Origin of the sequence: Micromonospora sp. NPDC000316, assembly GCF_042898885.1 — a bacterium.
Classification (GTDB): Bacteria; Actinomycetota; Actinomycetes; order Mycobacteriales; family Micromonosporaceae; genus Micromonospora.
The window spans coordinates 56,966-103,280 of the sequence record NZ_JBIAZG010000018.1 but is presented as its reverse complement, the minus strand read 5'-3'; the positions used below and the strand labels follow the sequence as shown (position 1 = coordinate 103,280).

Sequence of the window (46,315 nt, the reverse complement as noted above, 5' to 3'; positions counted from 1 at the left end):
TACTCCACCACCGCGTTCCTCAAGGGCCTGAAGCAGGTTGACGGTTGGCAGGACATGCCGCTGACCGACGCCGCGCAGACCGTGCAGGTCTCGGCCTACCCGGACGCGTACGCCCAGTGGGAGCAGCAGGCCGCCGACCTGGTCGGCCAGTACTGGAACAGCTGACCCACCGCACCACACCGACCGCTGGCCGGCACCCCGCATACGGGGTGCCGGCCAGCGGCATGTTCGGACCCGGAGGTCAGGGGCGCGTCAGACGCGGAAGCCGGCAGCGCGGGCGGCCTCTCGTTCTCGCCGGCGAACCGAGCGCCGGCGCAGGAACCAGTAGGTGAAGGCCAACAGGCCGACCAGGAAGGCGAGCACAAGCACCGGCAGGATGATCGCGATCAGGGAGACGACGACGCTTGTGGCGTCCTCGGCGGTGCTGGCGACCGGCGCGCCGAAACCGGCGGTGGTCGCGTTGACGACCGGCCGCGCCGCGGACTTGAGCAGGTGTACGCCGAAGGCGAGCACCACGCCCACGGCCACCGGCACCCATTGGTGCGACGAGAAGAAGCTTCCCGGGTCGCTGACGGTCACCGTCTCCGATGACGAACCGGCGCCGAAGGCGAGCCCGCCGGCTGTCGGTCGGACCACGGTCTGCACCACGTCGTTGATGTGGTCGACCACCGGCACCTTGTCGGCCACCATCTCGACGGCGAGCAGTACGGCAAGGATGACGATTACCCATCCGTTGCCGAGCCACGTCCAGCCGCTGGGCAGGTCGATCAGGTTGCTGTAGCGAGAGAGTAGGCCGAGGGCGAGCAGGGGGATGTAGGCGTTCAGCCCCGCCGAGGCGGCGAGGCCGGTGCCGGTGAGGACTTCGAACACGATCTCAGCATCGCATCGACGCGCCAGTGCCGCTCGGTGGCGGACGCCGGGTACTCGGCTACCCTCGTCGGGTGCGGTTGGTCATTGCGAAGTGCTCGGTGGATTACGTCGGACGGCTGTCGGCTCACCTGCCGTTGGCGACCCGGTTGCTGATGGTGAAGGCGGACGGGTCGGTGTCCATCCACGCCGACGACCGGGCGTACAAGCCGTTGAACTGGATGAGCCCTCCGTGTCGGCTGGAAGAGGCTCCCGGCGTATGGCGGGTGGTCAACAAGGCTGGTGAGGAGCTGCGGATCACCCTGGAGGAGGTCTTCCAGGACACCTCGTACGAGTTGGGTGTCGATCCTGGCCTGCGCAAGGACGGGGTGGAGGCGCACCTGCAGGAGTTGCTGGCGGCGAACCCGAGCGTGCTGGGCGAGGGATACACGCTTGTGCGCCGCGAGTACATGACGGCGATCGGGCCGGTCGACCTGCTGTGCCGGGACGCCAACTCCGGCGCGGTCGCCGTCGAGATCAAGCGTCGCGGTGAGATCGACGGGGTGGAGCAGCTCACCCGCTACCTCGAACTGATGAACCGCGATCCGCTGCTCAGCCCGGTGGTCGGGGTCTTCGCCGCGCAGGAGATCAAGCCGCAGGCCCGGGTGCTCGCCACCGATCGAGGCATCCGCTGCGTGGTCGTTGATTACAACAAACTGCGCGGCATCGAGAAGGACGAGCTGACCCTCTTCTGAGGGCTCCGCCGCGCACGGCGATCAGCGACTTCGGCAGCCCGGCTATCTGCCGTACAACACCTTGATTGCCTTGACGAGACGGGCCACGTCGGCAGGGGTCCGTTCGAAGGTCATCGACGGCAGCAGCGATCGGGCCCGGCGGCGGGTGGTGGCCTTGGTGCGGCCGAATTCGCGCAACCCGTCCTCGCCGTGGATCCGCCCGAAGCCGGAATCGCCGGTCCCGCCGAACGGCAGGGTGGACATCCCGGCGAAGGTAAGCGTGGAGTTGACCGAGGCCATCCCCGAGCGCAACCGCCCTGCGATGCTCACCGCGCGCCGCCTGCCGAAAACCGAACCGCCCAGGCCGTACGACAAGGCGTTGGCTCGGGCGACGGCCTCGTCGGCGTCGCGGACCCGGTTGATCGTCAGCGTCGGCCCGAAGGTCTCCTCGCGGATGGCAGCCGAGTCTTCGGGGACGTCCACAAGCACTGTCGGATGCACGTACGGGGGTTGCACGGCGCTCGGGCCGCCGAGTACGGCACGTCCGCCGGAGCTGACCGCCGCCTCGATGTGTCGGCGGATCACGTCGACCTGGCTGGGCATGGTGATCGGGCCGATGTCGGTGCCCTCCGGGCCGACGGTCAGCCGGCTGGCCTTGGCGACCACCTTGTCGACGAAGGCGTCGAAGATCGGGTCGACGGCGTAGACCCGCTCGATGCCGATGCAGGTCTGACCGGCGTTTGTCATGCCGCCCCAGACGCATGCCTCGGCGGCGGCGTCCAGGTTGGCGTCGCTGTCGACGATCATGGCGTCCTTGCCGCCGCCCTCGATCAGCACCGGGGTCAGGGACTCGGCGCAGGCGGCCATCACCTTCCGGGCGGTCGCGGTGGAGCCGGTGAAGGCGATCTTGTCGACCCCGGAACGGCACAGCGCCGCGCCCACGTCGCCCAGGCCGTGCACAGCGGTGAAGACCGGCTGCTCGCCGACGACCTCGGCGAAGCTGTCCACAAGCCACTGACCGGTGGCGGGCGTGTACTCGCTCGGCTTGAGCACCACCGTGTTGCCGGCGGCAAGGGCGTACGCGGCGGAGCCGACGGGGGTGAAGACCGGATAGTTCCACGGCCCGATGACGCCGACCACGCCGTGCGGCTGGTATTCGAGGTGACCGGAGAACTCGGCGAGGATGAGCCGCGACCGTACGCGGCGCGGGCCGAGCACCCGGCGGGCGTTGCGAGCGGCCCAGTCGATGTGCTCGATGGCGGTGACGATCTCGACGATGGCATCGGCGACCGGCTTGCCGCCCTCGACGTGCACCAGCTCGGCGAGTTGCTCGATCCGCTGCGCGAGCAGTGCGCGCCAGCGCAGCAGCCGCTGGCGGCGGCCGGTGAAGCCCAGGCCGACCCACCACTCGCTGGCGGCGCGAGCCCTGTCGACGGCCTGTTGGACGTCGGCGGCTGTGGCAATCGGGAGGCGGCCGGCCTCGGCGCCGGTGGCCGGGCTGGTGGAGACCAACTGGCCCGCTTCGATGATCGGGAGGCCCGGGACACGCACAGCCGTCATGGCCGAAGTCTAGACCCGAAAATTACTCGCTGGTAGGTCGTGATCAGGGCTGCGTGGGTGGGAGTCGCGCCGACCCGCCCGTTCGTTGATCAGGGCAGGTCAGGCGGCGTACGTCGTGTCCGCCCGCCCGAACCGTCTAACAGCACATGGCCGGGAGGTGACGAGGAGCTGACCGGCCGGTCGGTATTGACGATTACTGTCTGATGGCAGGCTGACGCGCGGAGTGACGACGCGGGGGAGGACTGGCTGTCCATGGACGATCATCCAGAACTGATGCCGTTATTGACTGTCGCGGCTGGGCCGATGCGCGGAGCGAGTTTCCGGTTGCGGGCCGAGCCGCTGGTGATCGGTCGGGCCCCGACCGGCCATCTGGTCATCAACGACCCGCACCTGAGTCGCTGCCACGCGGAGGTGTGGCTGGCCCCGGCGGGTGCCTCGCTGCGGGATCTGGGCTCGACCAACGGCACCTGGCTCAACGACCGCCGGATCACCGACGTGGAACTCCTCTCTGACGGCGACGTGATCCGACTCGGGCGCACCGAGTTGCGCCTGTTCGACCCGGGCGTGGCCCACACGGACCCGGTCGGGCTCAGCTTCGGCCCGCCCCGGCGGGACGTCCGGCCGACACTGCCGTTGCCGCTGGCCGCACCGCCCACCACGCGCCGCTGAGGGGGTTGGTCGACCCACACCCGCGACGCGCTCCGAATGGCTGCCGCGCACCTGGACCGGCCCGTACCGCCGTGGCAGCATGCCGCGGATGGAGAGCGAGCAGCGGACCATCACGGCGAACGGCATCACCCAGGCGGTACGCGTGGCAGGCCCGCCGGACGGCATCCCGGTGCTGCTGATCCACGGCAACTGCTCGTCCTCGCTGTTCTGGGAGCCGCTGGTCCGGCGGCTGCCGCCGACGCTGCGGGTGGTCGCTCCGGACCTGCGCGGGTACGGCGACTCCGAGACCGCCCCGGTGAACGCCACAAGGGGTCTGCGGGACTTCGCCGACGACGTGGCAGCCCTGCTGGATGACCCGACGCTCTTCGGCGCGCGCCGCCCGGTGGTGGTCGTCGGCCACTCCCTCGGCGGGGGAGTGGCGATGCGCCTGCTCGTCGACAACGCGCACCGGATGAGCGCGCTGCTGCTGGCCGCACCGGTCTCCCCGTACGGCTTCGGTGGCACCCGCGACCTGGTCGGCACGCCGACCACACCCGACTTCGCCGGGACCGGCGCCGGCACGGCCAACCACGACTTCGTCACCCGCCTCGCGGCCGGTGACCGCAGCGCCGACACGCCGGCGAGCCCGCGCGCCGTGCTGCGAGCCACCTACGTGGCCGACCCGGCCTCGCTCGACGCGGACGAGGAGTTGCTGCTGGACAGCGTGCTCTCCACGGCGACCGGCGACGACAACTACCCCGGAACGGCGGTGCCGTCGGAGAACTGGCCGGGCACCGCGCCGGGGGAGCGTGGGGTGCTCAACGCGCTCGCGCCGACCTGGTTCCGGCTCGCCGACGAGCTGGTGGCCGTCGCCGAGAAACCTCCGGTCACCTGGGTGCGCGGCGACGCCGACGTGATCGTCTCGGACACCTCGCTGTTCGACCTGGCATACCTGGGCTCGCTGGGTGTCGTACCCGGTTGGCCGGGCGAGGAGGCCTGCCCGCCGCAGCCGATGGTCGGCCAGACCCGGGCGGTGCTGGAGCGGTACGCGGCGGCCGGCGGCGCGTACCACGAGGTGGTGTTGCCCGACTGCGGGCACAGCCCGCACCTGGAGCGGCCGGCGGAGTTCGTCGCGGAGCTGCTGGCCCTGACCGTGCCGGCCTCCTGAAAGGCGGTCCCGGCACGCGGCGCGATGGGTGAAATATCCCACGGCGTCTCGACAACCGAGCGTCACGTGGCAGACTCGCGCGCATAACTTAGCGACCGTTCAGCGGTCGTGCGGAGTGTCTGGGGAGGCCGGTCGTGGCACGCGAGTTCACCACAGTGGGTGTGGTCGGGCTGGGCACCATGGGTGCCGGCATCGTCGAGGTTTTCGCCCGCAACGGCATCGACGTGGTGGCCGTCGAGATCTCCGCGCCCGCGTTGGAGCGTGGCCGCGCCACCCTCGCCGGCTCCACCGATCGTGCGGTGGCCAAGGGCAAGCTCGCCGAGGCGGACCGGGACGCGCTGCACGACCGTGTGCACTTCGCGGTCGGCCTGGATGCGCTGCACTCCGTCGACCTGGTCATCGAGGCTGTGCCCGAACACCTGGACCTCAAGCAGCGGATCTTCGCGGAACTGGACCGGGTCTGCCGGCCGGACGCCATCCTCGCCACCAACACCTCATCGCTGAGCGTCACCGAGATCTCGGTCGCCACCACCCGGCCCAACCAGGTGATCGGCATCCACTTCTTCAACCCGGCGCCGGTGATGAAGCTGGTCGAGGTGGTCCGCACGGTCGTCACCGCGCCCGAGGTGGTCGCCGACGTGGAGGCGCTCTGCGCCCGGCTCGGCAAGGTCGACGTGACGATCAACGACCGGGCCGGCTTCATCGCCAACGCGCTGCTGTTCGGCTACCTCAACCACGCGGTAGGCATGTTCGAGTCGCACTACGCGACCCGGGAGGACATCGACGCCGCCATGAAGCTCGGCTGTGGCCTGCCGATGGGCCCGCTGGCGCTGATGGACCTGATCGGTCTGGACACCGCGTACGAGATCCTGGACACCATGTACCGGCGCGGCGGGCGGGACCGCCGGCACGCCCCGGTGCCGCTGCTCAAGCAGATGGTGACCGCAGGGCTGCTCGGCCGGAAGTCCGGCAGGGGTTTCTACACCTACGAGCGGCCGGGTTCGCCGAAGGTCGTACCCGATGAGGCGACGCCCGTGGCCACGGAGGCCGCGCTCGCCGACGGGGCTCGCGCCATCGCGAAGGTCGGCGTCGTGGGTTCCGGAACGATGGCCACCGGGATCATCGAGGTCTTCGCGAAGGCCGGCTACGAGGTCATCTCGGTGACCCGTGGCGCGGAGAAGTCCGCGAAGGTCTGCGAGTCGCTGAAGACGTCGCTGAACAAGGGAGTGGTGCGCGGCAAGCTCTCCGAGGCCGACCGGGACGCCGCGCTCGGCCGGATCAGCTGGTCGGCCACGCTCGAGCACCTCGCCGACGTCGACCTGGTGGTCGAGGCGGTCATCGAGGAGCTGAGCGTCAAGAAGGCGCTCTTCGCGAGCCTCGACGAGATCTGCAAGCCGGGCGTCGTGCTGGCCACCACCACCTCGTCGCTGCCGGTGATCGACGTGGCGATGGCCACCCAGAGGCCGGCCGACGTGGTGGGGCTGCACTTCTTCAACCCGGCGCCGGTCATGCCGCTGGTCGAGGTCATCCGCACGATCCGCACCTCGCCGGAGGCCACCGCGACGGCCCGCGCGGTCTGCGCAGCGCTCGGCAAGACCGGCGTGGTCTGCGGCGACCGGTCCGGGTTCATCGTCAACGCCCTGCTCTTCCCGTACCTGAACGACGCGGTGAAGATGCTTGAGGCCAGCTACTCCACGGCCGACGACATCGACCACGCCATGAAGCTGGGCTGCGGCTACCCGATGGGTCCGTTCGAGTTGCTCGACGTGGTGGGGCTGGACGTCTCGCTTGCCATCCAGCGGGAGTTGTACCTGGAACTGCGCGAGCCGGGCTTCGCGCCCGCGCCGCTGCTCGAGCACCTGGTCACCGCCGGCTACCTGGGCCGCAAGACCCGCCGCGGCTTCCGCGACCACTCGCACCGCTGACCGCGCCGACGGCGTCTGTCCCTGCGCTTCCCGCGGGGTGTGGAACATGGCGGGGTCGGCGGCTACCCCTACGACGGCTCGGTGGTGCGCCCGTCGGGCCGTCCCGCTAGGCGGAACGTACGCTTGGTGACTGTGAGCCCCCGTCGCAACCGCCCCCGCCGGGACGAGAACGCCAACCTGGACGCCGACCGCGTCCGGCAGGGCGTCGCCTCGGTGCAGCAGTGGACCGACGGCGCCTGGCAGGTCCGTGGCATCGGCGCGGGCGCGTCGGTCAAGACGTACCGCTGCCCGGGTTGTAACCAGGAGATCCCGCCCGGGGTGGCGCACCTGGTGGCCTGGCCGGCGGACGGCCTGGGTGACCTGACCGACCGGCGGCACTGGCACAGCGGCTGCTGGCGGGCCCGGGAGCGACGCGGCCCGGCGGTGCAGCGCGGCCGGAGCTCCCCGCGCTACTGAAGGCTGCGGCTGAGCGATCTGGATCACGCTGTTCGTGTCTGGGCGGGCGGTGGCGGCGACTTCGCGACACACTTGGGCGGTGAGCACACCGATCCGCGCGTCGTCGATCCTGCCCGGCCGCCGGGAGGACATCGAGCTGCACACCGCCGATGGTCTGCGGCTGGTCGGTGAGCTGGCTCTGCCGGCCGACCGGCCGCCGGTGGCCACCCTTGTCTGCCTGCACCCGCTGCCCACCCACGGCGGGATGATGGACAGCCACGTGTTCCGCAAGGCGGCCTGGCGGTTGCCCGCACTGGCAGACGTGGCCGTGCTCCGCTTCAACACCCGGGGCACCAGCAGCGTGCGCGGCACCAGCGAGGGGACGTTCGACGGTGCGGTCGGCGAGCGTTTCGACGTGGCCGCCGCCATCGAGTACGCGGAGTTCGCCGAACTGCCGAACATCTGGCTGGTCGGGTGGTCGTTCGGCACCGACCTGGCGCTCAAGTACGGCTGCGACCCGGCGATCACGGGCGCGATCCTGCTCTCCCCACCGCTGCGCTTCTCGGCCCCCGAGGACCTGGGCACCTGGGCCGGCTCCGGTCGGCCGCTCGTGGCGCTGGTGCCCGAGTTCGACGACTACCTGCGCCCGGCCGAGGCCCGGGAGCGGTTCGCGGCGGTGCCGCAGGCCGAGGTGATCGGGGTGCCCGGCGCGAAGCACCTCTGGGTGGGCGACGCCGAGACGGTGCTCGACGAGATCGTCCGCCGGGTCAACCCCGCCGTCGAGGTGCCGTTGCCGACGACCTGGGACGGCCCGATGGAGGTCGGTGACGCCAGCGCGTACGCCGACCGGACGGTGGCGTCGTTCGCCGACACGCCCGTCCCCGGCCCGGCTGCCGGCTGACCTCACGCCGGGGCGACCTGCCCGGCTCGGTCAGCGGGTCTCCTGGCGGGGGAGCACCACCTCGCGCAGGATCAGTTGCAGCGCGGCCACGGTGGGGATGGCGATGAGTGCGCCCACCACGCCCAGCAGCGCCACCCCGAGCAGCGCGGCCAGCAGGGCGGCCACCTCGTTGACCTCGACCGAGCGCCGCATCACCTTCGGGTAGACCAGGTAGTTCTCCACCTGCTGGTAGATGAGGAAGAAGACCGCGCAGGCGATGCCCACCGGCAGGCTCGTGGCGAAACCGACGAGGCTCACGATCACCGCGCCCAGGGTGGCGCCGATCTGTGGGATCAGGTCGGTCACCGCGACCACCACGGCCAGCGCGAACGGGTACGGCAACCCGACGATCAAGGCGAAGACGAAGGTGGTCGTGCCGGCCAGCACCGCGATGCTCAGCGCGCCGACCATGTAGGCGCCCACCTTGGCCAGGATCTCGTCGCCGATCAGCTGCACCCGCTCCCGCCGCGACCGGGGCACCAGCGAGTAGCCCAGCGAGCGCAGCCGGTTGAAGTACGCCAGGAAGTAGATGGTCAGCACCAGCACGGTAAGCGTCCGGAACACGGTGCCGAAGATCAACTGTGCGCCGCCGAGAACCCCGCCGAGCGCCCGGCCGATCGTGTCCGCGTTGGCCGCGCTCTGCACCCGCTCCATCACGTCGTACCGCACCACCAGGTCGTTGACCGTCGGGTTGCGGCGCAGATCCTCGACGTAGCTGGGCAACTGTTCGATGAACTGCCCCGACTGCGTCACGACCGGCGGGACGAGCGCCACCACCCCGCCGCAGAGCAGCAGCACCACGGTCAGCGCCACGACCGCGACCGCGAGGCCGTTCGGCACACCCCAGCGACGCAGCCGCACCACCGCCGGGTTGAGGCCGACCGCGAGGAACAGCGCGATCACCACCAGCACCAGAATGCCGCCGGCATTGCGAATCCCCAGATAAAGGGTGTACGCCAGCAGCACGCCAAGCGCGCCGGTGAACCCGATCAGGAAGCTGCTGCGCCGCAGCGGACGACCCGGCGTGCCGAACTTCCCCGACGGGACCGCCGGCAGATCCTCCGGGTCAAGGTCGGTAACCGGAACCGGACGGGGTTCCTCAGTGCGCGGCGTCTGGTCGCGTGGCGCACCTGTGGTGGAGGCCCGGGCGTGGCGTCCGGGTCGTCGGCGGGCTGGCCGTGCTGTGGCACCAGGGACCTCCGGGTCAGGCGGTGGGGGACGACGGGTGATGGTCGCCTGCCGGTGGGACGGTGCGGCAGGGGACTGGACACTTCATGGTCGCTACCGACCAGGAGACCGTCAATCCGGTGCCATCCGGAACTTGATCCACTCGACATCGCCGATATGGGGGTGTCGGGGCAGCGGGACAGCCCCACATCGGCGATGTTGTGTCGATCATGCGGGGCGGCCCTCCCCAGAGTAGCCGCGTGAGCGTTACGGGGTCACCCGGGCGCTGTGCGGGCCGTGGGCTGTGGGCCGCGCTGAGGCGGTAAGCGGTCAGTCCTTTTCGATCTTGACCTTGCTCGGCTTGGCGCTGCGCTCGTCGGTTGTCGGCTTGCTGGGCCGCTTGCCGTTCTCACCGGTGCTGGTGATCTTGGTGGGCTTGGCGCTCCGGCCGCCCTCGCCCGGCACGGCCGCCACCGTCGGCTCGCCGTCCACGCCCGCGCTGGCCGCGCTGCCGTCGACCGTGGTCACCGGCTCGGCAACCGGTCGGGTCGTCGACTGCCCGGCCTCGTTCGTAGTGGTGGCCACGGGCTGCGTGGCGTCGGCGGGCTCGGCCTTGAGGCCGGTGGCCGCACCGTTAGCCGACCCGGCGTCGGCGGTCACCAACACGCCGTCATCGGCAGCCGGCGCGGTCGGCCCGTCGACATTTGTCGGCGCGGTCGCACCGGCGGTGGTCGGCGCGGTCGGGCCGTCGATCGGGCCGGTGGTGCTCTGCAAACGCAGCTCGGCCATCTGGCGTTCGAGTTCGTCGGACTCCTGACGAGCCTTCCACGTCTCCTGCCGCAGGTCGGCGAGCTGCTGCTGGGCCTGCGCGATCTCCAACATGACCTGGGCGAGCTGCTGCCGACCGGCCGCCGCCTCCTGCTGCGTCGCCGCCAGGTGCTGCTGCGTGGTGGCCAGGTGCTGCTGGGTGGTGGCCGCGTACTCCTCGAACTGCCGGCGGGAAGCCGCGACATGCTCGTCGGCCTTGCGGCGCTTGTCGCCCGCCTCGGTTTCGGCGCGGCTCAGCAGCTCGGCGGCCTCCGACTCGGCCCGCTCGCGCATCGCCGAGGCATCCTGCTCGGCCGCCAGACGGATCGCGGCAGCGCCCTGCTCGATCTCGCTCTTGCGGCTGGCGTACTCGGTCTCCAGTTCGTTCTTGCGGGCCGAATATTCGGTCTCCAACTCGTCGCTGCGAGCGGCCCAGGTCGCCTCCAGCTCCTGCTGACGACTGGCGAACCCGGTCTCCAACTCCTGCTGGCGTGCCGCGTGCTGCTTGTCCAACTCGTCGCGGCGCTTGGCGAACTCCTGCTCGGCCGTGGACCGTCGCTGGGCCAGCTCGCGGTCGGCCGCCTCCCGCCGGGAGTTGACCTCCTGCTCCACGCCGGCCCGCCACGCGCCCAGCTCCTGCTGGGTCTGCGCACGCGACTGCTGCACGTACGCCTCGGTCTCGCTGCGCATCCGCTGGACGTACGCCTCAGTCTCGGCGCGGCTGCGCTTGGCCGACTCGGACGCCTGCGTGGTCAGGCGCTCCGCCTCCTGCTGTGCCTTGGCCCGCGCGGCCCGGCCCGCCATCGACGCGTCGTCGATGATCTGCTTGGCCTCCTGCTGTGCCTTGGCGTGGGTTGCCCGGCCGGCCGCGGTCGCGTTGTCGGTGAGCCGCTTGGCCTCCTGCTGGGCCTTGGCGTGCACCTCTTTGGCCGCCTCACGCAGGTCACCGGCCTCCTGCTGGGCGGTGGCCAACGCCTCGCGGGCCGCCTCGCGCAGCTTGGTGGCCTCCTGCTGGGCGCGAGTGTGGATCTCCTTGGCGGTGTCCCGGAGTTGGGTGGCCTCCTGTTGGGCCTTGGTGAGCGCGTCCTGCGCCGCCTTGCGCAGCTTCGCCGACTCGTCCTTCGCGGACCGCACGGTCGCTTCCGCCTCGGCGCGTCGAGCGGCGCTGTGCCGCTCCTCCTCCTGGCGGCGGGAGGCGAGCGCGATCTCGAAGTCCTTCAACGCCCGCGCGGCCTGCTCGCGGGCCTCCTCGATGATGTGCTCGGCGGCGGCGCGACGGGCCTCGATCTCCTCGTTAGCCGCTGACAGGATCTGCTCGGCCTGCTCCTCGGCCAGGGTGAGGATCGACTCGACGCGGGGGCCCAGGTGCCGGAACGAGGCCCGGTCCACCACGTTCATCTGCTTGCGGACCTGCGTCAGGTCCCGTTGCAGCACCTCGACCTGGCCGGCGAGCTTGTGGATCTGTGTATAGGCCTGTTCCCGTTCGGCGGCGAGGGTCGCGATCTCGTGCTCGGCACGCGCGACGTACCTCTCGACCTGCTTCTTGTCATACCCCCGCAGAGCGGACTCGAAGCTGGGCTCCGTGGTCACGTCCCCGCCGAGCGCGAACAGTTCCTCGCCGTGCGACATGTCCCCATCCTCACACGCATCGGACCCTGCGGGGGCGATACAGACGGCCCTTGTGGGACCTACTTCACTCCGTGAGGAGGACGCGATGTCAGTGGGTGGGAAACGCACACGGCGCGAGGTCACACCGGTCACCCGGTGTCACCTCGCGCCGTCGATGCCCCGCCCTGACGCCTCGCGTCAGCCAGCGGTCTCCGCGGTCACTCGCTCCTGGCCGCCGTCGGCCTTCTTCGCCTCCGGCTTGGCCGCCGGAGCTGCCGCCGCCGGCACGCCGGGGACGATGCCGGCGAGACCGGAAAGCATCTGCCCGAGCTGCGAGGTGACCGCGTCCTTCTGCCGGGTGAGGTCCTCGACCTCGCGGCGTGCGGCCTGCGTGGTCAGCTCGGCCTCGGTGCGGGCCTCGGTGAGCAGGCGCTGCGACTCGGCCTTCGCCTCGTTGAGCGTCTTCTCGGAGTGCGCCTTGGCCTTGTCGATCGTCTCGGCGGCGTTGCGCTCCGACTCGACCCGGCGTGCCTCGGCGCGCTGCTCGATCTCCTTGGCGCGCTCCTGCGCGGCACGGGCGCGCTGCTCGGCCTCGCTGACCATCTTCTGGGTCTGGGCGACCTGGGAGGCGTGCCGCTCGGACTCCTCGCGCTCGGCCTTCTCGCGGCGCTCGGCCAGCTGCAGCTCAAGGGCCTGCAGGTCCTTGTCGCGCTTGTCCCGGGCGTCGGTGAGCAGCTTGGTCGCCTCGGCGCGCTTCTCCTCGGCCTCGCGGGCGGCCTTGGCCCGCTGCTGGGTGATCTCCCGCTCGGCGGTGGCACGGAGGGTGGCCACCTCCCGCTCGACAGTCGACTTCAGCTCGGCCACCTCGTGCGCGGTGACGGTACGCAGCTGCTTGGTCTCACGGTCCGCGTCGGCGCGCAGCGTGTCGGCCTCACGGCGGGCCTGCACCCGGACCTCGGCGGCCTCGCGCTCGGCGGCGGTGCGCAGGTTTCCGGCGTCGCGCTCGGCGCTCGCCTTCATCGCGGCGGCCTCGGCGCGGGCCTTGTCCGTGATCTCGCGAGCCTCCAGGCGGGCGGCGGAGAGGATGCCCTCCGACTCGCGCTTGGCCTCGTTGCGGTGGTCGTTGGCCTGCTCTTCGGCGAGCCGCAGGATCTGCTCGACCCGGGTGCCGAGCCCCGAGAGGGTGGGCCGGCTGTTCTCTTCGAGCTGCTTGTTGGTGTCGGTGAGCTTCTGCTCCAGCGCACTCATGCGCTGCTCGGCCTGGCGGAGCCGACGCTGGGCGTCGTTCATCCGCTGCTCGGCCTCGGCACGGGCCTGCTCGGACTGGGTCAGCGCGGCCGTCATCCGGCCGATGAAGTCATCGACCTGGTGAGTGTTGTATCCGCGCAGGCCAACGGTGAAATCTGGCTGCGAGTTCGCGTTATCGAAGAACGCGAGAGGGGAGGACTGCTGCTGGGGCATTGGGACATACTGGCAGACGCCCCAGGGTGCTTCGCAAGAGCGGTACGAAGCTTTCGTGTCCTCTTTACATGGTCAACTCGCTCGCTCGGCAAGGCCGGACCAATGGGCGATCTTGGCAGGTCCCGGGCGGGACGGACGCCACGCAGAGTGAGGATAAAAAGGGCCACAGGTGCACCCCGTGGCCCTTTGTTCGCTCCGGACCGGCTCTCCGCTAATGAGAGCGGAAGAACAATGGTCCGATCACCGCATTGGTCATCCGGTCCTCATCCATCCGGCCGGTGCCCGGTAACGGGGTTGCCGCTCACTGCCCCCGGAACCGGTTGATCGCGTCCTCGTGCTGGGCCCGCAGCTCGCCGTCGCGCACGCCCAGCCCGTCGGCGGGTGCGAGGCAGCGCACGCCGACCTTGCCCTGGTGGGCGTTGCGGTGCACCTCGTACGCCGCCTGGCCGGTCTGCTCCAGGGGGTAGGTGCGGGACACCGTCGGGTGCACCTTGCCGAGCGCGACGAGGCGGTTGGCCTGCCACGCCTCGTGGTAGTTGGCGAAGTGACTGCCGACGATCCGCTTGAGGTGCATCCACAGGTAACGGTTGTCGTACTGGTGCTGGAAACCGCTTGTGGACGCGCAGGTGACGATCGTTCCGCCACGCCGGGCCACGTAGACGCTCGCGCCGAACGTCTCCCGGCCCGGGTGCTCGAAGACGATGTCCGGGTCCTCACCGCTTGTCAGCTCACGGATCCGCTCGCCGAACCGGCGCCACTCGTCCTGGTCCTGGGTCTGCTCGTCCTTCCAGAAGCGGAAGCCCTCCGCCGCCCGGTCGATGACCAGCTCCGCGCCCATCTTGCGGCACAGTTCGGCCTTCTCCGGTGAGGAGACGACGCAGACGGGGATCGCGCCGCCGTTGAGCGCCATCTGGGTGGCGTACCCGCCGAGGCCGCCGGAGGCGCCCCAGATCAACACCACGTCGCCCTGCTTCATGTTGGCCCCGTGGTGCGAGACGAGCTGCCGGTACGCGGTGGAGTTGACCAGCCCAGGGCTGGCCGCCTCTTCCCAGCTCAGGTGCCGTGGCTTCGGCATCAGCTGGTTGGCCTTGACGATGGCCAGCTCGGCCAGCCCGCCGAAGTTGGTCTCGAAGCCCCAGATCCGCTGCTGCGGGTCGAGCATTGTGTCGTCGTGCCCCGCCGCGTCCTCAAGCTCGACGGATAGGCAGTGCGCGACGACCTCGTCGCCGGGCGCCCACCGGGTCACCCCGGGGCCGGTGCGCAGCACCACGCCGGCGGCGTCCGAACCGACCACGTGGTACGGCAGGTCGTGCCGGCGGGTCAGCTCGGAGATCCGGCCGTAGCGCTGGAGGAACTTGAATGTGGGAAGCGGCTCGAAGATGCTCGTCCACACCGTGTTGTAGTTGATCGCGCTGGCCATCACGGCGACCAGCGCCTCGCCCGGCCCGAGTTCCGGCGTCGGCACCTCCTGCACGTGCAGCGCCTTGCGGGGGTCCTTGTCCCGGCTGGCCATGCCGTCGAACATCCGGGCTTCCTCGGCGCGGACGACCACGCCCCGGTAGCTCTCGGGGACGGGCAGTCCGGCGAGGCCGGCGAGCTCGCGGTCCGGGTCGTTCGATTCCTCCGCGGCCATGATCGCTTCGAGGATGTCCTGCACGGTGACCTCCGGTTCGTCCCCGCACCCGCACGGGCTTGGGTGCTGCCATCGTCGGCGCCGGCGGGCACGATCGCCATGTCGTCATTCGACACATCCGGCACCCTTCGGGCTCCTGTGGGCCGGACGTTACTGAACGGTAGCTAGGGCGGGAAGTCTCTGTGAAAAACTGCATCGGCCGATGCGTGAAGGTGTCCGACGACCGCGCAAACCGCGCACCGCCGCGCTCGCGCGGGCCGGCCGGTGGCCCCGCCACCGGCCCCGACGGGCCTTGGGTGCGCCCCCGCCCCGCTTGATCGACTCCATGTCGCCGATGTGGCGGTGTCGGATGATCTGGATGCCGCCACATCGGCGATCCGGAGTCGATCAGAGTCGGCGAGCGGGCGTAATGGAGTCGGTCAGAGCTGGCGACCGTCGATCTGGCGGTCGGTCAGTGGCCGGCGGCGGGTTCGACGAGTTCGACGAGGACGCCGCCCGCGTCCTTGGGGTGCACGAAGTTGATCCGGGAGTCCGCGGTGCCGCGCCGGGGGGCGTCGTAGAGCAGCCGCATCCCGCGGGCGCGCAGCGCCGCACATGCCGCGTCGATGTCGACCACCGTGTACGCGACCTGCTGCACGCCCGGCCCGTTGCGGTCGAGGAACTTGGCGATCGTCGACTCGGGGCTGAGAGGGGCGAGCAGTTGCACGCAGCCGCCCTCGGTCGTCGGCCCGACTGCCAGCATCGCCTCCCGGACGCCCTGCTCGGTGTTGGTCTCGGTGTGCACGCAGCGCATCCCGAACGTCCGCTCGTAGAAGTCGATCGCGGCGTCCAGGTCGAGTACGGCGATGCCGACGTGGTCGATCTTGCGAAGCCCGATGTCTGTGACGTAGTCCGCACCGGGCTCGACGGGGGAGTTCTCTGCCATGGCGCTAGTCTGACCGAACAATCGTTAAGGCGTACAGCTCGGCACCCCCCTCGGAGGCAGGCATGGCTTCGGTGATCGTCAGCGGCGCGCGCACCCCCATGGGGCGGCTGCTGGGCAACCTCAAGGACCTCCCGGCCACCAAGCTCGGCGGGATCGCCATCAAGGCGGCGCTGGAGCGGGCCGGTGTCAGCCCGGACCAGGTCCAGTACGTGATCATGGGGCAGGTGCTCCAGGCCGGCGCCGGTCAGATCCCGGCGCGGCAGGCTGCGGTCGAGGCCGGCGTACCGATGTCGGTGCCGGCGCTGACCATCAACAAGGTGTGCCTCTCCGGCCTGGACGCGATCGCCCTTGCCGACCAGCTGATCCGGGCCGGCGAGTTCGACATCGTGGTGGCCGGCGGCATGGAGTCGATGACCAACGCCCCGCACCTGCTGATGGGGCAGCGCTCCGGCTACAAGTACGGCGACGTGGTGATCAAGGACCACATGGCGCACGACGGGCTCAGCGACGCCTGGGACTGCTGCTCGATGGGCGAGTCGACCGAGCGGCTCGGCACAAAGCACGGCATCTCCCGCGAGGAGCAGGACGCCTTCGCCGCAGCCAGCCACCAGCGGGCCGCCGCCGCGCAGAAGAACGGCCACTTCGCCGAGGAGATCACCCCGGTGCTGATCCCGCAGCGCAAGGGCGACCCGCTGGTGATCAGCGACGACGAGGGCATTCGCCCGGACACCACTGTCGAGTCGCTGGCCAAGCTGCGTCCCGCGTTCGCCAAGGACGGCACCATCACCGCCGGCAGTTCCTCGCCGATCTCCGACGGCGCTGCCGCTGTCGTCGTCATGAGCAAGGCCAAGGCCAACGAGTTGGGGCTGACCTGGCTGGCCGAGATCGGCGCGCACGGTAACGTGGCCGGCCCGGACAACTCCCTGCACTCGCAGCCGTCCAACGCGATCAACCACGCCCTCAAGAAGGGCGGCCTGAGCGTGGAGGACCTGGATCTCATCGAGATCAACGAGGCGTTCGCGCAGGTAGGCATCCAGTCCATCCGTGACCTCGGTATCAGCGCGGACAGGGTCAACGTCAACGGCGGCGCGATCGCGCTGGGCCACCCGATCGGCATGTCCGGCGCGCGACTCGTCCTCACCCTCGCGCTGGAGTTGAAGCGGCGCGGCGGCGGCACGGGCGCGGCGGCGCTCTGCGGCGGCGGTGGCCAGGGCGACGCGCTGATCATCCACGTGCCGGGAAGTGCAGCGGCCGGCCAGTGAGCGCGACGAGTGAGTCGGTTCTGCGAGCCCCGCAGTCGTGAACGAAGATGACGCAGTGAGCGAAGCGGTCGAGAACGTGCCGGCGGCGGCCACCGGATCGGTGCGCCGCAGCCGGGACGTACCGCTGCTTGTCGAGCGGGCCCGCACCGGCGACGCCCGCGCGGTGGCCCGGCTGATCACCCTTGTGGAGAACGGCGACGAGTTGCTGCCGGAGATCGCCGCCGCGCTGGCGCCGTACGCCGGGCAGGCCCAGGTCGTCGGGCTGACCGGCTCCCCCGGGGTGGGCAAGTCGACCACCACAAACGAGCTGGTCCGCGCGCTGCGGGCGCGTGGCCACCGGGTCGGTGTGCTGGCTGTCGATCCGTCCAGCCCGTTCACCGGTGGGGCGATCCTCGGCGACCGGGTCCGGATGCAGGACCACGCGACCGACCCGGGCGTCTACATCCGGTCGATGTCCAGCCGGGGGCACCTCGGCGGGCTGTCGGCGGCGACGCCGCAGGCGGTCCGCGTGCTGGAGGGCGCCGGCTGCGACGTGGTGCTCGTGGAGACCGTCGGCGTCGGGCAGGCCGAGGTCGAGGTCGCCTCGCTCGCCGACACCACGCTCGTGCTGCTCGCGCCGGGCATGGGTGACGCGATCCAGGCGGTCAAGGCCGGCATCCTGGAGATCGCCGACGTCTTCGTGGTCAACAAGGCCGACCGGGACGGCGTCGACGCCACGATCCGCGACATCCAGGGCATGATCGCCCTCGGCGAACGCGGCCCGGGGCAGTGGCGACCGCAGGTGGTCCGCGCTATCGCCGCGCGGGCCGAGGGCATCGACGACATCGCCGCCGCCATCGACAAGCACCGCGGTTGGCTTGTCGAGCACGGCGAGCTGCGTCGCCGCCAGGAGGCGCGGGCCGCCGCCGAGGTCGAGGCCATCGCGCTGGGCGTGCTCCGCGCGCGGATCGGTTCCCTTCGCGACGGTACGGAGTTGACGACGCTCGCCGCCAAGGTTGCCGAGGGGGCGCTGGACCCGTACGCGGCGGCGGACAACCTGCTCGCCCAGCTCGGACGGTGACCGTCCACGGCGGACACCTCGGCGCCGCCACGTCCTTGTAGGCTCGCACCGCCCCACGGCGGTGGGGTCGGGTCGGTGTGCCGGCTCGGCGGCGCGACAGCAGGGGAGTGGCACGTGGACCACGATGCGACGCGGGAGCTGACCACGGTGCCGGCGGTGGCCGGCGGCACGACGCAGGTCTCCGACGAGGTGGTCGAGAAGATCGCCGTCGCGGCGGCCCGCGCGGTGCCCGGTGTGGCCGAGTTGGGCGGGGATATCGCCAGGTTCTTCAACTCGGTGCTCGACCGGGTCGGGCTGGACCAGGTGGGTGACGCCCGACGGGGCTGCTCGGCGCACGTGACCGGGGACGCGGCTGTGGTCAACCTGGTGCTGGTGATCGAGGCCGGTCGGCCGGTGCCGGAGGTCACGGGCCAGGTGCGGGCCAAGGTCACCGAGGCGGTCGAGGCGTACGGGCTGCGGGTCGACGAGGTGAACATCCGTGTCGACGACGTGGCGATGGGTGCGCCGGCGGCTCCGACAGCCTGAGGTGGTTACCTGTCGGTAAGGACTGACTTAGCGATCGTTCAGGTGAGGGCTCTACACTCGACGTGCATCGACGAACCGAGGAGGAGCCCCGCTCATGGACGCCGACGAGATCGCCGCCGGACGGGCCCGCTGGCAGGCCCGGTACGACTCCGCGCGCAAGCGGGACGCCGACTTCACCACCCTCTCCGGGATGACTGTCGACCCGGTCTACGGCCCGCCGGAGGGCACCTCCTACCCGGGCTTCGAACGGATCGGCTGGCCGGGCGAGTACCCGTACACCAGGGGTCTTTATCCGACCGGCTACCGCGGGCGGACCTGGACGATCCGGCAGTTCGCCGGCTTCGGCAACGCGCAGCAGACAAACGAGCGCTACAAGATGATCCTCGGCGCCGGCGGCGGTGGCCTCTCGGTCGCGTTCGACATGCCGACCCTGATGGGCCGTGACTCCGACGACCCGCAGGCGCTCGGCGAGGTCGGCCACTGCGGCGTCGCCATCGACACCGCCACGGACATGCAGGCGCTCTTCGACGGCATCGACCTGGCCGGCGTCACCACCTCGATGACGATCTCCGGCCCTGCCGTCCCGGTGTTCTGCATGTACCTGGTCGCCGCCGAGCGGCAGGGCGCCGACCTGTCCAAGCTGGACGGCACGCTGCAGACCGACATCTTCAAGGAGTACATCGCGCAGAAGGAGTGGCTCTTCGACCCGGAGCCGCACCTGCGCCTGATCGGCGACCTGATGGAATACTGCGCCGCCGAGATTCCGCGCTACAAGCCGCTGTCGGTCTCCGGCTACCACATCCGCGAGGCTGGCTCGACAGCCGCGCAGGAGTTGGCGTACACCCTCGCCGACGGGTTTGGCTATGTCGAGCTGGGCCTGTCGCGCGGCCTGGACGTGAACGTCTTCGCGCCGGGGCTGAGCTTCTTCTTCGACTCGCACCTCGACTTCTTCGAGGAGATCGCAAAGTTCCGCGCCGCCCGCCGGATCTGGGCCCGCTGGCTGCGTGACGTCTACGGCGCGACGAGCGAGAAGGCCCTCTGGCTGCGGTTCCACACGCAGACCGCAGGGGTGTCGCTGACCGCCCAGCAGCCGGTGAACAACGTCGTACGCACAGCCGTCGAGGCGCTCGCGGCGGTACTGGGCGGGACAAACTCGCTGCACACCAACGCGCTGGACGAGACCCTGGCTCTGCCCACCGACGAGTCCGCCGAAATCGCCCTGCGTACGCAGCAGGTGCTGATGGAGGAGATCGGCGTGGTCAACGTGGCCGACCCGCTCGGCGGCTCCTGGTACGTCGAGGCGCTGACCGACAAGATCGAAGCCGAGGCGGAGGAAATCTTCGCCCGGATCCGGCAGCTCGGCGGCGAGGGGCCGCACCAGATCGGGCCAATGACCTCCGGCATCCTGCGCGGCATCGAGAACGGCTGGTTCACCGGGCACATCGCCGAGTCGGCCTTCGTCTATCAGCAGGCCCTCGAAAAGGGCGACAAGAAGATCGTCGGCGTCAACTGCCACACCGGCACGGTCGCCAAGGAGCTGGAGATCCTGCGCATCTCGCACGAGGTGGAGCTGGAGCAGCGTCGGGTGCTCGCCGAGCGCAAGAACGCGAGGGACGAGGCCGCGGTCCGCGAGGCGGTGTCCCGGATGGTCCAGGCCAGCCGCACCGACGAGAACATGATCCCCGCCATGCTCGACGCAGTCCGCGCCGAAGCAACCCTCGGCGAAATCTGCGACGCCCTCCGCGCCGAGTGGGGCACCTACCGCGAACCAGCCCGCTTCTAACCCCCACCCCCACCCCCCACCCCCGCGCCCCCCACCCCCCGCACCCCCGCGATCTTGCAGTTGCTGCCTCGACATATGTCGCATAGGGCGTGTATGGGGGACCGAAAATGCAAGATCGCGGGGGTGGGGGCGGGGGGCGTGAGAGTTGCAACGTCGGGGTTGCGGGTGAGCTGAGATCGTCGGCTCACGTGCGAGACTAGGTAACCATGAGCGACCCACGGATCACCTCGTCGATCTTCACCCGCGGCGCGGTCGACCTCAGCACGCTGCGCGGCCCCGCACCAGCAAGCACTCGCCCCGGCACACCCCCGCAGGGCGGCCCCTCCGCCAGCACCCCCGGCGCACAGGCAGCCGGCGGCAACGCCTTCATCGTCGACGTCACCGAAGCGACTATCCAGTCCGAGGTGCTCGAACGGTCGATGGCCATGCCCGTCATCGTCTTCTTCGGCGCGGCAGGTTACCCGGAGAGCGACGAGTTCGCCCCCGTGCTGGAACGGCTGGCCGCCGAGAGCGGCGGCGCCTGGGTGCTCGCCCGGGTCGACGTGCAGGAAAACCCACGGATCGCCCAGATGTTCCGGGTCCAGGGCATCCCCATGGTCTACGCGGTGGTCGGCGGCCAGCCGATCGACGCGTTCTCCGGCGTGGTGCCCGAGGCCCAGCTCCGCCAGTGGCTCCAAGCCGTACTCAAGGCCGGTGGCGTGGCCGTCGCCGAGCCGGAGGACCCGCGTCTCGACGAGGCGGACGACGCCCTGATGAGCGGCGACCTGGACGCCGCCGAGCAGGCGTACCGGAAGATCCTCGCTGACGCCCCGGCGGACGCCGCCGCCACGGCGGGGCTGGCCCAGGTCGGGGTTGCCCGCCGGGTGGCAGGCGCGGACCCGGCCGCCGCGCTGGCCGCCGCCGAGAGCGCCCCCGACGACGTCGCGGCGCAGCTGCTCGCTGCCGACATCGAGGTGCTCAGCGGCCTGGCCGAGCAGGCGTACGCCCGGCTCGTCGGTCTGGTCCGGCGCACCGCGGGCGAGGATCGCGAGACCGTGCGCCAGCACCTCGTGTCCCTGTTCTCCATCGCCGGCCCGGACGACCCGGCGGTCGCCTCGGCCCGCCGAGCCCTGGCCAGCGCCCTGTTCTGAGTTCACGCACGACGTTGAGTTCACGCACGGTTTCGAGTACGTAGCACGCCAGTGCGGGCCGGCGATCCGCCGGCCCGCCCGACCACTGGGGACGGGAGCTCACGATGCGCCGGATCGCCGTCCTCGACGCGCCGACAAACCTCGGCCTGCGTCCGCCGACGCCCACCTCCGTCCCGGGCTGCGCCAAGGCGCCCGGCGCGCTGCGCGACCACGACCTGCTGGCCCGGCTGCGGGCTCGCGACGCCGGCTGCATCACCCCAGCTCGGTACGACCCCGGTGACTGGCGACCCGGCGACGGTGTGTGCCACGCCCGGGAGATCGCCGACTACTCGCTGGCCCTCGCCGAGCGGATCGGCTCGATCATCGACCGGGGCGAGTTCCCTGTCGTGCTGGGCGGCGACTGCTCGGTGCTGCTCGGCTCCGCGCTCGCCATGCACCGTCTCGGTGAGGCAGTCGGTGGCCGCATCGGGCTGGTATTCGTGGATGGGCACTCCGACTTCCGGCACCCCGGCAACGCCTCCTACGTCGGTGCGGCGGCCGGCGAGGACCTGGCGCTGGTCACCGGGCGCGGGCAGGCCGACCTCGCCGCGCTGGAGGGCCGCCGACCCTACTTCCGCGACATCGACGTGGTGGTGCTCGGCATCCGGGCGCAGGACGAATACCGGCTCGACCTCCAGGCCGCGGGCATCATCACCCGGCCGGTGCCGGCACTGCGGGCCGAGGGCGCCGCCCGGACGGCACAGTGGGCACACGAGCAGCTCGCCGACTGCGCGGGCTACTGGGTGCACATCGACGTCGACGTGCTCGACCCTGCGGTGATGCCCGCCGTGGACGCACCGGACCCGGGCGGGATCGCCTTCGCCGAGTTGGAGATCCTTCTCGCCGGCCTGGTCGACACCCCACACTGCCTCGGCGTCGAGCTGACCGTCTTCGACCCTGACTACGACCCGGACGGGTCGTACGCCGCCGAGATCGTCAACACGGTGGTCGCCGGGCTCACCCCGGTCACCGCCCCGGAGGCGCTGCCACCCCGGCTGCTGTCCGCCCGGCCGACCCCCACTCCCCGGCGTACCAAGACCCGCGCGGCAGACCTCGACGCCCGCTCCGACCGTGCGGGTGTCTCAGATCGTGCGGGTCTCGCGGATCGTGCGGGTCTCTCGGATCGTGCGGACCGGTCGGAGCGCTCGGATCGTGCGGGTCTTGCCGATGCGGTCTCTGCTGATGCGGGCCTGGGCGGAGCGAGCGTCAGCGGTGTCGGCGCTGCTGATGCGGCGTTCGCTGGTCCAGGTTCCGGAGCTGCCGATTCCGTCCACGTCGAGCCCTTCGGCGTCGAACCCGCCGGCGTCGAGTCCTCCGGTGCTGGCTCTGCTCTCGGCGGGTCCTTCGGTGTTGAGCCGGCCGGGTCCGCTGGCGGCGAGCATGTTGCTGCTGCGTCCGCCGGGCGCGTCGGGGCCGATTCCTTCAGGGCTGCGCCCGCTGGTGCTACCGGCGCTGAGCCGTTAGGTGCTGGGCCTGCCGACACCGGGTCTTCTGACGCCCAGCCGCCTGTGGCCGAGGTGCCGGGCGGTGTCCCGGTTCCGGTCCAGGCGGAGCCGTTCGGTACGCGGGGTGCGACCCGGTGGGAGCCGTCAGGTGTCGTGTCCAGCGACCCGGCCGGCACTCCGGCTTCAACGGAGCGGGAACCTGTCGGCCCGCCCGCGTCGGCTGGTCCCGGGCTGCTGCGGAGGCCCTCGCCGGCCGAGCAAAACCACACGAACCGCCGCGAATCCGGCACTGCCTGACCTGTTGCCGGTCGGCACGGGCGGTTGATCGACTCGAGTTCCTGGTAATCGCGGTGTCCCACTAGCTCGGATACCGCGATTACCAAGAAATCGAGTCGATCATCGGCGGAGCTGCCTGGCCGCGCCCAGTGGGGGAGCCGCCGCCACCAGCACCCTGGCCGCCGGGGGCGCTGCGGTCCTCAGGTGGCGGGCAGGGCGCGGAGGAAACGCTCGGCGATCGGGACGGCCGAGGAGGTGCTGGCGCCGCCCTTCTCCACGAAGACGGCGAACGCGACATCTCCCCGCCAGCCGACAAACCAGGCGTGGGTGTTGGCGGGGTTGTTGTCGTACTCGGCGGTGCCGGTCTTGCCGTACACCTCGCCACCCGGCACGTCCTTGAGGGCGCTGCCGGTGCCGGCCGTGACCACCTCGCGCATCATCGTGCGCAGTGCCTCGACCGATTCCGGCTTGAGCTGCTCGCCGGCCGGGGCCGGTTTGGCAGGCGCCGGATCGAGCAGGAGTTTCGGCTGCTCGAACCGGCCCCGGGCGACGGCGGCGGTGGCGCTTGCCATGGCCAGCGGGCTGACAAGCGTGGTGCCCTGACCGAACGAGGCGGCGGCCTGCTCGGCCAGGCTGCCACCGCTCGACACCTTGCCGGTGAAAACGTCCGCGCCGAGGTCCCACTGTGCTTCCAGGCCCAGCGAGCGGCCGGCGGCGGCCAGGCCGTCGCCGCCGAGCTTCGGGGCCAGCGAGGCGAACGCCGTGTTGCAGGACTTGGCGAAGTCGGTACGGAACGGCACCGAGCCCAGCTCGAAGTTGTCGGAATTCTTGAAGGACCGGCCGTCGACGGTGAAGGTCTTCGGGCAGGCCACCGGCCCGTCCAGGGTGACCGCGCCCCGGTCCAGCAGGCCCAGCGTGCTGACCACCTTGAACGTGGAGCCCGGCGGCACCTGGGCGGTGAAGGCCAGGTTCTCCCCGGCCGGCCCGGGACCGTTCGCGGCGGCGAGCACCGCACCGTCACTGATCCGCACGGCCACCAGGGCGGCCCGCCGTGACTCGGCGCGCAGCGCACCGTCGGCCGCGTTCTGGGCGGGCACGTCCAGGGTGGTCTTCAGCGCCTGGCCGGGCTGCGGCTCCCGGCGGAACAGTTCGGTGCCGGTGGGTGCCAGCTTGCCGTCCTCGGCGGGCCGCTCGACCAGAACGGTCAGCCCGGGGGTGCCGCGCAACCGCTCGTCGTAGCGGCCCTGCAGACCGCCGTGCCCCACCAGGTCACCGAGGACGTACCGGTCGGGGTGCGCGGCGAGGTCATCGGCCTGCGCGGGGTCGACCGAACCGAGCAGCGCGCGGGCGAACTCCCGGGTCGGCGCCAGGTCGACCTTGTCGGACTGGAACTTGGTGCCGGGCAGGTCGTAGATCCGGGGCTTGATCTGCCGGTACGCCTCCTCGCGCAGGGTCACCACCTCGACGAAGGCGCCCGGCTCGGCCTTGGCCACCCGGCCGGGCAGATCGGCCAGGTCGACGGCGGGGACCAGGGCCGGACGGATCGCCTTGAAGGCCGCGTCGAGATCCTTGACCAGCTTCTTGACGTCGGTGACCTCGCTCGGCTGCACACCCACCCGGACCACCGGGCGGGGTGCCACGATCGGCTGCCCGGCCGCATCCAGCAGCCCGGCGCGGGGGCCGGTGTCGCGGCGCAACCCCAACCGGTCACCCTTGGTGAGCTGCTCGTGCAGCACCCGGGGCTCCCACATCACCTGCCACTGGTCGTCGTCGCCCTGGGTGAGCCGCAGCTCCCGGTCGTACGCCCAGCGGGTGCCGCCGGGCAGGTCCCACTCCACCCGGATCGGCACGGTGGCGACGTCGGTGGTGATCTTCGGGTCGCCACGGCGGGTCAGCGTGGGCGGGGTCGCCGCCAGCTCGCCGGAGAGCTCCTTGATCTCGCGGGTCACCTCGGCCGCCGGCAGCTTGGCGCCGACCGTGTCGACCACCCCGACGGCCCGCAGGTCGCCGCTGCGCCAGCCGGCGAAGAAGGCGTCGACGCTGCGCTGCGGCCCGTCGTCGGCAGAGCAGGCTGCCAGGGCACCGGCGGTGAGCAGGGTCGCGGTGAGCGCGGCGGCGGCCCGGCGGGCACGATTCGGCAGGTGCGGCCGGGGGTAGGACAGGGTCATGGAGCGGGTCCTTCCGGTCTCGGGCTGCCCTGCACGGTAGTACGCGAACGGTGTCCGAGACATCCCGTATGACGTCCGACGTGCGGAAAGACGGAGCGCGCCGATGTGATGAACATCGCGGGGCGGGGTATCCCGCAACCGGCCAACCTCGGACCCGCAACGGGTGAAAGGACAGAGTCCCGATCCGACGTCCGGCCAGTGGTCCGCCGATGATCGAATAAAGCGGCAGGCCTAGGCTGGGCGGCAGAGTGACCCACAACGCGGTGGGTCGAGGGGAGTGGCACCGATGGACCGGCGTCCGGCGATCAAATCGGAACCCGACCTCCGGCAGGATGACTCCGGCCGGGACGACAGCTTCGATTCGGCTACCGACGGGGACGGCTACGGCCGGCTCGACACGGGAGTCACCGGGCTGACCGGGTCGAGTATCGACACCATCTACGATCTGGGCCTGCCGCCCGAGGCGTTGGCCGACGATGCGGAGGACGCCGAGCTCGACGAGCCGGTCCCCAACGCGGAGCGTCTGGTGGCCCAGGCTGTCGCGCTCGCCGGGGACGACCACGACGCGGCGACCCTTGTCGGCCGCTTCTGGCGGTTCGCCCCGGACGAGGAGCTTGTCGGCCTCACGGCGGAGGAAATGCTGGACGCGGCCCGGGCGCACCGGGACCTCGCCCAGCAGCGGGTCCCCGGTGAGTTGAAGCTGCGGATCCACGAGCCGCACGCCGACCAGCACCACACTGTCGTCGAGATCGTCACCGACGACATGCCCTTCCTTGTCGACTCGGTGACCGCGCTGCTCAACTCGTACCACCTGGACGTGCACCTGCTGGTGCACCCGCTTGTGGTGGTCCGGCGCGAGCCGCTGGGTCGCCTCACCGAGGTCTGCGCGGACGTGGAGCCGGACGACGCGATCTCCGGCGACATCGTCGAGAGCTGGATGCGGGTCGAGATCGACCCGGTGCGCGACGCCGACGAGCGGGGCCGGCTGCGTCGTGAGCTGCAACGGGTGCTCACCGACGTGCGGGAGGCCGTGGAGGACTGGCCGAAGATGCGTCAGCGGGCCCTCGCGTTCGCCGACGAGCTGGCCTCGGCCCGTACCTCCGACAACCGTCCGCCGGTGCCGGAGAAGGACATCACCGACTCGGTGGAGCTGCTGCGCTGGCTCGCCCACGACCACTTCACATTCCTCGGTTACCGCGAGTACCGACTGGTGGACGTGCCCGGCGCGAACGGCTCGGATCCGGTCGACGGCAAGGCCCTGGAGGCGGTGCTCGGCACCGGCCTGGGCATCCTGCGCTCGGATTCACCGGAGGCCCGGTCGCTGGCGTCGATGACGCCCGAGGCGCACGAGAAGGTGCTGGAGAAGCGCCTGCTCATCATCACCAAGGCCAACTCGCGGGCCACCGTGCACCGCTCGGCGTACCTGGACTACATCGGCTTCAAGATCTTCAACGAGGCGGGCGAGGTCATCGGTGAAAGGCGCTTCCTGGGGCTGTTCTCCACCGCCGCGTACCGGACCAGCGTCCAGGAGCTGCCTGTGGTGCGCCGTAAGGTCGCCGAGGTGCTGGACCGCTCCGGCCTGAGCCACCGCAGCCACTCCGGCAAGGACCTGCTCCAGATCCTGGAGACGTACCCGCGCGACGAGCTGTTCCAGATCAAGACCGACGACCTGTACCACGCGGTGGTCGGCGTGCTGCGGATGGCGGGCCGCCGGCAGCTGCGGGTGTTCCTGCGCCGGGACGCGTACGGGCGGTTCATCTCCTGCCTGATCTATCTGCCGCGGGACCGGTTCACCACGCAGAACCGGCTGCGTATGCAGGACATCCTGCTGCGCGAGCTGAACGGCGTCGGGGTTGACTACACGACACGGGTCACCGAGTCGATGCTGGCCCGGGTGCACTTCATCGTCCGCACCGACCCGACCCGGCCGCCCGGTGACATCGACGCCGACCTGCTGGCCGAGGAGTTGGCCGACGCGACCCGGCTCTGGGACGACGACTACCGGCTGGTGCTGGAACGCAAGCTCGGCGACGAGCAGGCCAAGCACCTGTTCACCAGGTACGCCGACGCGTTCCCGGAGGGCTACAAGGACGGGCACACGCCGTACGAGGCGATGAAGGACCTGGCGAAGCTGGAGCTGCTGGAGGAGCCCGGCCAGCTGGAGATGCACCTGTTCCGCAAGCAGCTCCCGCCCCGGCCGGGCACCCGGGTGCCCGGTGCGGACCTGGCCGAGACGATGGACGTCCGGTTCAAGGTCTACCGGTACGGCGAGCCGATGATGCTCTCCGCCGTGCTGCCGGTGCTGCACTCGCTCGGCGTACGCGTGGTCGACGAGCACCCGTACGAGGTGGACCGGATCGACGGTCGGGTCTACCTGTACGACTTCGGCCTCATGCTGCCCGAGGGCCACCACGAGCTGGCCGAGGTGCGCCCGCACGTGGAGAACGCGTTCGCGGCGGCCTGGCGTGGCGAGGCCGAGGTGGACCGGTTCAACGAGCTGGTGCTGCGCGGCGGGCTGACCTGGCGACAGGTGGTGGTGCTGCGGGCGTACGCGAAGTATCTGCGGCAGGCCGGCACGGTCTTCTCGCAGGACTACATGGAGCAGACCTTCATCGCGTACCCGAAGATCGCCGCGCTGTTGGTGGAGCTGTTCGAGACCCGGTTCGCGCCGGGTGAGCAGAGCACCGAGCAGCGTCAGCAGCGCAGTGGTGAGCTGATGGAGACGATCCGGGCCGCCCTGGACGACGTGGCGAGCCTCGACCAGGATCGGATCCTGCGCTCGTACCTGACGCTTATCGAGGCGACCCTGCGGACGAGCTTCTACCAGAAGCCGGCCGGCGGGCGGCCGAAGGCGTACGTGGCGTTCAAGCTGGACCCGCAGGCCATTCCCGACCTGCCGGCGCCGCGGCCGAAGTTCGAGATCTTCGTCTACTCGCCCCGGTTCGAGGGTGTGCACCTGCGGTTCGGGCCGGTGGCCCGGGGCGGGTTGCGCTGGTCCGACCGTCGGGAGGACTTCCGCACCGAGGTGCTCGGCCTGGTCAAGGCGCAGATGGTGAAGAACACGGTGATCGTGCCGGTGGGCGCCAAGGGCGGCTTCGTGTTGAAGCAGAAGCCGGGCGACCGGGACGAGGCGGTCGCCTGCTACCAGGAGTTCGTCGGCGCGATGCTCGACGTCACCGACAACATCGTCTCCGGGCAGATCGTGCCGCCCGAGGACGTGGTCCGGCACGACGCCGACGACCCGTACCTGGTGGTCGCGGCGGACAAGGGCACGGCGACGTTCTCCGACATCGCCAACGAGATCTCCAAGGCTCACAACTTCTGGATGGGCGACGCGTTCGCCTCCGGCGGTTCGGCAGGCTACGACCACAAGAAGATGGGCATCACCGCCCGGGGCGCCTGGGAGTCGGTCAAGCGGCACTTCCGGGAGCTGGGCCACGACACCCAGACCCAGGACTTCACAGTGGTCGGCGTCGGCGACATGTCAGGCGACGTCTTCGGCAACGGCATGCTGCTGTCCCAGCACATCCGGCTGGTGGCCGCCTTCGACCACAGGCACATCTTCCTCGACCCGGACCCGGACGCGGCCACCTCGTACGCGGAACGTCGGCGGCTGTTCGAGCTGCCCCGGTCCTCGTGGGAGGACTACAACCCGGAGCTGATCTCGGCCGGCGGCGGCATCTTCCCGCGTACCGCGAAGTCCATCCCGATCACGCCGCAGGTCCGGGCGGCGATCGGCCTGGACGACGACGTGTCGCAACTGTCGCCGCAGGAGCTGATGAAGGCGATCGTCACCGCGCCGGTGGACCTGTTCTGGAACGGCGGCATCGGCACGTACGTCAAGGCGTCCAGCCAGACGAACGCCGAGGTGGGCGACAAGTCCAACGACGCGATCCGTGTGGACGGGCGTAGCCTGCGCTGCCGGGTGGCGGGCGAGGGCGGCAACCTGGGCTGGACCCAGCTCGGCCGCATCGAGTACGCGTTGACCGGTGGCCGGATCTACACCGACTTCATCGACAACGCGGCAGGGGTGGACACCTCCGACCACGAGGTGAACATCAAGATCCTGCTGAACACGGCGGTCGCCGACGGCGAGTTGACCACCGCCGAGCGGGACGAGCTGTTGGCGGGGATGACCGACGAGGTCGCCAAGCTGGTGCTGCGGGACAACTACGACCAGGCTCGGGCGATCAACAACGCCCAGGCCCAGGCGGCCTCGCTGCTCCCGGTGCACCGCCGGATGCTCAACGAGCTGGAGCGCTCCGGCGCGCTGGACCGGGCGCTGGAGGCGCTGCCGCCGGACGAGGAGTTGGCGGTACGCAGTGAGTCCGGGCTGACCGCGCCCGAGTTCGCGGTGCTGTTGGCGTACGTGAAGATCGTCCTGGAGCGGGAGATCCTCGCCGACGGGCTGGCCGACGAGGAGTGGACGACCGACGTACTCGTCAACTACTTCCCGACGCCTATGCGCGAGCGGTTCGCCGACCGGATGGGCCGGCACCGGCTGCGCCGGGAGATCGTCACGACGGTGCTGGTCAACGAGTCGATCAACCGGGGCGGCATCTCGTTCGTCTTCCGGGTTGTCGAGGAGACCGCGGCAAGCGCCGCCGACGTGATCCGCGCGTACGTGGTCGTCCGTGAGGTGTTCGGGCTGCGTGAGCTGTGGGACGCGGTGGAGGCGCTGGACAACAAGATCTCCCCGGAGTTGCAGACGAGCGTCTACCTGGACACTCGCCGGTTGCTCGACCGCGCGGTCCGATGGCTTGTCACCAACCGTCGGTCGCCGATCGACGTGCCGACCGAGATCGCCCGGCTGCGCGACGGGGTGGCCCGGCTGCTGCCCGGGCTGGAGGATCTGTTCTACGGCAGCGAACGGCAGGCCATAGCAGCGCACATCGACTCGACGTCCGGGCGTGGGCTGCCCCGTGAGCTGGCGGAGCAGGCGACCCGGCTGATGTACAGCTTCGGCCTGCTGGACGTGGTGGAGACCGCTACCCGCACCGGGCGGGACGTGGGCGAGGTGGCATCGGTCTACTTCGTGCTCTCCGACCTGTTCCGGGTGGACTCGCTGCTGTCGAAGATCTCCCTGCTGCCGCGCGAGGACCGCTGGCAGACGCTGGCCCGGATGGCGCTGCGCTACGACCTGTACGCCGCGCTGGCCGCGCTCACCGCGGAGGTGCTCGACTCCACCCCGGACGAGTTGCCGCCGCACGAGCGGGTGCACCAGTGGGAGCAGTCGAACGCCACCCCGATCCATCGGGCCCGCAGGGCGATGGGCGAGTTCGACGAGTCGCGGGCGGATCTCGCCGCCCTGTCCGTGCTGCTGCGCCAGATCCGCACCCTGGTGCGGACCTCCGCCGCCGCCTGAGTCGGTACGCCGGACGCGGTCCGGCCGGTCGGGTCACCCCGACCGGCCGGACCGTTTTCGTACGCCCCTGTCACTCCACAAGGGTGGCGAAGGCGACCACGTTGTCCGGGTAGCTCCGGACGGTCTCGTCGAACTGACCGCCGCAGGTGACCACCCGCAGGCCGGGCCTGTCGCTCGGCCCGTACACGAGTTCGGTGGGGAAGGACGTCTTCGGGTACGACTTCACCGAGTCGACCCGGAAGGTGGCGGGCTTTCCATCCGCCCGCTGGACGGTGATCGTGTCGCCCGGGACGAGGGAACCGAGGTCGAAGAAGACGGCCGGGCCGAGCGCAGCCGAGTCCACGTGACCGACGATTACCGCGTTACCGGTCTCGCCGGGGCTCGCGCCCGGTTCGTACCAGCCGGCCTTGTCGGCCTGTTCCAACGGGGGGACCTGGACGGTGCCGTCCGGGTTGGTGCCGAGCGACATGATCGTCGCGTTGACGCCGATCCGGGGGATCTCGATGCTCGTCGGGGCGGAGCGGTCCAACCCGACCGGAGCGGCCCCTCGCGCGGCCTCTCCGTCGTCGAGCCGCGCGGCGTCGGTGCCGCTGACCGCCGGTCCGCTGACCTCGGGGCCGGCCTGGGCCAGCGGCTGCGGAGGGCGTGGAGCGGGCGTGGTCTTCAGCGCCGCGCCGATCATGCCGGCACCGACCATTGCCAAGGTGACGACGACGGCCGCGCCGGCGGCACGCCACGGTCTCCCGTGACGGCCGCCGGCCCGTCCCGTCGTCACGTCAGACGAGGGAACCATCGGTCCGCCGACGACGCATCAGAACGATCCCGCCCAGCGCGGCAGCGCCGAGCAGGCTCGCGCCACCGGTGGCCAGGCCCCGGTCGGTGCCGGTGCTGGCGCCACCGTCACCACCGTCGACCCCGCCGTGCGGGAGCACGACGAGTTCACCTTCGCCGCACGAACCCTTGAGCTCGTAGCGACCCGGCTTGGCGTCCTTGTCGACAGTGGCTTCGCCGTAGTACACGAACTCGCGCTCGCGCTCCCAGCCGTCCTTGCCGTGGTCGTCGCCCTTGGAGTCCCAGCCCTTGTCCGAGCCGTACTCGTCGGAGCCGTACTCCTCGCTGCCCTTGGAGTCCCAGCCCTTGTCGGAGCCGTACTCGTCGGAGCCGTACTCCTCGCTGCCCTTGGAGTCCCAGCCCTTGTCCGAGCCGTACTCCTCGGAGCCCTTGGAGTCCCACTCCTTCTTGCCTTCGTCCTTGGACTCCCAGTCCTTCTTGCCCTCGTCCTTGGAGCCCCAGTCCTTGTCGCGGCCGTTCTCCGCGTCCTGGCCGTGCTCCTCGCCCTTCCAGTCCTTGCTGTCCTTGCCACCCTCGTCGCCGTAGGCGTCGGCGGCGCCGCCGCCCTGGCCACCGGGCTGGGCGTCGTCAGCGGGAGGCTGCGGCTTGTCCTTGCCGTCCTCACCCTTGCCCTCGTGGTCCTTGCCCTTGTCGTCCTTGCCCTTGTCGTCCTTGCCCTTGTCGTCCTTGCCCTTGTCGTCCTTGCCGTGCTCGTCCTTGTTCTGGTCTTCGTGGCCGTAGGAGTCGTCCTCCTTGTTCCACTCGCCCCGGTCGTCGCCCCGGTCGTCCTTCACCGGCTTGAGGTTGACCTTGCCGGTGACCTTGGACCAGACGAAGGCGTGCTCCTGCCGGTCCGGGCAGATCTCCAGGAGCTTGACCTCTTCACCCGCCTTCACGACGTGCGGCTTGGCAAGGACCTTGCCATCGCGGTCCATGCCGCCGTCGTGGTGCCCGTCGGCGAACGCGATCCCGGGCGCGAACACCAGGAGCGATGCGCCGCCGAGCGCGGCGCCCGCAACGACCTTCCCGAGCATCTTCTTAGCCATGACCTGCGTCACTCCATCCCTCTTGTCCTGAGCCCGACGACAGTCGAGCTAAGACCGACGTTAGACCGTTTCATGACCTATGAAATGAAAGATTCGCGTTTTGACCTTTACTGCCGGTAAGGAGCAAAGGAGTGGTACGCCACCTTCTCGGCGTGCAGCGCCGGGGACACCGGCTTACGGCTCGATCACGGCGTTGCGCGCTCGGGATGCCCGCCCCGCAGCGTTACGGTCGGTAACGGTGGTGCCGTCTCGCTCGTGCCGCTCGGGGCCGCTCGGGGGTATCGTCCGAGTCGCAGGGCCTGCTCATGCATCGAGCCATTGCCATGGAAGCGCTCCCATGTAAGAATCGGCGCACGCGGTTTCGGGGAGCCACACCGCACAGGCAGGGCGTCGAGGGCATCCGGCTTCGCCGGACGACATCCAGCCGCAATGGGACCGGCCTCGCGCCGGGCCGATCACCACCACCACAGCCCGTCCGGGTCGGGCACCCCCCAAGAATCCCGTGGCGCCGGCGGCCGTCCCTTCCAGGGCGTCCCACCGGGCCGTCCCACGCCGGGCCGTACGCGAGCCCGGTCTCGCCCAAGGAGATCTGTGGCATGAATATGTGGAGAAGGCTGTCCGGCCCACGCCGGACCTTCGCGCTAGCAGGCGCGGGTGTCCTGGTCGCCGGAGGGTTGGTGACGATCCCCGTCACCGCGGCGCAGGCGGCGACGCAGTGCGAGATCGCCTACTCGACGAACGACTGGCCCGGTGGCTTCACCGCCAACATCACCATCAAGAACCTCGGCGACCCGGTCAACGGCTGGACGCTGGGCTGGACCTTCCCCAACTCCAGCCAGCGGGTGCAGCAGGGCTGGTCGGCCGAGTACGCGCAGTCCGGCAGCCAGGTCACCGCACGCAGCCTGTCCTACAACGGGAGCCTCGCCAGCGGCGCGTCGACGAGCATCGGATTCAACGGCGCGTGGAGCGGCAGCAACCCGAAGCCGACGTCGTTCACCCTCAACGGCGTGGTCTGCAACGGCGGTGGCCCGACCACCCCGCCGCCCACCACCACGCCCCCGCCGACCAGCCCGCCGCCCACCACGCCCCCGCCGACCACGCCGCCGGCGACCACGCCGCCGCCCACCACGCCGCCGCCCGGAACCAAGGTGGACAACCCGTACGTCGGTGTGCCCGGGTATGTGAACCCGGAGTGGAAGGCCAAGGCGGACGCCGAGCCGGGCGGAAGCCGGGTTTCCAACAACCCCACCGCTGTGTGGCTGGACCGGATCGCCGCCATCAACGGCACGCCGGACAGCAGCTCCAACGGCGCGTTCGGGGTGCGTGAGCACCTGGACGAGGCGCTGCGTCAGGGCGCCGGTTACATCCAGTTCGTGATCTACAACCTGCCCGGCCGGGACTGCTCCGCACTCGCCTCCAACGGCGAGCTGGGCCCGAACGAGCTGCCCAGGTACAAGGCCGAGTACATCGACCCGATCGCCGCGATCCAGGGCGAGTCGAAGTACCGGAACCTGCGGATCATCAACGTCATCGAGATCGACTCGCTGCCGAACCTGGTCACCAACACCTCCGGCCAGCCCGGTGGCACTGTCATGTGTGACACGGTCAAGGCCAACGGCGCGTACGTCAACGGCGTCGGCTACGCCCTGGCGACGCTGGGCGCGATCGGCAACGTCTACAACTACATCGACGCCGGCCACCACGGCTGGCTCGGCTGGGACACCAACTTCGGCCCGACCGCCGACATCCTGAAGACCGCCGCGGTCGCCTCCGGCAGCACTGTCAACAACGTGCACGGGTTCATCGTCAACACGGCGAACTACTCGGCGCTTCGTGAGCCGTACTTCAAGGTCACCGACAACGTGAACGGCCAGACGGTGCGGCAGTCGAAGTGGGTGGACTGGAACTACTACGTCGACGAGCTGTCCTTCGCGCAGGCGTTCCGCGACAAGCTGGTCTCGATCGGCTTCAACTCCGGCATCGGCATGCTCATCGACACGTCCCGCAACGGCTGGGGCGGCTCGGCGCGGCCCACCGGGCCGGGCGCGACGACAAGCGTCGACACGTACGTCAACGGCGGCCGGATCGACCGCCGGGCTCACCTCGGCAACTGGTGCAACCAGGCCGGTGCCGGTCTCGGCGAGCGCCCGCGGGCCAACCCGGAGCCGGGCATCGACGCCTACGTCTGGGTGAAGCCCCCGGGTGAGTCGGACGGCTCCAGCAAGGAGATCCCGAACAACGAGGGCAAGGGCTTCGACCGGATGTGCGACCCGACGTACGGCGGTAACGCCCGCAACGGCAACAACCCGTCCGGTGCACTGGCGGACGCGCCGATCTCCGGTGCGTGGTTCTCCGCCCAGTTCCAGGAGCTCATGCGCAACGCGTACCCGGCGCTCTGATCGGGTAGCGCACGCACCGAACCGCCGCCGGCAGTAGGTGAGGCACTGCTTGCGGCAGGTTCCCCCCGGGTCCCCGGTCCGACCGTCACGGTCGGGCCGGGGACCCACCCTTGTCATCCCTCGGTCAGGGCACAGTGCGCTCGATCGCTGCCCGGCCCTGCTCGGCGAGGTCACGCTGGGCCTTGGCGAGGTTCTCCGGTGTGAGGTCCTGCCCGCGGGCCATCACCAGGTCCTCCGGTTCCCAGGGCTGCTCCGCCCCGGTGCGGATGTTGTCTCCGCCCGCGCCGGTGCCCGTCCCGGTCGCGCCGGTGCCGGCGGCGTACGGATCGCCGATCAACTCCTCGGTGCCCGGCGCGAGATCATCCGGTCGGCCCCGAGGCTCGGCGAAACCCGGGGTGTCGCGGTCCGGGCCGCCCCCGGTCCGCAGTTGCGGGACGGTGCTGTCGTCGTCCACCGCAGCGGCCGTTTGCGGGCTCTCTTCCAGCGGCGGTCGGCGGTCGCGATCGGTCATGGTGCTGCCTCCTGGGTCCGACACGTTGCCTGATCCCTCGCGTACCCCGTGTCGGGGAGCCCATGCGCGGCGTCGGCGCCGCCCAGCCCACCGCGTCAGCTGTCGGGCTGCTGCTCGTTCGGGCTCGGCGCCTCCGCCGGGCGCAGCCACTGCCAGAGCAGCATGACCAGGCCGAAGGCGAGCATCGCCAGCCCGGCCCAGAGGTTGATCCGGACACCCTGGGCCTTGTCGATCTCCGCCGGGCTGTCGAAGACGCCGATAAGCGTCACGATGATCCCGTACGCCACGAAGAGGCCACCGATCACCCGGCGGATGTCGAACAGCCGGGCGGCGGCCGAACGCCGCTGCTCCTCCTGCGCCTCGTCGATCAGCGGGTCCTGTGCCGGCTGGCCCTGGTCGTCCATCTGCGGACCCCTTTCCTAGAAGACCGGGATGTAGAAGAGGGCGGCCAACACGACCGCGATCACACCGAGCAACACGGGGGAGCGGTACCAGACGGCGTCCCCGGCGAGCACGTCGCCCTTGAGGTCGATGCCGCCCATGCCGTAGACCAGCCCGCGCAAATCCTCGTCGCGCTTGGGCGCGGTGAGCGGGGTGAGGACCACGGCGACAACTGCCACGGTCACGAACGCGATGCCGGCACCCCAGAAACTCTCCTCCAGGTCGGAGTTGAAGTCGATCACGCCGCCCTTGTAGAGCAGGTACGTCGCCAGCGACGCCAGCGTGCCCAACAGCAGCGACCAGAACCCGGCCAGCGCGCTCATCCGCTTCCAGAACATGCCGATGATGAACGTGGCGAACAGCGGCGCGTTGAAGAGCGAGAAGAGCGCCTGGATGTAGTTCATGATGTTGCTGAACCCGGCCGCGATGAACGCCGTCCCGATGCCGACCACCACGGCGGCGACTGTCGCCCACCTGCCGACCCGCAGGTAGTACTCGTCCGAGCGGTCGCGCCGGACGTACGCCTGCCAGATGTCGTAGGTGAAGACCGCGTTGAAGCCGCTCACGTTCGCCGCCATGCCGGCCATGAACGAGGCGAGCAGGCCGGTGACCGCCACCCCCAGCACGCCGTTGGGCAGCAGGTCGCGCATCAGCAGCGGGATCGCGTTGTTGTACTGCAGGTCGCCGCTCTCCGCGCCGAGCCCCTTCACCGTCACCAGGGCCACCAGGCCGGGAATCACCGTGACGAGCGGAATGAACAACTTCGGGTACGCGGCGATGATCGGCGTACGCCGGGCGGCGCTCATGTTCTTCGCCGACAGCGCCCGCTGCACCTCGGCGAAGTTCGTCGTCCAGTAGCCGAACGACAACACGAAGCCGAGGCCGAAGACGATGCCGATCCACTGCGCGCCGAGCGGGTTGGCGGTGGTCGCGGTGTCCTGCCACGTGTGCAGGCCGGCCTCACCGAGCTTGGAGTCGCGTACCGCGTCCATCAGCCCGCTCACCCCACCGACCTTGACCAGGCCGAGCACGGTGATCGGGATGAGGCCGGCCAGGATGACGAAGAACTGGAGCACCTCGTTGTAGATCGCCCCGGACAGGCCGCCGATGGTGATGTACGCCAGCACGATGGCCGCGCCGACCACGATCGCGGTCCAGAGCGGCCAGCCGAGCAGCGCCTGCATGACAAGCGCCAGCGCGTACAGGTTCACCCCGGCGATGAGCACCTGGGCGACGGCGAAGCTGAGCGCGTTCAGCAGGTGGGTCGGGCGGTTGAAGCGCAGCCGCAGGTACTCCGGAACGCTGCGGACCTTCGACCCGTAGTAGAAGGGCATCATCACGATGCCCAGAAAGACCATCGCCGGCACCGCGCCGATCCAGTAGTAGTGCAGCGTCATCGCGCCGTACTGGGCGCCGTTCGCGGCCATCCCGATGATCTCCAGGGCGCCGAGGTTCGCCGAGACGAACGCGAGCCCGGTGACCCAGGCCGGCAGGGACCGGCCGGACAGGAAGAAGTCGACACTGGTCCGGATCGCCCGCCGGGCGGCGAAGCCGACCCCGAGGACAGTCACGAAATACAACGCCAGGATGAGGTAGTCCAGGCCGTTCATGTTGAGCCGGAGACCGCCGCCGCCCATAGCCGCACCTCTCGTCCCGCAGTCCGCACCGCCGAGCGCGGCCCCTATTACCCAGGACGCGTGGTTTCACACCTCGACGACGTGTTCGACATCTTCGGATTCGTCCGGGCGGTATCGGCCCCGTCGGGCGACGGTGGGGCAGGACGTACGGGAGCGCCCCGGCCGGTGTCGGCCGGGGCGCCCGGTTGTTCGCTCAGCGATTTGGCACGCGTACTCAACGACCCAGCACGCGGTCCAGGAAGTCCCGGTAGTTGCGGACCGCCATGCGGAGCTGCTCGGTGTCCGTCGAGCCGGCGTCCTGCCATCCGCCCAGCTTGGTCTTCTGCGCCGCCAGCGCCGAGGAGAGCGCCTGGATGGCCTCCTCCACAAGCGACTGCGCCTCGCCGGCCGCCGAGTGCGGGTCGTCCACGAACCGCAGCTGCACGTCCCGCCAGCGGTCCCGGAATCCCTGGGCCGTGTCCGCTTCGAGGAGCGTCGCCGGTTCGTCGGCCACCGTCGACCCGGCGGGCCGCGACATGCCGGCCGACTCCAACGAACCTGTGGTGCCACCGACGACGGGCACCGCGTCCGCGTCCGGGTCGACCATCTCCGGTGTCGCGCTGCCGTAGCCGGCCGCGCCGGCCGCCGTCGCGTCCGGATCCCCGGCCCAGTCGGTCAGGTCACCGCGCCGCTCGGCGGCACCGTCAGTGCTCCCCGCCGGTACGACGGTCCGGTTCGATCCGTCGGCGTCCCCGTCGGCGTCCCGGTCGGCGGCGTCCCAGTCGGCTTGCGGGTCGGCCTCCGGGTCGGTGTCCCGGCGGTGCAGTTCGGCGGTGGGGTCGGCGGTCAGACCCACCCGCTCGCCGTCCTCGGCGCCGTCGCCGGGCTCGGCGGTCCGCTCGGCCCGCGGGTCGGGCTGGTCCTGCGGACGTGGGCTGGCCAGCGCGGACGCCGCCACCGCGTCCCCCACAGTCGTCGCGCCGAACGCGGTAGGCAGGGGCCCGGGCTCGTGGAAGCCGCCCTCGTCGTCACGGGCGTCCGTCGGGTCGGTGCCGCGGTCGTCCGCCCGGTGGCGTCGGTCGGCGGCCGTCTCGTCGTCGCTGTCGTAGAGGCCCTGGTCGGAGTCGGCGGTCGGGTCGTGGTCGTCGGTCCGGTCGTGGTCGGGGGTCGGGTCGTCGAAGGTGCCCCGGTCGTCCAGGGCATCCTCGGGTACGTCCGAGTGGGCGTCCCGATCGGTGCGGTCGTCCCGGTCGCCGGTCGGCGGCACCGGTACCGGCGCGGACCGGACGGCCTCCGGGTGGTCGTTGCTCACCTGCTCGTCCTGGCGCATGGATGGCCTCCTCAGCGGCTCGTGGCGTCGTGCGGAGTGTCCGGGTGGTGCTGCTCGGGTGCGTGCTGGCCGACCGGCTCTTCGCCGAGCAGATCGGCGAAGAGAGCCCGGTAGTGCACGACCGCCTGGCGCAGTTCTTCGGTGCTGGCCTCGCCCCGGGAGTTGCGCAGGTGGATCTCGTGCGCGTCCCGGTAGTTGGTGAGCGTGCGGGCGTGTTCGACGGAGAGATGGGCGATCTGGTCGGAGAAGTCCCCAGTCGGGTAGCCCTGCTCCTCGATGAGTCGGGTGACGAGTTCGTCCGCGTCGCCAACGGTCTCGCCGGGCGAGTCGATGAAGCGGATCTGAAGCTCTTCCCAGGCTGCTGCGTAGTGGGCCCGCGACTCCGGGCTGAGTGGGGTGAGCGTGAGTTCGGCGTGCCGGCGTTCCCGATCGCGCAGTTCGCGCTCGGCGGCGGACCGGCTGTCCTGCTCCTGGACCATGCGGTCGTACTCCGGCCCGAACCGGCTCTGCAGTTGGCGGCGGCGGCTTACCGACCGGGCGGCCACGGCCAGTGCTGCGACGATCACCAGCACGACGATGACGATGACGATTATCTGCGTGGACGACATGGGCTCCTCCTTCGCTACCTGGTATTCCCTCCGCGTACTGATCGCCAATCCCGATCCGAGGCACTTTCCGCGCCGATCCGTGGCTGGCTTCGCCCAGCGGGGGTGTTTTCGGGCGTGGTGATGACGAAGGTCACCGGCCAGCCCTTCGGCCAAGACTTGACTCGTTCCAGGTTGTGCGAGATGGCGGGCTCTGAGAGGCCGGCCGGGGTCGCGTTCCGCAGCGTCGATGTCCGGATTCCGGAGCGTCGATGTCCGTGCGACGGGCGGTAGTGCAACGGCGCACGATTACGTATCCTGCCCAAGGCGCCCGCGCCGGTGCCCGACCTGGACGGTCGGGTGCGCACCCGGCGAGCGCGTTGCCCGGCGGTGCCGGCGCCCCTCCTGCCACCCCTTGACGGGCGAGGTCTGATGAGAACCCGCGACTGGCCGATCCGCTCGAAGCTGACCGCGTTGGTCGTCGCACCGGTGACCGCGCTGCTGGCGCTGTGGATATTCGCGACCACGCTCACCTTCGGCCCCGCCCTGGACCTGCTCTCCGCGCGTACCCTGCTCTACGACCTGGGCCGCCCCGGCGAGACGGTGGTCACGGAGCTGCAACGGGAACGCAGGTTGTCGGTGGTGCAGCTCGCCGGCACCACCGAGCTGCCCGCCCTCGCCGAGCAGCGGGAGCGCACCGACCGCGCGGTGGCCGAACTGCGCCGCCGGGCCAGCGGGGAGCAACTGCGCGACGCCGGCGACGACCTGCTCGACGCCCGCGTCGACCAGCTGCTGACCGCCCTGGCGGCGCTGCCCAGCGGCCGGGGCTTCATCGACGACCGCAAGCTGGACCGGGCCGGAGCCATCGGCCTCTACAGCGGCATGGTCTCGTCGGCCTTCCAGGCGTTCGCGGGAATGGCGAGCCTCAGCGATCCCGGCATCAACCGGCAGGCGCTGGCGCTCACCGCGCTGGGCCGCTCCCGGGAACTGCTCGGCCAGGCGGACGCCCTGCTGGCCGGCGCACTTGCCGCCGGCCGGTTCGCCGAGGGCGAGCACACCCAACTCGCGCAGGCCATCGGCAACCAGCGGTGGCTCGCCGAGAGCGCGGTCGCCGACCTGCCCGCGTCCGGCCGAATCGCGTACCAGCGGTTGACCGAGACCGAGGCGTTCACCCGGCTGCGCACCATGCAGGACGCGTTGCTCGTGGCCGACCGCACCGGCCGGCCACCTGTGGACGCGGCCAGTTGGCAGGCGAGCCACGACACGGTGCAGCAGCAGCTCCGCGACTTCGAGCTGGCCGAGGCCGACGGGCTCACCGACCGCTCGGTGCCGATGGCCGTCCGGATCCTGCTCCGGCTGGCCGCCGCCGGTCTGCTCGGGCTCGTCGCAGTGGTGGTCTCGGTGCTTGTGGCGGTGCGTGTCGGCCGCACGCTGGTCCGGCGCCTCAGTGGGGTCCGTACCGCAGCGCTTGAGCTGGCCGAGCACCGCCTGCCGGACGTGGTGACCCGGCTGCGCCGCGGCGAGCTTGTCGACGTCGCGCGGGAGGCGCCACCCCTGGAGTACGGCGACGACGAGATCGGCGAGGTCGGGCGGGCCTTCACCAAGGTGCAGCGCACCGCCGTCCAGGCCGCGGTGGACGAGGTCACCCTGCGCCGGGGCCTCAACGAGGTGTTCCTCAACATCGCCCGGCGCAGCCAGGGGCTGGTGCACCGGCAGCTGCACCTGCTGGACCGGATGGAGCGACGCGCCGATGACCCGGACGAGCTGGCCGAACTGTTCCAGGTCGACCATCTCGCCACCCGCCTCCGCCGGCACGCCGAGGACCTGGTCATCCTCGCCGGCTCCGCGCCGGGCCGGGGGTGGCGCAACCCGGTCGCGATGGTCGACCTGGTTCGCGGCGCGATCTCCGAGGTCGAGGCGTACGACCGGGTGGACATCACGGCCGTGCAGCCGGCCGGCGTGCTGGGCCGGGCGGTCGGCGACATCATCCACCTGCTCGCCGAGCTGATCGAGAACGCCACAGCCTTCTCGCCGCCGGACACCCGGGTCACCGTGACGGGGCAGCAGGTGGCAAACGGGTACGCCCTGGAGATCACCGACCAGGGGCTGGGGATGTCCGAGGCGGCACTGGAGAGCGCCAACACCCGGCTGGCCACGTCACCCGAGTTCGACCCGACCCAGAGCGCCCGACTCGGCCTGTTCGTGGTGGCCCGGCTGGCGGCCCGGCACGCGGTACGCGTACGGCTGCGCCCCGGCAGGGAGAGCGGGGTGACAGCCGTGGTGCTGGTCCCCGGCGACCTGGTGACCGCCGAGCCACCGGCCGGGCACGACCCCGCTGCTGCACCCGCCGCCTCGGGCGAGCGGCGACTGGCCCGGCCCGTCCGCCGGGCCACCGTGCCCCGGCCCAGCCGCAACCGCCCTCCGGCGGCACTGCCCGCCACCTCGGCGGCGGCACCAGAGCCCACGAGCGCGCTAGCCGTCGATGTGCCCGGCGCTGCCCGCCACCCCGGCGACGGTTCTGGTGCCGAGGTGACGCCGTCCTCGGACGAGACGGCGGACGACCTGGACGGTCTGCCCCGCCGGGTGCGACGGCGTACCCCCACCGCCGTACCCCGGTCGACGGCCACCGACGCGCCGACACCCCGGTCGCCGGAGGAGGTTCGCCGAATCATGGCGGCACTGCAGGCCGGCACCGCCCGTGGCCGGGCCACCGGCCTCCCCCCGACCTCGGCCGCCCCGCGAGGGGCTGCTGGTTCGGTTCCGCCCGTGACCTCGACTGCCGCGACCGTCCCGGCGAACCCTGCGGCCCCGGCGGCTCCTACCGACCGCGCCGGAGCGGACCGGGACACCACCGAACGTCCGACCGAGACTGAGAGGGACGCCTAGTGCGGCAAACGACGAAGCAGGGCGCCAGCCTCGACTGGTTGCTCGACGAGCTTGTGCAACGGGTGCCGGCCGCCCGGGAGGCGGTGGTGCTCTCCGCCGACGGGCTGCTGCTCGGCTCCTCGACCGAGCTGGATCGCTCCGACGCCGAGCACCTCTGCGCGCTCGCCGCCGGCTTCTCCAGCCTGGCCCGAGGCGCGAGCCGACACGTGGACGGTGGTCCGGTTCGGCAGACCGTGGTCGAGATGGAGTCGGCGTACCTCTTCGTCACCGCCGCCGGGCAGGGTGCCTGCCTGGCGGTCGTCAGCGACGCGGACGCGGACATCGGCCTTGTCGCATACGAGATGGCGATGCTTGTCATCCGCGTGGGGGAGACCCTCAGCGCGCCGGCCCGACCGTCGGCGGGTGCCGGTGACGCGGGCTGAACCGCCCGGGCCCCAGCACGAGTGGCTGGACGGCGACGCGGGCCCGGTCGTGCGCCCGTACACGCTCACCGGCGGCCGGGTACGCTCCGCCGTCGGTTTCGACCTGGTCGCGTTCGTGTTGGCCGGCGCGGACCTCGACCCGGCGGCCCACCCGCAGCTGCTCCCGGAGCATCGGCGGCTTGTCGCGCTCGCCAGTCGGCCCATCTCGGTGGCCGAGTTGGCCTCCGAGATGGACCTCGCGGTCGGGGTGATTCGGGTGCTGCTCGGTGATCTTCTCGCTCAGGGCCTGGTCGCGGTGCACGAGCCGCCGGCCGACGGCAATCCTCCCGACGACGACATCCTCAAGGCGGTGGTCAGTGGACTCCGTGCGCTATGACCATGCGGGCACTCGCACCACCATCCCGCTGGCACTGAAGATCCTCATCGCCGGGGGCTTCGGGGCCGGTAAGACGACGCTTGTGAGCGCGTTGAGCGAGGTCCGCCCGTTGCAGACCGAGGAGGTGCTGACCGGGGCCGGGATCGGCACCGACGACCTCTCCGGGGTGGAGAGCAAGTCGACCACCACTGTGGCGATGGACTTCGGCCGGATCACCATCAACGACGACCTGCAGGTCTATCTGTTCGGCACCCCGGGCCAGGACCGGTTCTGGTTCCTCTGGGACGAGCTGGCCTTCGGCGCGCTCGGCGCGGTGGTGCTCGCCGACACCCGGCGGTTGGCCGACTGCTTCCCGTCCATCGACTACTTCGAGCAGCGCGGCATCCCGTTCGTGGTGGGCGTGAACTGCTTCGACGACACCCGTCGGTTTGACCTGGAGACCGTACGCCGGGCGCTTGACCTGGATCCGGATGTGCCGATGGTGCTCTGCGACGCCCGGGACCGGCAGTCCGGCAAGCTGGTGTTGATCTCCCTGGTCGAGCACGTGGCACGCCAGCGTGGTGAGCCGGTGCCTGCCGCCTGACCGCTGCCGCCCGGGGTGGCGACATCGTCGCGAGCCCGCGCTGGGGGCAGACGATCGCCGGAAACCTGGTTAGCGGGCCGACATCGTGGGCAGCTCTGGTTGGATCAACCGAGGATGCCGGCAAAGGGGTGGGACGTGACTGGTCAGGGCGAGATCGTCCACATCGGGGGTTACACCGCGCACAGCGGTGGGCGGGGCAGCGGCATCGTCGCAGCCCTCCGGGACCCGGCCACCGGGGCGCTGACCCCGCTGGGCACCGCGGCGGTCACCGCGTCCCCCTCGTTCCTGGTGCGGCACCCCAGCGAGCCGGTGCTCTACGCGGTGAACGAGGTGACCGACGGGGCGATCAGCGCCTGGCGGGTCGGGCCCGACGGCGCGTTGGATCCGCTCGGCAGCCACTCGACAGGCGGTGCCGAGCCCTGCCACCTGGCGGTGCTACCCGACGGCGGGCACCTGGTCGCGGCGAACTACGGCGGTGGCAGCGTCGCGGTCTTCCCGCTCGACGCGCAGGGCGTGCCCGGCGAGCGCACCGACCTCGTGGTGCACGAGGGGCACGGTCCCGACCCGGAGCGCCAGGACCGGGCGCACACCCACATGGTTTCGCCGGGGCCGGGCCGAGGGCCGCTGCTCGCGGTGGATCTCGGGACCGACTCGGTCTACCGGTACGACCTGGACGGCGCCAGTGGGCGGTTGACGCCGCGGGGGCCACGGGTGCGGACCACGCCGGGCACCGGGCCGCGGCACCTGGCCCGTCACCCCGACGGACAGCGCTGCTATCTGGTCGGCGAGCTGGACGCCTCGGTCACCGCGTACGAGCTGACCGACGACGGGGCGCTGCACCAGCGCGGTCGGGTCGAGGCGAGCGAGCGGACCGGCCACGTCCAGCCGTCGGAGGTCGCGGTCGGCCCGGACGGCCGTTTCCTCTATGTCGCCAATCGTGGTGTGGGCACCATCGCGGTCTTCAATCTTGCCGGGGAGCCGCCCGAGCTGGTCGCCGAAGTGGACACCGGTGGTGAGTGGCCCCGGCACTTCGCGCTTGTCGGGGAGCATCTCTACGTCGCCGACGAGCGGGCGGACATGGTGCGGGTCTTCCGGCTGGACGCGAGCACAGGCATTCCGGCGCCGGTCGGCGAGCCCGTGGCGGTGCCGAGCCCGACATGCGTACTGCCGTGAGTCGATGTGTCGCCGAGCGAGATGTGAGAACGATGCTGGTTTGACAACGGCTCGGGGCGGCTTCGTCACTCTGTGTTGCTAAACGGTGATCAACTGTTTCTCCTGCGTAACTTTAGTCCGAACGGTTGTGGCAGAGACGGCATCTAATACGCAAGATGGTCAGCGTGTCAGCAGGCCGCCATCGCATGCGTTCGAAACTCCACCTCGCCGCCGCCGGAGTCACGGCGACGGTCCTCGTCGTGACCACTGGCGTCTGGTTCGGCTACAAGGAGTTGATCCAGCCGAGCTGCTCCGGTGAGATTCGACTCGCCGTGGCGGTCGCCTCCGAGCTGGCACCCGCTGTGGACGCCGCCGCGTCGCAATGGGTCAAGGACGGTGCTGCGGTCGGCCCCACCTGCATCCGCGTCGATGTCTCGGCGTCCGACCCGGTCGACGTGGCGGCCGTGGTGGCCGCCAAGCACGGCGCCGTCCTGGCCGGTGTCGGGCAGGCAAGCGGCACGGCCGTCACCCCCGACGTCTGGGTGCCGGACTCCTCGACCTGGCTGCTGCGGCTCAAGAAGGACGCGACAGCGTTCGCCCCGACCAACGGCGCCTCGATCGCCCGCAGCCCCGTCGTCGTCGCGATGCCGGAGCCGGTGGCCGCCCGGCTGGGCTGGCCCAACGCGAAGTTCACCTGGGCAGACCTCCTCAAGCAGGTCAACAGCAGCAAGCCGCTTCGTACCGGCATCGTCGAGCCCACCCGGGACGCGGCAGGCCTGTCCGGTCTGCTCTCGCTGACGGCGGCCGCCAGCGCGGCAGGTGGTGACACCCAGCGCAACACCGTCGGTGCGCTGCGGGCGCTGGCCACGGGCCGGTCGTCACTGCGCAGCGACCTGGTGGCACGCTTCCCGACCGCCACGGACCCGACCTCCATCGCGAGCGGCCTCGGTGCGGCGGCGCTGTCCGAGGAAGACGTGATCGCCTACAACAGCAAGCAGCCGCCGGTGCCGCTCGCCGCGCTCTACATGGAGCCGGCGCCGATGCCGCTCGACTACCCGTACGCGGTGCTGCCCGGCATCGAGCCGAGCAAGGCGGCGGCGGCCAAGGTGCTGTTCGAGCTGCTCACCGCCCCCAAGTTCCGGGACCGGCTGGCGGCGCAGGCGCTGCGCGGGCCGGACGGCAACTGGGGCGCCGGCTTCAACGCGCCACAGGGCGCCCCGAGCCCGTC

The 46,315-nt window shown here is 70.8% G+C and carries 34 protein-coding genes and 1 pseudogene (1 of these 35 only partly in view); 20 read left to right on the top strand and 15 right to left on the bottom strand.

Annotated features, from left to right (window positions below; genetic code table 11):
- Positions 1 to 252: 252 nt before the first annotated feature.
- The gene (locus ACFY2Q_RS26175) at positions 253 to 870 is read right to left on the bottom strand and encodes a DUF4126 domain-containing protein (protein WP_387134571.1); all 618 of its coding nucleotides are present in this window, start codon (positions 868 to 870) and stop codon (positions 253 to 255) included.
- A gap of 71 nt (positions 871 to 941) precedes the next feature.
- Here ACFY2Q_RS26175 and nucS point away from each other — a divergent pair, with 71 nt between their 5' ends.
- On the top strand, positions 942 to 1,601 hold the full coding sequence (gene nucS / locus ACFY2Q_RS26170) for an endonuclease NucS (RefSeq protein WP_387134568.1): 660 nt from the start codon (positions 942 to 944) through the stop codon (positions 1,599 to 1,601).
- A gap of 42 nt (positions 1,602 to 1,643) precedes the next feature.
- Here nucS and ACFY2Q_RS26165 read toward each other — a convergent pair whose 3' ends face one another.
- The gene (locus tag ACFY2Q_RS26165; RefSeq protein WP_387134566.1) at positions 1,644 to 3,140 is read right to left on the bottom strand and encodes an aldehyde dehydrogenase family protein; all 1,497 of its coding nucleotides are present in this window, start codon (positions 3,138 to 3,140) and stop codon (positions 1,644 to 1,646) included.
- A 252-nt stretch (positions 3,141 to 3,392) separates the two neighbouring features.
- Between ACFY2Q_RS26165 and ACFY2Q_RS26160 the strand changes: the two genes are divergently transcribed.
- The 5 genes from ACFY2Q_RS26160 to ACFY2Q_RS26140 all read left to right on the top strand — a co-directional run bounded on the left by ACFY2Q_RS26160 (position 3,393) and on the right by ACFY2Q_RS26140 (position 8,217).
- Positions 3,393 to 3,809 (top strand): FHA domain-containing protein, encoded by a 417-nt coding sequence (locus ACFY2Q_RS26160; RefSeq protein WP_387134563.1) that lies wholly within the window; start codon positions 3,393 to 3,395, stop codon positions 3,807 to 3,809.
- 79 nt (positions 3,810 to 3,888) lie between these two features.
- Entirely contained in the window at positions 3,889 to 4,956 is a 1,068-nt protein-coding gene (locus ACFY2Q_RS26155) for an alpha/beta hydrolase (RefSeq protein ID WP_387134560.1), read from the top strand.
- 134 nt (positions 4,957 to 5,090) lie between these two features.
- Complete coding sequence (locus ACFY2Q_RS26150; RefSeq protein WP_387134558.1) at positions 5,091 to 6,881, top strand: 3-hydroxyacyl-CoA dehydrogenase family protein; 1,791 nt, start codon at positions 5,091 to 5,093, stop codon at positions 6,879 to 6,881.
- Between the two features lie 132 nt (positions 6,882 to 7,013).
- Positions 7,014 to 7,337, top strand: a complete 324-nt coding sequence (locus tag ACFY2Q_RS26145) for a hypothetical protein (protein ID WP_387134555.1) — start codon at positions 7,014 to 7,016, stop codon at positions 7,335 to 7,337.
- 79 nt (positions 7,338 to 7,416) lie between these two features.
- The gene (locus ACFY2Q_RS26140; protein WP_387134553.1) at positions 7,417 to 8,217 is read left to right on the top strand and encodes an alpha/beta hydrolase; all 801 of its coding nucleotides are present in this window, start codon (positions 7,417 to 7,419) and stop codon (positions 8,215 to 8,217) included.
- Between the two features lie 30 nt (positions 8,218 to 8,247).
- On the opposite strand, the gene ACFY2Q_RS26135 is transcribed toward ACFY2Q_RS26140, so the two are convergent.
- The 5 genes from ACFY2Q_RS26135 to mce all read right to left on the bottom strand — a co-directional run bounded on the left by ACFY2Q_RS26135 (position 8,248) and on the right by mce (position 15,857).
- Positions 8,248 to 9,312, bottom strand: a complete 1,065-nt coding sequence (locus ACFY2Q_RS26135) for an AI-2E family transporter (RefSeq protein ID WP_387134587.1) — start codon at positions 9,310 to 9,312, stop codon at positions 8,248 to 8,250.
- A gap of 441 nt (positions 9,313 to 9,753) precedes the next feature.
- Positions 9,754 to 11,859, bottom strand: coding sequence for a hypothetical protein (locus tag ACFY2Q_RS26130; RefSeq protein WP_387134550.1), 2,106 nt, complete (start codon positions 11,857 to 11,859; stop codon positions 9,754 to 9,756).
- Positions 11,860 to 12,036: 177 nt separating this feature from the next.
- A complete protein-coding gene (locus ACFY2Q_RS26125; RefSeq protein WP_387134547.1) occupies positions 12,037 to 13,299 on the bottom strand; it encodes a cell division protein DivIVA in 1,263 nt (420 codons plus the stop codon).
- Between the two features lie 301 nt (positions 13,300 to 13,600).
- Positions 13,601 to 14,956: a crotonyl-CoA carboxylase/reductase gene (gene ccrA / locus ACFY2Q_RS26120; RefSeq protein WP_387134545.1), complete on the bottom strand. Its 1,356-nt coding sequence runs from the start codon at positions 14,954 to 14,956 to the stop codon at positions 13,601 to 13,603.
- 427 nt (positions 14,957 to 15,383) lie between these two features.
- Positions 15,384 to 15,857, bottom strand: coding sequence for a methylmalonyl-CoA epimerase (gene mce / locus ACFY2Q_RS26115; protein ID WP_387134543.1), 474 nt, complete (start codon positions 15,855 to 15,857; stop codon positions 15,384 to 15,386).
- Positions 15,858 to 15,919: 62 nt separating this feature from the next.
- Here mce and ACFY2Q_RS26110 point away from each other — a divergent pair, with 62 nt between their 5' ends.
- The 6 genes and pseudogenes from ACFY2Q_RS26110 to ACFY2Q_RS26085 form a co-directional block, all read left to right on the top strand.
- Positions 15,920 to 17,119: an acetyl-CoA C-acetyltransferase gene (locus ACFY2Q_RS26110; protein WP_387134540.1), complete on the top strand. Its 1,200-nt coding sequence runs from the start codon at positions 15,920 to 15,922 to the stop codon at positions 17,117 to 17,119.
- A 55-nt stretch (positions 17,120 to 17,174) separates the two neighbouring features.
- Positions 17,175 to 18,179, top strand: coding sequence for a methylmalonyl Co-A mutase-associated GTPase MeaB (meaB, locus tag ACFY2Q_RS26105; RefSeq protein WP_387134537.1), 1,005 nt, complete (start codon positions 17,175 to 17,177; stop codon positions 18,177 to 18,179).
- 114 nt (positions 18,180 to 18,293) lie between these two features.
- Positions 18,294 to 18,704 (top strand): Asp23/Gls24 family envelope stress response protein, encoded by a 411-nt coding sequence (locus ACFY2Q_RS26100; protein WP_387134534.1) that lies wholly within the window; start codon positions 18,294 to 18,296, stop codon positions 18,702 to 18,704.
- A gap of 94 nt (positions 18,705 to 18,798) precedes the next feature.
- Positions 18,799 to 20,487 carry a methylmalonyl-CoA mutase gene (locus tag ACFY2Q_RS26095; RefSeq protein ID WP_387134532.1) on the top strand — a complete coding sequence of 563 codons (1,689 nt, stop codon included), beginning with the start codon at positions 18,799 to 18,801 and terminating at the stop codon, positions 20,485 to 20,487.
- A 206-nt stretch (positions 20,488 to 20,693) separates the two neighbouring features.
- Entirely contained in the window at positions 20,694 to 21,617 is a 924-nt protein-coding gene (locus tag ACFY2Q_RS26090) for a tetratricopeptide repeat protein (protein ID WP_387134529.1), read from the top strand.
- Positions 21,618 to 21,721: 104 nt separating this feature from the next.
- Positions 21,722 to 22,741, top strand: a pseudogene (locus ACFY2Q_RS26085) (arginase family protein); the annotation flags it as partial.
- Between the two features lie 836 nt (positions 22,742 to 23,577).
- Here ACFY2Q_RS26085 and ACFY2Q_RS26080 read toward each other — a convergent pair.
- The gene (locus ACFY2Q_RS26080; protein WP_387134525.1) at positions 23,578 to 25,545 is read right to left on the bottom strand and encodes a penicillin-binding transpeptidase domain-containing protein; all 1,968 of its coding nucleotides are present in this window, start codon (positions 25,543 to 25,545) and stop codon (positions 23,578 to 23,580) included.
- A gap of 286 nt (positions 25,546 to 25,831) precedes the next feature.
- Here ACFY2Q_RS26080 and ACFY2Q_RS26075 point away from each other — a divergent pair, with 286 nt between their 5' ends.
- Positions 25,832 to 30,910: an NAD-glutamate dehydrogenase gene (locus ACFY2Q_RS26075; RefSeq protein ID WP_387134523.1), complete on the top strand. Its 5,079-nt coding sequence runs from the start codon at positions 25,832 to 25,834 to the stop codon at positions 30,908 to 30,910.
- A 70-nt stretch (positions 30,911 to 30,980) separates the two neighbouring features.
- Here ACFY2Q_RS26075 and ACFY2Q_RS26070 read toward each other — a convergent pair whose 3' ends face one another.
- Both ACFY2Q_RS26070 and ACFY2Q_RS26065 read right to left on the bottom strand, forming a co-directional pair.
- On the bottom strand, positions 30,981 to 31,685 hold the full coding sequence (locus ACFY2Q_RS26070) for a class F sortase (RefSeq protein WP_387134521.1): 705 nt from the start codon (positions 31,683 to 31,685) through the stop codon (positions 30,981 to 30,983).
- A 1-nt stretch (position 31,686) separates the two neighbouring features.
- The gene (locus ACFY2Q_RS26065; protein ID WP_387134518.1) at positions 31,687 to 32,787 is read right to left on the bottom strand and encodes a hypothetical protein; all 1,101 of its coding nucleotides are present in this window, start codon (positions 32,785 to 32,787) and stop codon (positions 31,687 to 31,689) included.
- A 596-nt stretch (positions 32,788 to 33,383) separates the two neighbouring features.
- Between ACFY2Q_RS26065 and ACFY2Q_RS26060 the strand changes: the two genes are divergently transcribed.
- Complete coding sequence (locus tag ACFY2Q_RS26060; RefSeq protein ID WP_387134516.1) at positions 33,384 to 35,186, top strand: glycoside hydrolase family 6 protein; 1,803 nt, start codon at positions 33,384 to 33,386, stop codon at positions 35,184 to 35,186.
- A 124-nt stretch (positions 35,187 to 35,310) separates the two neighbouring features.
- Here ACFY2Q_RS26060 and ACFY2Q_RS26055 read toward each other — a convergent pair whose 3' ends face one another.
- The 5 genes from ACFY2Q_RS26055 to ACFY2Q_RS26035 all read right to left on the bottom strand — a co-directional run bounded on the left by ACFY2Q_RS26055 (position 35,311) and on the right by ACFY2Q_RS26035 (position 39,692).
- A complete protein-coding gene (locus tag ACFY2Q_RS26055; protein ID WP_387134514.1) occupies positions 35,311 to 35,697 on the bottom strand; it encodes a hypothetical protein in 387 nt (128 codons plus the stop codon).
- 95 nt (positions 35,698 to 35,792) lie between these two features.
- On the bottom strand, positions 35,793 to 36,101 hold the full coding sequence (locus ACFY2Q_RS26050) for a hypothetical protein (RefSeq protein ID WP_387134512.1): 309 nt from the start codon (positions 36,099 to 36,101) through the stop codon (positions 35,793 to 35,795).
- Positions 36,102 to 36,116: 15 nt separating this feature from the next.
- A complete protein-coding gene (locus ACFY2Q_RS26045) occupies positions 36,117 to 37,775 on the bottom strand; it encodes a sodium:solute symporter family protein (protein ID WP_387134509.1) in 1,659 nt (552 codons plus the stop codon).
- Positions 37,776 to 37,989: 214 nt separating this feature from the next.
- Complete coding sequence (locus ACFY2Q_RS26040; RefSeq protein ID WP_387134506.1) at positions 37,990 to 39,084, bottom strand: hypothetical protein; 1,095 nt, start codon at positions 39,082 to 39,084, stop codon at positions 37,990 to 37,992.
- 11 nt (positions 39,085 to 39,095) lie between these two features.
- A complete protein-coding gene (locus ACFY2Q_RS26035; RefSeq protein WP_387134504.1) occupies positions 39,096 to 39,692 on the bottom strand; it encodes a hypothetical protein in 597 nt (198 codons plus the stop codon).
- Positions 39,693 to 40,100: 408 nt separating this feature from the next.
- Between ACFY2Q_RS26035 and ACFY2Q_RS26030 the strand changes: the two genes are divergently transcribed.
- The 6 genes from ACFY2Q_RS26030 to ACFY2Q_RS26005 form a co-directional block, all read left to right on the top strand.
- Complete coding sequence (locus tag ACFY2Q_RS26030) at positions 40,101 to 42,554, top strand: nitrate- and nitrite sensing domain-containing protein (RefSeq protein ID WP_387134502.1); 2,454 nt, start codon at positions 40,101 to 40,103, stop codon at positions 42,552 to 42,554.
- Complete coding sequence (locus tag ACFY2Q_RS26025; RefSeq protein WP_387134499.1) at positions 42,554 to 42,976, top strand: roadblock/LC7 domain-containing protein; 423 nt, start codon at positions 42,554 to 42,556, stop codon at positions 42,974 to 42,976. Before ACFY2Q_RS26030 ends, ACFY2Q_RS26025 begins: the two co-directional genes overlap by 1 nt.
- Positions 42,963 to 43,352, top strand: coding sequence for a DUF742 domain-containing protein (locus ACFY2Q_RS26020; RefSeq protein WP_387134497.1), 390 nt, complete (start codon positions 42,963 to 42,965; stop codon positions 43,350 to 43,352). Before ACFY2Q_RS26025 ends, ACFY2Q_RS26020 begins: the two co-directional genes overlap by 14 nt.
- Positions 43,333 to 43,935 carry an ATP/GTP-binding protein gene (locus ACFY2Q_RS26015; protein ID WP_387134494.1) on the top strand — a complete coding sequence of 201 codons (603 nt, stop codon included), beginning with the start codon at positions 43,333 to 43,335 and terminating at the stop codon, positions 43,933 to 43,935. Before ACFY2Q_RS26020 ends, ACFY2Q_RS26015 begins: the two co-directional genes overlap by 20 nt.
- A gap of 135 nt (positions 43,936 to 44,070) precedes the next feature.
- Positions 44,071 to 45,108: a lactonase family protein gene (locus ACFY2Q_RS26010; protein ID WP_387134492.1), complete on the top strand. Its 1,038-nt coding sequence runs from the start codon at positions 44,071 to 44,073 to the stop codon at positions 45,106 to 45,108.
- 164 nt (positions 45,109 to 45,272) lie between these two features.
- Positions 45,273 to 46,315: the 5' portion of a substrate-binding domain-containing protein gene (locus ACFY2Q_RS26005; protein WP_387134490.1), read on the top strand. The gene runs 712 nt beyond the window's last position; the window shows 1,043 of its 1,755 coding nt (coding positions 1–1,043); its start codon is at positions 45,273 to 45,275; the stop codon falls past the right edge of the window.

Bases quoted from the DNA above. Each gene is read 5' to 3' on its own strand.
- ACFY2Q_RS26165 (WP_387134566.1), bottom strand. From the start codon at position 3,140: ATGACGGCTGTGCGTGTCCCGGGCCTCCCGATCATCGAAGCGGGCCAG.
- ACFY2Q_RS26160 (WP_387134563.1), top strand. From the start codon at position 3,393: ATGGACGATCATCCAGAACTGATGCCGTTATTGACTGTCGCGGCTGGG.
- ACFY2Q_RS26155 (WP_387134560.1), top strand. From the start codon at position 3,889: ATGCCGCGGATGGAGAGCGAGCAGCGGACCATCACGGCGAACGGCATC.
- ACFY2Q_RS26130 (WP_387134550.1), bottom strand. From the start codon at position 11,859: ATGTCGCACGGCGAGGAACTGTTCGCGCTCGGCGGGGACGTGACCACG.
- ACFY2Q_RS26125 (WP_387134547.1), bottom strand. From the start codon at position 13,299: ATGCCCCAGCAGCAGTCCTCCCCTCTCGCGTTCTTCGATAACGCGAAC.
- mce (WP_387134543.1), bottom strand. From the start codon at position 15,857: ATGGCAGAGAACTCCCCCGTCGAGCCCGGTGCGGACTACGTCACAGAC.
- ACFY2Q_RS26110 (WP_387134540.1), top strand. From the start codon at position 15,920: ATGGCTTCGGTGATCGTCAGCGGCGCGCGCACCCCCATGGGGCGGCTG.
- ACFY2Q_RS26095 (WP_387134532.1), top strand. From the start codon at position 18,799: ATGGACGCCGACGAGATCGCCGCCGGACGGGCCCGCTGGCAGGCCCGG.
- ACFY2Q_RS26090 (WP_387134529.1), top strand. From the start codon at position 20,694: ATGAGCGACCCACGGATCACCTCGTCGATCTTCACCCGCGGCGCGGTC.
- ACFY2Q_RS26080 (WP_387134525.1), bottom strand. From the start codon at position 25,545: ATGACCCTGTCCTACCCCCGGCCGCACCTGCCGAATCGTGCCCGCCGG.
- ACFY2Q_RS26075 (WP_387134523.1), top strand. From the start codon at position 25,832: ATGGACCGGCGTCCGGCGATCAAATCGGAACCCGACCTCCGGCAGGAT.
- ACFY2Q_RS26065 (WP_387134518.1), bottom strand. From the start codon at position 32,787: ATGGCTAAGAAGATGCTCGGGAAGGTCGTTGCGGGCGCCGCGCTCGGC.
- ACFY2Q_RS26060 (WP_387134516.1), top strand. From the start codon at position 33,384: ATGAATATGTGGAGAAGGCTGTCCGGCCCACGCCGGACCTTCGCGCTA.
- ACFY2Q_RS26055 (WP_387134514.1), bottom strand. From the start codon at position 35,697: ATGACCGATCGCGACCGCCGACCGCCGCTGGAAGAGAGCCCGCAAACG.
- ACFY2Q_RS26050 (WP_387134512.1), bottom strand. From the start codon at position 36,101: ATGGACGACCAGGGCCAGCCGGCACAGGACCCGCTGATCGACGAGGCG.
- ACFY2Q_RS26045 (WP_387134509.1), bottom strand. From the start codon at position 37,775: ATGGGCGGCGGCGGTCTCCGGCTCAACATGAACGGCCTGGACTACCTC.
- ACFY2Q_RS26040 (WP_387134506.1), bottom strand. From the start codon at position 39,084: ATGCGCCAGGACGAGCAGGTGAGCAACGACCACCCGGAGGCCGTCCGG.
- ACFY2Q_RS26035 (WP_387134504.1), bottom strand. From the start codon at position 39,692: ATGTCGTCCACGCAGATAATCGTCATCGTCATCGTCGTGCTGGTGATC.
- ACFY2Q_RS26030 (WP_387134502.1), top strand. From the start codon at position 40,101: ATGAGAACCCGCGACTGGCCGATCCGCTCGAAGCTGACCGCGTTGGTC.